40 protein-coding genes are annotated in these 40948 nt (G+C 74.4%); 13 read left to right on the top strand and 27 right to left on the bottom strand.

Annotation, left to right across the window (positions count from 1 at the left end; genetic code table 11):
- The 6 genes from PUR71_RS22275 to PUR71_RS22300 all read right to left on the bottom strand — a co-directional run.
- Nucleotides 1–736, bottom strand: a 736-nt coding sequence (locus tag PUR71_RS22275) for an adenosylhomocysteinase (protein WP_329928839.1), incomplete at its 3' end; no start/stop codon positions are given.
- 273 nt (nt 737–1009) lie between these two features.
- Nucleotides 1010–1984 (bottom strand): cation diffusion facilitator family transporter, encoded by a 975-nt coding sequence (locus tag PUR71_RS22280; RefSeq protein WP_329928840.1) that lies wholly within the window; start codon nt 1982–1984, stop codon nt 1010–1012.
- A gap of 50 nt (nt 1985–2034) precedes the next feature.
- A complete protein-coding gene (locus PUR71_RS22285; RefSeq protein WP_329928841.1) occupies nt 2035–3285 on the bottom strand; it encodes an SIS domain-containing protein in 1251 nt (416 codons plus the stop codon).
- Nucleotides 3286–3361: 76 nt separating this feature from the next.
- The gene (locus tag PUR71_RS22290) at nt 3362–3544 is read right to left on the bottom strand and encodes a Trm112 family protein (RefSeq protein ID WP_329928842.1); all 183 of its coding nucleotides are present in this window, start codon (nt 3542–3544) and stop codon (nt 3362–3364) included.
- 108 nt (nt 3545–3652) lie between these two features.
- Nucleotides 3653–5038: a phosphomannomutase/phosphoglucomutase gene (locus tag PUR71_RS22295; protein WP_329928843.1), complete on the bottom strand. Its 1386-nt coding sequence runs from the start codon at nt 5036–5038 to the stop codon at nt 3653–3655.
- A gap of 343 nt (nt 5039–5381) precedes the next feature.
- Nucleotides 5382–5747: a DUF3499 domain-containing protein gene (locus tag PUR71_RS22300; RefSeq protein WP_280686050.1), complete on the bottom strand. Its 366-nt coding sequence runs from the start codon at nt 5745–5747 to the stop codon at nt 5382–5384.
- Between the two features lie 242 nt (nt 5748–5989).
- On the opposite strand from PUR71_RS22300, the gene PUR71_RS22305 reads away from it, so the two are divergent.
- Complete coding sequence (locus PUR71_RS22305; protein ID WP_329928844.1) at nt 5990–6442, top strand: metallopeptidase family protein; 453 nt, start codon at nt 5990–5992, stop codon at nt 6440–6442.
- A gap of 32 nt (nt 6443–6474) precedes the next feature.
- Here the strand turns inward: PUR71_RS22305 and PUR71_RS22310 are convergent, their stop codons facing one another.
- From PUR71_RS22310 to PUR71_RS22320, 3 genes are all read right to left on the bottom strand, one after another.
- The gene (locus PUR71_RS22310; RefSeq protein WP_329928845.1) at nt 6475–8181 is read right to left on the bottom strand and encodes a DUF5719 family protein; all 1707 of its coding nucleotides are present in this window, start codon (nt 8179–8181) and stop codon (nt 6475–6477) included.
- Between the two features lie 6 nt (nt 8182–8187).
- Nucleotides 8188–12030 carry a glycosyltransferase family 2 protein gene (locus PUR71_RS22315; protein WP_329928846.1) on the bottom strand — a complete coding sequence of 1281 codons (3843 nt, stop codon included), beginning with the start codon at nt 12028–12030 and terminating at the stop codon, nt 8188–8190.
- A gap of 276 nt (nt 12031–12306) precedes the next feature.
- Nucleotides 12307–12579, bottom strand: coding sequence for a WhiB family transcriptional regulator (locus PUR71_RS22320; protein WP_030062195.1), 273 nt, complete (start codon nt 12577–12579; stop codon nt 12307–12309).
- A 621-nt stretch (nt 12580–13200) separates the two neighbouring features.
- On the opposite strand from PUR71_RS22320, the gene PUR71_RS22325 reads away from it, so the two are divergent.
- Genes PUR71_RS22325 through PUR71_RS22335 form a run of 3 tightly spaced genes read left to right on the top strand, consistent with a single transcriptional unit; the run spans nt 13201 to nt 16183 of the window.
- A complete protein-coding gene (locus tag PUR71_RS22325; RefSeq protein WP_329928847.1) occupies nt 13201–13842 on the top strand; it encodes a cysteine dioxygenase in 642 nt (213 codons plus the stop codon).
- Nucleotides 13843–13883: 41 nt separating this feature from the next.
- Complete coding sequence (gene cofD / locus PUR71_RS22330) at nt 13884–14894, top strand: 2-phospho-L-lactate transferase (RefSeq protein WP_329928848.1); 1011 nt, start codon at nt 13884–13886, stop codon at nt 14892–14894.
- Nucleotides 14891–16183, top strand: a complete 1293-nt coding sequence (locus tag PUR71_RS22335; RefSeq protein WP_329928849.1) for a coenzyme F420-0:L-glutamate ligase — start codon at nt 14891–14893, stop codon at nt 16181–16183. The genes cofD and PUR71_RS22335 overlap by 4 nt, the downstream gene beginning before the upstream one ends.
- A gap of 3 nt (nt 16184–16186) precedes the next feature.
- Here PUR71_RS22335 and PUR71_RS22340 read toward each other — a convergent pair whose 3' ends face one another.
- Together PUR71_RS22340 and PUR71_RS22345 are read right to left on the bottom strand one after the other, a co-directional pair.
- Nucleotides 16187–16447 (bottom strand): hypothetical protein, encoded by a 261-nt coding sequence (locus tag PUR71_RS22340; RefSeq protein WP_329928850.1) that lies wholly within the window; start codon nt 16445–16447, stop codon nt 16187–16189.
- A 244-nt stretch (nt 16448–16691) separates the two neighbouring features.
- The gene (locus PUR71_RS22345; protein WP_329928851.1) at nt 16692–17645 is read right to left on the bottom strand and encodes a DNA-3-methyladenine glycosylase family protein; all 954 of its coding nucleotides are present in this window, start codon (nt 17643–17645) and stop codon (nt 16692–16694) included.
- A 6-nt stretch (nt 17646–17651) separates the two neighbouring features.
- Between PUR71_RS22345 and PUR71_RS22350 the strand changes: the two genes are divergently transcribed.
- The 4 genes from PUR71_RS22350 (at nt 17652) to PUR71_RS22365 (ending at nt 22252) form a co-directional block, all read left to right on the top strand.
- Nucleotides 17652–18137: an SgcJ/EcaC family oxidoreductase gene (locus PUR71_RS22350; protein ID WP_329928852.1), complete on the top strand. Its 486-nt coding sequence runs from the start codon at nt 17652–17654 to the stop codon at nt 18135–18137.
- Between the two features lie 400 nt (nt 18138–18537).
- Nucleotides 18538–19329: a TIGR03089 family protein gene (locus PUR71_RS22355; RefSeq protein WP_329928853.1), complete on the top strand. Its 792-nt coding sequence runs from the start codon at nt 18538–18540 to the stop codon at nt 19327–19329.
- 36 nt (nt 19330–19365) lie between these two features.
- Nucleotides 19366–20580, top strand: a complete 1215-nt coding sequence (locus tag PUR71_RS22360; RefSeq protein WP_329928854.1) for an LCP family protein — start codon at nt 19366–19368, stop codon at nt 20578–20580.
- A gap of 148 nt (nt 20581–20728) precedes the next feature.
- Complete coding sequence (locus PUR71_RS22365; protein ID WP_329928855.1) at nt 20729–22252, top strand: LCP family protein; 1524 nt, start codon at nt 20729–20731, stop codon at nt 22250–22252.
- 5 nt (nt 22253–22257) lie between these two features.
- Here the strand turns inward: PUR71_RS22365 and PUR71_RS22370 are convergent, their stop codons facing one another.
- From PUR71_RS22370 to ssuE, 6 genes are all read right to left on the bottom strand, one after another.
- Complete coding sequence (locus tag PUR71_RS22370) at nt 22258–22887, bottom strand: acyltransferase (RefSeq protein WP_329928856.1); 630 nt, start codon at nt 22885–22887, stop codon at nt 22258–22260.
- Between the two features lie 42 nt (nt 22888–22929).
- The gene (locus tag PUR71_RS22375) at nt 22930–23970 is read right to left on the bottom strand and encodes a glycosyltransferase family 2 protein (protein WP_329928857.1); all 1041 of its coding nucleotides are present in this window, start codon (nt 23968–23970) and stop codon (nt 22930–22932) included.
- A gap of 18 nt (nt 23971–23988) precedes the next feature.
- Nucleotides 23989–26004 carry a hypothetical protein gene (locus PUR71_RS22380; RefSeq protein ID WP_329928858.1) on the bottom strand — a complete coding sequence of 672 codons (2016 nt, stop codon included), beginning with the start codon at nt 26002–26004 and terminating at the stop codon, nt 23989–23991.
- Between the two features lie 144 nt (nt 26005–26148).
- The gene (locus PUR71_RS22385) at nt 26149–28719 is read right to left on the bottom strand and encodes an ABC transporter permease (protein ID WP_329928875.1); all 2571 of its coding nucleotides are present in this window, start codon (nt 28717–28719) and stop codon (nt 26149–26151) included.
- Between the two features lie 16 nt (nt 28720–28735).
- On the bottom strand, nt 28736–29518 hold the full coding sequence (locus PUR71_RS22390; protein WP_329928859.1) for an ABC transporter ATP-binding protein: 783 nt from the start codon (nt 29516–29518) through the stop codon (nt 28736–28738).
- Nucleotides 29519–29839: 321 nt separating this feature from the next.
- Nucleotides 29840–30394: an NADPH-dependent FMN reductase gene (gene ssuE, locus PUR71_RS22395; protein ID WP_329928860.1), complete on the bottom strand. Its 555-nt coding sequence runs from the start codon at nt 30392–30394 to the stop codon at nt 29840–29842.
- Nucleotides 30395–30813: 419 nt separating this feature from the next.
- Between ssuE and PUR71_RS22400 the strand changes: the two genes are divergently transcribed.
- Entirely contained in the window at nt 30814–32124 is a 1311-nt protein-coding gene (locus PUR71_RS22400; RefSeq protein WP_329928861.1) for an LCP family protein, read from the top strand.
- Between the two features lie 126 nt (nt 32125–32250).
- Here PUR71_RS22400 and PUR71_RS22405 read toward each other — a convergent pair whose 3' ends face one another.
- Nucleotides 32251–32847: a hypothetical protein gene (locus tag PUR71_RS22405; RefSeq protein WP_329928862.1), complete on the bottom strand. Its 597-nt coding sequence runs from the start codon at nt 32845–32847 to the stop codon at nt 32251–32253.
- 138 nt (nt 32848–32985) lie between these two features.
- Between PUR71_RS22405 and PUR71_RS22410 the strand changes: the two genes are divergently transcribed.
- Entirely contained in the window at nt 32986–33663 is a 678-nt protein-coding gene (locus PUR71_RS22410) for a phosphotransferase (RefSeq protein WP_329928863.1), read from the top strand.
- A 42-nt stretch (nt 33664–33705) separates the two neighbouring features.
- Here the strand turns inward: PUR71_RS22410 and PUR71_RS22415 are convergent, their stop codons facing one another.
- From PUR71_RS22415 to PUR71_RS22430, 4 genes are all read right to left on the bottom strand, one after another.
- Nucleotides 33706–34518, bottom strand: a complete 813-nt coding sequence (locus PUR71_RS22415) for an arylamine N-acetyltransferase family protein (protein WP_329928864.1) — start codon at nt 34516–34518, stop codon at nt 33706–33708.
- Between the two features lie 116 nt (nt 34519–34634).
- Nucleotides 34635–34892 (bottom strand): GNAT family N-acetyltransferase, encoded by a 258-nt coding sequence (locus tag PUR71_RS22420; RefSeq protein ID WP_329928865.1) that lies wholly within the window; start codon nt 34890–34892, stop codon nt 34635–34637.
- A 122-nt stretch (nt 34893–35014) separates the two neighbouring features.
- Nucleotides 35015–35470, bottom strand: a complete 456-nt coding sequence (locus PUR71_RS22425) for a barstar family protein (RefSeq protein WP_329928866.1) — start codon at nt 35468–35470, stop codon at nt 35015–35017.
- Nucleotides 35471–35693: 223 nt separating this feature from the next.
- Nucleotides 35694–36188 carry a peptidylprolyl isomerase gene (locus PUR71_RS22430; RefSeq protein WP_329928867.1) on the bottom strand — a complete coding sequence of 165 codons (495 nt, stop codon included), beginning with the start codon at nt 36186–36188 and terminating at the stop codon, nt 35694–35696.
- Between the two features lie 201 nt (nt 36189–36389).
- Between PUR71_RS22430 and PUR71_RS22435 the strand changes: the two genes are divergently transcribed.
- The gene (locus PUR71_RS22435) at nt 36390–36782 is read left to right on the top strand and encodes a MerR family transcriptional regulator (protein WP_329928868.1); all 393 of its coding nucleotides are present in this window, start codon (nt 36390–36392) and stop codon (nt 36780–36782) included.
- Nucleotides 36783–36798: 16 nt separating this feature from the next.
- Here the strand turns inward: PUR71_RS22435 and PUR71_RS22440 are convergent, their stop codons facing one another.
- Nucleotides 36799–37257, bottom strand: a complete 459-nt coding sequence (locus PUR71_RS22440; protein ID WP_329928869.1) for a MarR family winged helix-turn-helix transcriptional regulator — start codon at nt 37255–37257, stop codon at nt 36799–36801.
- Between the two features lie 247 nt (nt 37258–37504).
- On the opposite strand from PUR71_RS22440, the gene PUR71_RS22445 reads away from it, so the two are divergent.
- Both PUR71_RS22445 and PUR71_RS22450 read left to right on the top strand, forming a co-directional pair.
- Complete coding sequence (locus tag PUR71_RS22445; protein ID WP_329928870.1) at nt 37505–38113, top strand: NAD(P)H-dependent oxidoreductase; 609 nt, start codon at nt 37505–37507, stop codon at nt 38111–38113.
- Nucleotides 38114–38142: 29 nt separating this feature from the next.
- Entirely contained in the window at nt 38143–38646 is a 504-nt protein-coding gene (locus PUR71_RS22450; protein ID WP_329928871.1) for a WapI family immunity protein, read from the top strand.
- Nucleotides 38647–38666: 20 nt separating this feature from the next.
- Here the strand turns inward: PUR71_RS22450 and PUR71_RS22455 are convergent, their stop codons facing one another.
- The 4 genes from PUR71_RS22455 to PUR71_RS22470 all read right to left on the bottom strand — a co-directional run.
- Nucleotides 38667–39137 (bottom strand): GNAT family N-acetyltransferase, encoded by a 471-nt coding sequence (locus PUR71_RS22455; RefSeq protein ID WP_329928872.1) that lies wholly within the window; start codon nt 39135–39137, stop codon nt 38667–38669.
- A gap of 78 nt (nt 39138–39215) precedes the next feature.
- Nucleotides 39216–40448, bottom strand: a complete 1233-nt coding sequence (locus tag PUR71_RS22460; RefSeq protein WP_329928873.1) for a beta-ketoacyl-[acyl-carrier-protein] synthase family protein — start codon at nt 40446–40448, stop codon at nt 39216–39218.
- Nucleotides 40449–40562: 114 nt separating this feature from the next.
- Nucleotides 40563–40727 (bottom strand): hypothetical protein, encoded by a 165-nt coding sequence (locus tag PUR71_RS22465; protein ID WP_329928874.1) that lies wholly within the window; start codon nt 40725–40727, stop codon nt 40563–40565.
- A gap of 83 nt (nt 40728–40810) precedes the next feature.
- On the bottom strand, nt 40811–40948 hold a 138-nt coding region (locus tag PUR71_RS22470; RefSeq protein ID WP_329924255.1), incomplete at its 5' end, for an acyl-CoA dehydrogenase family protein.

Here is a 40948-nt window from a genome sequence, read left to right on the forward strand (position 1 = left end):
GCCGGCAGCCGTACTTGTTGTCGAACTTCGACTTCGTCACCGAGTCGTTCACGTTGATCGCCGGGAACAGCAGCTTGCCGTCACGGTGCATCTCGTACAGCCGGTGGACACCCGTCGTGGTCTCCTCCGTCACGCCCTTGATCGTGGAGGCGACCTCGGTCCACTTGTTCGGGGTGTCCTTCAGGGTGCGGTTGAGCAGCTCCAGGATGATCCGGAACTCGTCGTTGTCCGCGGTGGACGGGTCCGGAGCGGCACCGGCCTTCTCGAACTCGACGCCCTTGTGGATCAGGAGGGTGGCGTCACCGCCGTCGTCCAGGATCATGTTCGGGGTCTGGCCGTCCGGCCAGGTCAGCGCCTGCTCGGTGCACCACCAGTACTCCTCCAGCGTCTCGCCCTTCCAGGCGAACACCGGGATGCCCTGCGGGTTCTCCGGGGTGCCCTCCGGGCCGACCGCGATGGCCGCGGCCGCGTGGTCCTGGGTGGAGAAGATGTTGCACGAGCACCAGCGGACCTCGGCGCCCAGGGCGGTCAGGGTCTCGATCAGCACCGCGGTCTGCACGGTCATGTGCAGCGAGCCGGTGATGCGGGCGCCGGCCAGCGGCTGCGACGCCGCGTACTCGGCGCGGATCGACATGAGGCCGGGCATCTCGTGCTCGGCGAGCTGGATCTCCTTGCGGCCGAACGGCGCCAGGGAAAGGTCGGCGACCTTGAAGTCACCGGTGATGTCGGTCGACATGCGTCTGCTCCTCGCTGAAGGGGTGGGGCAAGGCCAAGGTCCTGGGTGTGCTGCGCAACGCGGCGGTGCCGTACGGGCATGCACCGGCCACGCCGGGCGGCCGGGCCCGCTGTACCGGACCGGCTCCCTGTGCGCAGCACAAACCGTCGGAGGACCTCTCTCCCTCGACCGGGGCACACCCTACGGGTGCGCACCGCCGATCGACCGCCATCAGCAGCGACGTTCTGGCTCTGGTGACGAATCTACACCGGTGGCCCCGCCGACCGTTCCCGGTTACGGATTTTCGGGGCCCGGCCCGCCGGGCGTGGCCGCCGGGTCGGCGCCCGCCGCGGCCTTGGCCGCGCTGTACACGTCCGGCTCCAGGTAGATCGCGCGGGCGATCGGGACGGCCGCCCGCACCCGCTCCTCGGCGGCGTCGATGGCGGCCGCGACCCGGGCGGCGCTGTCCTCCGCGTTGACCGCGATCTTGGCGGCGACCAGCAGTTCCTCGGGGCCGAGGTGGAGCGTGCGCATGTGGATGACGCCGGTGACCGCGTCCCCGTCGACCAGGGCCGCCCGGATGCGGCCCACCGACTCGCGGTCGGCGGACTCGCCGAGCAGCAGCGACTTGGTCTCCAGGGCGAGCACCACGGCGATCACCACCAGGAGGACGCCGATGCACAGCGTGCCGACGCCGTCCCAGACGCCGTCGCCGGTGATCACGGTCAGCGACACGCCGAGCATGGCGAGCACCAGGCCGATCAGCGCGCCGGTGTCCTCCAGCAGCACGACGGGCAGCTCCGGCGCCTTCGCGGTGCGGATGAACTGCACCCAGCCCTGGCCGCCCTTGGCCTTCGCCGACTCGCGCATCGCGGTGAGGAAGGACCAGCCCTCCATCGCGATCGCGAACACCAGCACGCCGACGGCCCAGCCCCAGGAGTCCAGCGCCTCCGGGTGGCGCACCTTGTGCCAGCCCTCGTAGATCGCGAACAGGCCACCGACGCTGAACAGGACGATGGCCACCAGGAAGCCGTAGACGTAGCGCTCGCGGCCGTACCCGAACGGGTGCTCCTCGTCGGCCTCCCGGCGCGCCCGCTTGCCGCCGATCAGCAGCAGCACCTGGTTGCCGGAGTCGGCCACCGAGTGGACGCCCTCGGCCAGCATCGACGACGACCCCGTGAAGCCGAAGGCGGTGAACTTGGCCGCCGCGATCGCCAGGTTCGCCGACAGGGCCGCGATCAGCGCTTTTGTCCCACCCTCTGTACTCATGCCCTCACCGTAGCGTGCGCCTCCCGGCGCCTGCTCGCTACGCCTGCTCCCTACGACTGCGCGGCGGCGAGCCCCAGGTAGACGGCGGCGAAGTCGGTCAGCGCGACGAGGTCGGCGAACGCGTGCAGCGGCTCGGGCCGGGCGCTGGCGTACTCGGTGAGGCGGACGTCGTGGGCGGCGGCGAGGCGGTGCGCCCGGGAGACGCCGAAGGCGCGCGGGCGCTCGTCGTCCTCGGGCACCTCGGCCGGACCCCCGTCCTCTTCGAGCGGGCCGCCGGGCGTGCCCGGGACGTGCCGCAGCAGGAGGACCTGGAGGTGCAGCGGGTCCGGCTCCTCGACCCGGTCGCGGAAGAAGTCGTCCGGGTCGACGCCCGCACCCAGCTGGCCGGTGAACATGCCCCGGTGCGCGGTGAGCACCTGCGGCAGCAGTCCGGGCAGCGCCGGGCGCCCGGCCCGGTCGGCCAGCTGGGCGGCGAAGCGGGTGGCGACGGCTCCGGCGACGGCGCCCTCGGCCCACAGCAGCGGGACGGTCCCGGCGAGCCGGGCGGCCAGGCCCTTGGCCGGGTTGGTGTAGGCGGCGGCGTCGGGGCGGCAACGGACGGCCGTCGCGTCGAGCAGGTCGGCGGTGGCCGGGAGCGCGTCGTACGGCAGCTGGGTGACGCCGACCTTCTGAGCGAGCGCCAGCAGCGGCGTCAGGTGGGCCCACAGCGCGCCGGGGTCCTCGGCGGGCAGGTCCGGCTCGGCGGGGGGCTCGACCGGCGCGTCGTCCTCGGGCCCGGCGGACGGCACGTACGGCAGCGGCAGCGCCCGCACCTGGAGCGCCGCCGCGGCGAGCGGGGTGCCCTCGGGCGCGGTGACGGCGATCGCGCAGCCGCGTGCGTACGCCTGCTCGGCGAGGCCGATCAGGCCCTGTTCGCCCCCGTCGGCGGAGCTGATCACCAGCAGGTCGAGCGGCCCGGCCCAGCCGGGCAGCTGCCAGCCGAGCCCGGCGGTGAAGACCGGCGGGGCGCCGGAGCGGTCCGCGCGCGGGGCGGTGGCGTCGACCGGCGGCAGCGGGGTGACGAGGCTGCCGGTGCCGGCCAGCACGGCGAGGACCTCGCCCGCGGTCAGGGCGCTGCCGTGCCCGGCGACGAGGACGGCGCGCGGGCGGCCGTCGGGCCGCAGCCGGTCGAGGCCGGCCGCGTCGGCGAGCCGCAGGGCGGTGCGCACCCGCGCGCCCGAGCCGGCCAGGGCGAGCAGGGCGCGGTCGCGGTCGGCGCGCTGGAGGGCGACCGGGTCGTCGAGCAGGGTGTCGTCGAGCATGCGGCGGTCCTCCGGCTGCTGTCGGCTGCGGGCCTGGCGGGCGCTGGGCTGGCGGGGCGGTGCTCCGCCCCAAGGATCAGGCCGGGCGACGGGCCTCGTCCACCAGGAGGACCGGAATGCCGTCGCGGACCGGGTACGCGAGGCCGCAGTCCGTGCCGGTGCAGACCAGCTCGGGCTGCTCCTCGGTGCCGGCCTCGGCGAGCGCGGCCCGGCACTGCGGGCAGACCAGGATCTCCAGCAGGAAGGATTCGAGCTTCAAGGGGCTCTCCAAGAGTCGGGAGGTGGCGCGGCGGTGCCCCGGCCGATAGGCAACCCTACCGGCCGGGGCACCGGCACTTCCGCTCAGGCGCGTCGGGCGCCGGGGACGTCAGGCGCGGACGATCGCGAGGACGCCGTCGCGCAGTTCGGCCATCTTCGCCGGGTCCTTGGCCTCGACGTTCAGGCGCAGCAGCGGCTCGGTGTTGGACGCGCGCAGGTTGAACCACCAGTCCGGGCCGGCCACGGTGAGGCCGTCCAGCTCGTCGACGGTGGTGCCCTCCAGGCCGGCGTAGGCGGCGCGGACGGCGGCCGAGCGGTCGGCCTGGTCGGCGACGGTGCTGTTGATCTCGCCGGAGGCGGCGTAGCGGTCGTACTCGGCGGTGAGCGCGGACAGCGTGCCCGACTGCCCGCCGAGGGCGGCGAGCACGTGCAGCGCGGCGAGCATGCCGGTGTCGGCGCGCCAGAAGTCGCGGAAGTAGTAGTGCGCGGAGTGCTCGCCGCCGAAGACGGCGTCGGTGACGGCCATCTCCTGCTTGATGAAGGAGTGACCGACGCGGGTGCGCACGGGGGTGCCGCCGAGCTCGCGGACCACCTCGGGGACGGTCCAGGAGGTGATCAGGTTGTGGATGATCGTCGGCTCGGCCTCGCCGGCGGCCCGGGCGCGGGCGATCTCGCGGGCGGCGACCAGGGCGGTGATCGCGGACGGGGAGACCGGCTCGCCGCGCTCGTCGACGACGAAGCAGCGGTCGGCGTCGCCGTCGAAGGCGAGGCCGAGGTCGGCGCCGACCTCGCGGACCTTGGCCTGCAGGTCGACCAGGTTCGCGGGGTCGAGCGGGTTGGCCTCGTGGTTGGGGAAGGTGCCGTCCAGCTCGAAGTACATCGGGACGAGCTCGATCGGCAGGCCGTCGAAGACGGTCGGCACGGTGTGGCCGCCCATGCCGTTGCCCGCGTCCACGGCGACCTTCAGCGGGCGGATCGCGGTGAGGTCGACCAGGCCGAGCAGGTGGTCGGCGTAGCCGCGCAGGGTCTCCTGCTCGGAGAGCACGCCGGGCTTGACGTCCTTGGCCGGGATCGTGACGGCGTCGTCCTCGCCGGTCCAGGACTCGACCAGCTCGCGGATCTCGGCAAGGCCGGTGTCCTGGCCGACCGGGGCGGCGCCGGCCCGGCAGAGCTTGATGCCGTTGTACTGGGCCGGGTTGTGGCTCGCGGTGAACATCGCGCCGGGCAGGTCGAGCTTGCCGCTGGCGTAGTAGAGCTGGTCGGTCGAGCAGAGGCCGATCTGCACGACGTCGGCGCCGTAGGCGGCGGCGCCCTCGGCGAAGGCCCGGCTGAGCGACGGGGAGGAGGGCCGCATGTCGTGGCCGACCACGATCGCGGTCGCGCCGGTGACCTGGACGAAGGCCGCGCCGAAGGCCCGGGACAGGCTCTCGTCCCACTGGTCCGGGACGACGCCTCGGACGTCGTACGCCTTCACGAGCTGCTTGAGGTCGCGCACTGCGGCTCCACCCTGGTCTCTGTACTGATCGTTCACGATACGTCGGGGTCACCGCCCGTTCGGTCGACGGCGTGCGGTGACGGTAGACGGGCAGCGTACCCGGGCCGGGGGAACGCTTCCGTGCGGGGCGAGCCGCCGGAGCCTGTCCTCGGCCCCCGTCGTCCGCCCGCAGGGGCGGGCCGTGCGGCGTTGGGGTGCGTGCATCGCAGGGCGGAGGCCTCCCGGCCGCCAGGGCGGGGGACATGGCCGGGGGACGTGGCCGGGGGACATCGGCGACCGACGACAAGCGGCGATGCGCGTACCCCGGCGTCGCACGGCGGGTGGGGGTTCGAGGACGGGCTCGTCAGTTGTCGGGCGAACGGAGGACCCGGAGGTGGCCGCGGCGGCCGCCCTCGGTGGACTCGCCCTCGGGGGCGCGGCCCTGACGGGGGGTCTGCGGGCGGGCGGCCTCGCGGACGGCGTTGGCGAGGGCCTCCAGGTCGTCGCTGCTGCGGCGCAGCGGCCCGGCCTCGGCGGCGAGCCGGACGACCTCCCAGCCGCGCGGGGCGGTGAGGCGCTCGGCGTGCTCGGCGCACAGGTCGTAGCAGTGCGGTTCGGCGTAGGTGGCGAGCGGGCCGAGGACGGCGGTGGAATCCGCGTAGACGTACGTCAGCGTCGCGACGGCCGGCCGGCCGCAGGCGGTCCGCGAACAACGACGTACAGAGCTCACGAGGGTGGACGGTACAGCACTCCTCGCCGGGGAGCGAAGACCGCCCGTCCTCGTCGCGTTGACGTGTCGCGCCGCGTGCCCCCGGACTCCCCCTCCGGCGGGCCCGGGGGGCGCTTCGGCGCGGAGCCGCTCCTTCGGCTGCTCCGCTCGCTCCGCCCGGTGCGGCGTACGCCCCCGCCCCGGGCGTTTCCCTGCCGGAGTGGTCCACTTCCGACCGTCCAAGGACTACCCTCGGCAGTGATATGGACAGCTCTGCACCGCAGTCATCGACGGGACCCTCGCGCCGACCCCGGCACCGCGACCGGCACGGCAGGGGGCTGCGCGGCCCGCTGGCGCCGCCCCAGGTGCCGATCTCGCTCACCCGCTCCGAACTGTTCGACGACTACGTCCGCGAGTCGGTGGAGCGGCTGGAGCGGCGCTGGCCGCAGCTGATCGAGGTGGAGTTCGCCGTCCAGGAGGTGCCGCTGCGCGAGGCGGACGGCGCTGACTCCGAGGACGGCGTGCCGCTGGGGCGGGTGTCGCCCGGCAAGCAGGGGCGCAAGAGCCAGATCGTGGTGTACCGGCGACCGGTGGAGATCCGGGCGAAGACCCGGGAGGACCGGGCGGCGCTGGTGCACGAGATCCTGATCGAGCAGGTCGCCGAACTGCTGGGCCTGTCGCCGGACGCCATCGACCCGCGCTACGACGAGGACTGACGCCCCGGGGGCCGGGCCCCCGGGGCGCGCGTTCAGCGCAGGACGACGCCCGGGTCCTGGGAGGCCTGCGGGACCTTGACGGTGCTCCGGTCGTCCCTCAGTGCCTGGACGGTGAACATCGGCACGTCCTTGGACGGGAGCGCGAGCATCCGGGCGGCCACCACCGGGCCGCCGGAGGCGGTCTCCACGGTGAGCGCGAAGGAGCCGTTCAGCCCGCCCGGCTCGGGGGCCGGGACGGCGACGGTGGCACCGGCCGGCACCTGGACGTCCTTGGTCACCGGGGTGCCGCCGTTGGTGCCCGCCGAGGCGGTGACGTGGACGGTGGCGGCGTCGCCGGCGGACGTCAGGAACAGGGTGGACGCGCCGGCCCGGTTGTCGGCCACGGTGGCGCGGGCGCCGACCGGGGCGCTGCCGGTGAGCCAGGCCGCGTCGGACTTGCCGTTCGAGCCGGCCCGGTCGATCCGGACCCCGGCGACCACCGGGGTGGGGTGCTTGTCGTCGCTGGGCGACAGCCGCAGCCCGGCCACCTCGTCGCGGGTGACCTTCCCGAGGTCGACGGCGGCGACCATGCCCGCCTTGACGTGGATGGACTCGTTGCCGGCCGGGGTGAACCAGCCGTTCTTGCCGGAGAGCTGGATCTTCAGGTCGGCGTCGTCCTCCGGCGGCGCCCAGACGACCAGGCGGGCGGCCGAGGTGTCGGCGGGCAGGCCGGGCAGCACCAGGGTCGGGGCGGGCTCCACGGAGGACGGGACCCAGTCGGCGCCCTTGCTGCCGTCGGCGGCGTGCAGGAACGCGCCGACCCGGCCGCTGCGGGCCACCACGTGCACGGCGAGGTCGGTGACCGGGCCCTTGGTCAGGGTCGGCAGCAGGATCGACTGGGAGCTGCCGGGCGCGACGGTGATGCCGTTGGCGGCGTCGTTGTCGATCGGGCCCTTGTCGCCGTAGAGCTTGATGTCGACGACGGCGGCGGAGGACTCGGTGTTCACCAGGCTGACGTAGTCCGTGCGGTCGCCCGCGGTGCTGGCCCCGGCGAACCAGAAGCTGGTGCCGGCCGGGGTGCAGGTGACGCCGGACAGGCCGAGGCCGCGCTGCTCGGTGACCGTGGTGGTCTGCGAGACGGTGAAGCCGGGGGCGAGGGCGCCGGTGGCGGTGGCGCCGGTGCCGGGCGCGGTGTCGGCGTTGGCCGCGGGGGCCGAGACCGGGGTGCCGGGCTTGGCCAGCGTCAGCCGGGCGTCGGCGGGCGCGCCGCCCTTGTCGGGGGCGGCCGAGCCGGTGGGCGCCGGGGTCGCGGGGGCGGACGGCGTGGCCGGGGCCGACGGGGCCGCGGTCGGGGGCGTCGCGGGCGCGCTGGCGTCGGAGAGCCAGCCGGCCCCGCCGGTGGCGGCGCCGCTGCCGGGCGGGGTGTAGGCGGTGAGCGTGGTCGAGCCGGTCAGGCCCTGGAGCGGCTGCGGGCAGACCGCCGCCGTCCGCTCGACCTGTGCGGTGGTCGCCGCGGCGCCGGTGTCGCCGGTCGCGGGGACGGCCGGCGGGCGGAGTTCGGCGATGCCGAACACCACGGCGAGCACGGCCGCGGCCGCCAGCATCGACTGCGTCGTGCGGCTGCCGCCCGAACGCCCGGCGGGGCGGGCCGGCGCCGGGGCGCCGTCCGCGTCGGGGGCGGCGGCCGGCTCCGGCGGCCGGTAGCCGCTCTCGTCGGCCTCGACGGGCGCGGACTTCTTCCCGAAGGAGGGCTTCTTCATCGCGGGTCAGCTCCCCGATCCGTGGTGGTGCGGGTACCGGCCAGTCCCGTTGGGGTCGTTCGGGTCGTAGTAGGGCTCGGCCTGCGGCTGCCCCGGCACCCACGGCTGCTGGTGCTCCGCCTGCTGGTAGGGGTCGTAGCCGTACTGCTGGTCCTGGTACGGCTGCTCGTAGCCCTGTTGCTGGTCGTAGCCCTGCTGGGGGTAGGCCTGCTGCTCGTAGCCCTGGTGGGACTGGGCCTGGCCGCCGTACTGCGCGGCCGTCGGCTGCTGCGCGGCGTACGGGTCGTAGCTGTAGGGATCGGCCTGCTGGTACGTCTGGTACGGGTCCGTGTACGGCTCGGTGTCCTGGGCGGCCGCGGCCGCCTGGACGGCCTCCGTCATCGGATCGGCGACGGGCTGCGGCGGGACGGCGCCCTCGTACACCCCGGTCTCCTCCGCGCCCGGCTCGGCGCCCTCGCCGCGCTCGGCCATCCGGCGGGCCCGGCGGCTGCCGGGGACCGGGGCCTGCGCCTGGGCGGCGGCGGCCAGCGCGGCGGCGGCCACCACGTCCTCGGGCAGGTCGTCGTCCTTGTGGCTGCGGCGGCCGGGCAGGGCGAGCACCAGGATGGTCAGGCCGATCAGCACCTGCGCCCAGATCCAGCCGGTGTGCAGCAGGCCCTCCTCGCGGGTGACGGACAGCTTGCCGCCGGCCGCCGGGAGCTTGAAGCCCTGCGCCCAGCCGTCGACCGTGGTCGGCTCCAGCGCGGTGCCGTCCAGGGTGGCCTTCCACTCGGGGGAGGCGCTCTCCGCGAGCCGCAGCACCCGGCCGTCCGGGCCGGCCGCGACGGTCGTGGCGAGGTCGCGGACACCGGACGGGACGACCACGGGGGCCGCGCCGGGGGCGGTGATCACCGCGCGGACCGCCGCGGCGCCGTTGACCTGCCAGAGCGCGGAGTCGCCGTCCTGGTTGGCCTTGACCAGGCCGGGGGTGGCGTCCAGGACGTCCTTGAACACGTCGATCACGGGCCGCTCGACCACCACGTACGCGACGCCGTAGCCCGACAGGGCGCCGGCCTGGTCCGCCCCGGAGCCGGCCAGCAGGCTGCCGACCACCTTGTTCAGGCCGTCCTGGGTGCCGGTCGCCGGGTCGACGGTGGACTCGGACTGGCCGAGCGTCAGGCCCGCGCCACGGACCAGGGTGTAACGGACGGCGCCGCCGCCCTTCTCCCCCGTCACGACGAGCGTGCGGGCGCGGTCGGTGGTGCCGGCCTCCTCCGCGATGAACGCGGGCACCTGGCTCGCGTCGGCGCGGTGCAGCGGACCGGTCGCGCCGGTCACCGCCCACCACAGGCCGGTGCCCAGCGGGGCCAGCAAGGCGGCGGCCACCACGAGGGCGGCGACCGGCTGGCGCCAGCCGAAGGCGATGCCGGCCACGCGGGCGTTGGCGCCGTCGGCGCCGATCGCGGCGGCGGCCAGCAGGGCGATCCCGGCGATCAGGGTCGCGGGACCCGCCCAGGCCGGCACGGCCGCGCCGCCCGAGGCGGGGGTCACCGAGGTGCCGGCCACGACGACGGCGAAGACCATGCCCGCACCGGCCGCGCCCCACGCGGCGAGCACCGCGCGGCGCCGGTCGGCGCGCAGCAGCGCCGCGAGCGCGGCGAGCACGACACCGGCCGACAGCCACACCGGGGGCACTCCGGCGCCGCCCGGGTTGGCGAGCACCAGGCCGACGGCGCCGGCACCGCTGCCGTGCAGGCCCGGCAGGCCCGCCTCCATCAGCAGCGACTGCGGGTGCGACAGGACGTTCAGCGACCACGGCGCGAGCACCGCCACCGGCACCGCGAGCACCACGAGGACGCGCAGCCCGAGCAGCCGCAGCGCTGCGCCACCGGAGCCGAAGGCACCGCCGCGGACGACCGCGACACCCAGCGTGGCCAGGCAGAGCGGCACCGCGAGCGCCCAGGTCAGCGGCACGAAGGCGGTGGCCAGGGTGAGCAGCAGGACGGTCATCCAGACCGGCCGCCAGCCGGGGCGGGCGCCCTTGGCGGCGCTCTCCTCGCGGATGCCGAGGCCGGCGGTGATCGCCGCGGCGCGGGCCAGCGGCGGCAGCAGGACGGCGAGGACGGCGGTGCCGAGGCGGCCCTGCGCGAGCGCGCCGGTCGCCGCGGGCAGCAGCGCGTAGGTGGCGCTGGCCCAGGCGCGGACCAGCTTGGAGTCCAGCAGCGGGCGCGAGACCAGGTAGGCGCTGACCGCGGCGAGCGGCACCGTCAGGAAGAGCAGCAGGGTGATCGCGAGGTCGGCGTGGCCGAAGAAGATCCAGGACAGGACCGCGAGCACGCCGAGGTACGGCGGTGCGGCGGCCGTGGAACCGGTGCCGATCGGGTGCCAGGCGTCGGCGTACATCGACCAGAGGCCGCCGGCGCCGTCCGCGGCCGGCAGCAGGGCGCCGCCGAACAACAGGCCGCTGCCGAACAGGCCGCGGCAGGCGACGAGGGCGAACACCAGCAGGGCCGCGAACAGGACCGGCGCGGGGCGCCGGGCGAGCTTCTTGACCAGCGCGAACTGCTCGACGACGAGGTCCTCGGCGTCGTCGTCGCCACCGGCCTCGACCGAGCCGTGCCGGCCGACGTTGTCGTCCGCTCCCCCTATCCCGAGCGAGCTGATGACGCCCTCGACGGCCAGGCGGGTGGTCGCGCCGGGCGCCGGGAACAGCGTGCGGTCGTCCAGCGCGTCGGCGGCCCTGGTCCGGGCGCGGCGCTTGCGCGCGGCCAACAGCCTTGGCAGCCGGACGAGTTCGTGCCCGAGCCCGGCGAGTTCGTCGAAGGCCTGGCGCGGGTCCTTGCCCAGGAGGTTGGTGACGGCCCGCACCAGCGTGCCGAGCACCAGGCGCAGCAGGACGTAGGGGAAGAGCACGCCCTTGCAGTTGGCGAGCAGGGTGTAGACGGCGCCGGCCTTGTCCACCCGGTGCGGGTGGGAGGCGGCGCAGTCGATGGCGCGGCGCTCGCGGCTGGCCGCCTCGGCGTGCCGCAGCACGGCGTCGGGGGCGACCACCACGCGGTGGCCGGCGGCGTTGACCCGCCAGCAGAAGTCGGCGTCGTCGCGCATCAGCGGCAGCGCCTTGTCGAAGCCGCCGAGTTCCTCGAACACGTCCCGGCGCACCAGCATGCCGGCGGAGGAGACGGCGAGCACCGGGCGGACCTGGTCGTGCTGGCCCTGGTCCTGCTCACGGCGGTCGAGGCCGGTCCAGCGGCGGCCGGAGCGGGCGATCGTGACGCCGACCTCCAGCAGCTGGCGACGGTCGTACCAGCTGCGCAGCTTGGGGCCGACGACGGCGGCGCTCGGGGTGGAGTCGGCGACCTGGAGCAGGCGGCGCAGCGCGTCGGTCTGCGGCTCGCAGTCGTCGTGCAGGAGCCACAGCCACTCGACGGGCTGCGTCTCGCGCGGGCCGCCGCGGCCGAGGTCGTCCTCCTGGGCGAGCGGGTCGCCGAAGTCGTCCCAGCCGCCGGTGACCGGGTCGTAGCCGGAGGGGTCGAGCCGGTAGGGGAGATCGTCCGGACGCAACGGCGCGCAGCTCGACACCGCTTCGGCGACGGCGGTGCCGAAGCCGGCCCGGCGGCCGAGGATCAGAGGTCCGCTCTCGGGCAGCCAGTCGGCGAGGGTGTCGGCGAGCAGCTGCGGGGAGTTGTCGGTGGATCCGGTGTCGACCGCCAGCACCCGCTGGACCTGGCGGTCCTGGCCGAGCAGGCCGGCCAGGGCCTGCGGCAACCAGCGGGCGCCGTCGTGCGAGACGATCACCGCGGTGACCAGGTGGCGCGGATAGGCGGGCGGCCTGGCAGCGGTGAAGCCGCTCTGGTGGCTGTAGACGGTCATCGAGTGCGCGGGCCCCAGTTCTCGGTGGACACAGCCGGTGAACGGCAACCGGATGGCGCACCACACTAACGGCTCCGGGTTGCGGCTCCGTCCACGGTGTCCGTGCAAGGACGGTGAAGGACGGTCCGGAGCCGTGCCCCGACACGCGAAAGCGCCCCACCACCACGGTGAGGCGCCCGTACAGCTGTGCGGTCGTCCTCCGTCGCCGGAGGATCGGCGGGGCCGGAGGCCGCTGCGCCCGGACCGCGGCCCCGACGGGCCGGACCGGTCCCCGCGTCAGACCGCGCTCTTCTTGAGCCGACGGCGCTCGCGCTCGGAGAGGCCCCCCCAGATCCCGAAGCGCTCGTCGTTGGCGAGGGCGTACTCCAGGCACTCGGAACGGACCTCGCAGGCGAGGCAGACCTTCTTGGCCTCGCGGGTGGAACCGCCCTTCTCGGGGAAGAAGGACTCGGGGTCGGTCTGGGCGCACAACGCGCGCTCCTGCCAGCCGAGTTCCTCCTCGTCCTCCGCGATGCCGTCACCGATCAACAGCTCAAAGAGCTCGCTCATGTGGCGCGCCTCCTCTGCCCCTACTTGGCGTCCCCGTGGTTGCCGTTGCCTCGTGCGGCTGACGACACGAGTGAAATTACAGTTGCGTCACTCTGGCTCAGTCAAGCCGAGCTCTGGTATTGGAGTCAGGATTCACTCCCCGGCACCAAGCCGTTACGAATAGTGTACATATCTGGACACATCGGACTTTTCGCCCAGATGCCCCGGACAGCTTCGAACCATCCGCAACCATTCGCCGGGTGACGCCCGGTCACCCTCACAGGCCGGTCATCGCCCTGCCTTCCCGGCGATCTTCCCATCGAAACATAGAGGGTGATGAATCACCCCATCCGGTACTTCCGGACCGAACCCACCCGAATGCCGCATCTTCCGGTTTGACACCACCGCCGCCGATGCGGTCTCCTTTCCCCTATGTCAGAGTCCATGCGCCCCCGGAGCGGTTCCACGCTCCGCCGTGCCGTGAACTCTTGTTGTCGCCTCTGTTCCTGCTGTATCTAGGCGCCCGCGTCCCACCGCGCGCCGCCCCCAGGAAGCACAGAGGCCGCCCGCGATTCCCGCCCCAGGACATCCCGGATCCGGCTGATCCCTGACGAACCAGCCGCAGATCCGAGGACGACTCCCGTGCGCATGACCCGCATCCGCAAGCGGAACCGCGACCGCAACAAGCTCGCCCGCCGTGGCCTCCAGACCGCCCGCCCCGCCGCCCGCTGGGACGACGGCCTCTCCGACGTCTCCATCGCCGGGGACCCGCTCGCCTTCCCGCACCTCGCCCGCACCGACCTGCCCGCCCACCCCACCACCGTGGCCGGCTACGCCCGGCTGGTCCGCGAGATCGCCGGCGACCGCACCCGCTGGGAGCACCTCGTCCGCTACGACGCGCTCACCCGCTGGTACGCCCGGCTGGAGACCGGCCCCGGCTACGAGGTGTGGCTGCTCAGCTGGCTGCCCGGGCAGAGCAGCGGCTTCCACGACCACGGCGCCTCCTCCGGCGTCATGACCGTCGTCCAGGGCGAGCTCGTCGAGCGCTCCCTCACCCACGCCGGCGAGGGCGCCCGCGCCCTGCGCCCCGGCGGGCAGCGGGTCTTCTCCTCCGGTTACCTGCACGAGGTGGTCAACGCCGCGCTGGAGCCGGCCGTCTCCATCCACCTCTACAGCCCCGGCCTCACCGAGATGAACCAGTACGGCAGCGCGAACGCCGTCCCCGAGCAGGGCGTCGAGCAGGGCGTCGAGCAGGACAGGCCGGCCCGGACCGGAACGCGTTGACCGAGGCCTGACGGGCAGTCGGAGCGTGGCAGGATGGGCCCATGCGCATCGTGGCACTGGCAGGCGGAATCGGCGGGGCGCGCTTCCTGCGCGGACTCCTCGCGGCGGTCGACCCGCAGGACGAGATCACCGTCATCGGCAACACCGGCGACGACATCCACCTCTACGGGCTGAAGGTCTGCCCCGACCTCGACACCGTGATGTACACCCTCGGCGGCGGCATCCACGAGGAGCAGGGCTGGGGCCGGACCGACGAGACCTGGTCGATCAAGGCCGAGATGAAGGAGTACGGCGTCGGCCCCGAGTGGTTCGGGCTCGGCGACCGCGACTTCGCCACCCACCTCGTGCGCAGCCAGATGCTCACCGCCGGGTACACCCTCAGCCAGGTCACCGAGGCGCTGTGCGTGCGGTGGAAGCCCGGCGTGCGACTGCTGCCGATGAGCGACGACCGGGTCGAGACCCACGTGCGGATCACCGATGAGCAGGGCACCCGGGCGATCCACTTCCAGGAGTACTGGGTCAAGCTGCACGCCGCCGTCGACGCCGAGGCGATCATCCCGATCGGCGCCGAGACCGCCAAGCCCGCGCCCGGCGTCCTGGAGGCGATCGCCGCGGCGGACGTCATCCTCTTCCCGCCGTCCAACCCGGTCGTGTCGATCGGCACCATCCTCGCCGTACCCGGCATCCGCGAGGCCGTCGCCACCGCGCCCGCCCCCGTCGTCGGGCTGTCGCCCATCATCGGCGGGGCGCCGGTGCGGGGCATGGCCGACAAGGTGCTCGCCGCCGTCGGCGTCGAGGCCACGGCGGAGGCCGTCGCGCTCGACTACGGCAGCCGGTCAGCGCTGCGAAGCGGCTCGAACGAGGGCGGTGGTGGGCGACGGCTGGGCCTGCTGGACGGCTGGCTCGTCGACACCGCGGACGAGGGCGCGGTGAGCACCGTCGAGGCCGCCGGCATCGCCTGCCGGGCCGTCCCGCTGCTGATGACCGACGTCGACGCCACGGCCGAGATGGCGCGGGCCGCGCTGGCCCTCGCGGAGCGGGTCCGTCCGTGACCGTGGAGATCCTTCCGGTCGAGGGGCTCCCGGAGATCGAGGCCGGGGCCGACCTCGCCGCGCTGATCGCCAAGGCCGGGACGTACGAGGACGGCGACGTCCTCCTCGTCACCTCCAAGATCGTCAGCAAGGCCGAGGGCCGGCTCCTGCGCGCCGCCGACCGCGAGGCCGCGATCGACGCCGAGACCGTCCGGGTCGTCGCCCGGCGGGGGCCCGTGCGGATCGTCGAGAACCGCAACGGCTTCGTCATGGCCGCCGCCGGCGTCGACGCCTCCAACACCGCCCCCGGCACCGTCCTCCTCCTGCCCGCGGACCCCGACGCGTCCGCCCGCGCCCTGCGCGCCGGGCTGCAGCGGCTCACCGGGCGGCGGCTCGCCGTCGTCGTCACCGACACCTTCGGCCGGCCCTGGCGCAACGGGCTCACCGACGTCGCCATCGGCGCCGCCGGGCTGTCCGTGCTGGAGGACCACCGCGGACGCGCCGACAGCCACGGCAACGAGCTCGCCCTGACCGTCACCGCCACCGCCGACGAACTCGCCGCCGCCGGCGACCTGGTGAAGGGCAAGGCCGGCGGCGTACCGGTCGCCGTCGTGCGCGGCCTCGGACACCTCGTCACCACCGAGGACGGCGAGGGCACCCGGCCGCTGGTGCGCCCCGCAGCCGACGACATGTTCCGGCTCGGCACCTCCGAGGCCCTGCGGGCCGCCGTCACCCTGCGGCGCACCGTGCGGGCCTTCACCGACGAGCCCGTCGACCCGGGCGCCGTCCGCCGCGCCGTCGCCGCCGCCGTCACCGCGCCGGCCCCGCACCACACGACGCCGTGGCGGTTCGTCCTGCTGGAGTCCGCCGACACCCGCACCCGGCTGCTCGACGCGATGCTCGAGGCCTGGCGCCGCGACCTGCGCGAACTCGACGGCTGGGACGACGCGAGGATCGCCCGCCGCACCGCGCGCGGAGACGTCCTGCGCAACGCGCCCTACCTCGTCGTGCCGTGCCTGGTCATGGACGGCTCGCACGACTACCCCGACCCGCGGCGCGCCACCGCCGAACGGGAGATGTTCACCGTCGCCGCCGGCGCCGCCGTGCAGAACCTGCTGATCGCGCTCACCGGCGAGGGCTACGGCTCCGCGTGGGTCTCGTCCACCATGTTCTGCCGCGACACCGTCCGCGAGGCCCTCGACCTGCCGGAGGGCTGGGACCCGATGGGCGCCATCGCCGTCGGGCGTCCCGCCGAGGCCCCGCGCGAACGGCCGGAACGCGGCGCGGACGCCTTCATCGCGGTGCGGTAGGGGTCAGAGGTCGTCCGGCAGGAGCCGGAAGGCCGCGTGGTCGGTCAGCGGCCCGATCGCGCGGAAGTGACGGCGGTCGACGGTCAGCACCGCATCGGTCCTGACCTCGGCCGCCCGCGCGACGTTGACGGCGTCCGTCAGGCCGGTGTTCAGGTCCGGGTAGCGGCGCATGACGATTCGCGCGGTGGCGAGGTGCGCGCTGACCTCGGGCACCTCGAAGCGACCGAGGGTGCACCGGTCGATGACGTCGTCCAGGATGCGCATCGCCCCTCGGGCACCGAGCGTTGGTACGCGAGATGGTCCAACTCCGCCGGCACCGAAGGCGAGATGACCGGATGGCCGACAGTGCCCAGCGCCTTGAGGCAGGCGTCGTGGTCCGGCTCCTCCACGGCGTACGCGGCAAGCAGGGCACGGGTGTCGCCGACCACCGCGACGGCGGTCACCTGCCGAAGCCTTCCACGGGCCGGTCGATGTGGGCCGCGATGCGCCACAGGTACCACGACGTGGTTCACCGTCGCCGGTGGTCGTTGGGGGCCAGGCGGGGCCCGTAGCGGGGGGCTCGGACTCCGGTGGCCGTGAGGAGGCGGCAGATGCGGTGGCGGTGGGGGCGGTAGGGCTCCAGGAGGGCGAGCATCTGGGCGTCGTCGCTGCGGGGGCGGCCGGCCAGGGCCCAGCCGACCAGGTTAGGGAGGTGGAAGTCGCCGACCGAGACGGCGTCCGCGTCGCCGTTGCTGCGCTGGAGCGTCTCTGCGGCCGTCCAGATCCCCACGCCCGGCACCGCGGTCAGGCGGGCGAAGGCCTCGGCGTGGTCCATCGCGGACGCCTCCTCCAGGCGGGGCGCCAGCCGGACCGCCCGCACGACCGTCGCCGAGCGCTTCGGGTCCACGCCCGCGCGGTGCCACTCCCAGCTCGGCACCATCGCCCACTCGCGGGCCGACGGTGCCACCCACATGCCCGGCGCCGGGCCCGGCGCCGGGGTGCCGAAGTCCCGCAGCAGCGTCCGCCAGGCACGGTAGGCCTCGTCGGTCGTCACCTTCTGTTCCAGGATCGCCGGGACGAGGGACTCCAGCACCAGGCCCGTCCTGGTCAGCCGGACCCCCGCCGTCCGGCGCTGGGCGTCCCGCAGCGGACCGGGCGGCAGCACCAGGTCCTCCGGGTGGTCCTCCGCCCCCAGCAGCGCGGGCAGCCGGTCCAGCAGCCACCCCGCACCCGGGCCCCAGGCCAGCGCCTCCACCTCGCCGGCACCCGGGCGCGACAGCAGGCGCAGCGTCCCCACGCCGCCCGGAGTCCGGGACGCCCGCCACACCGCGCCGTCGCCGGTCGTCCGGTACGAGGGGTCGGCCGGACCGCGGCGCAGCGGCAGCAGCGTGCGGGCCGCGTCCAGCGGGAAGCCCGGCCGCCAGCGCCGCACCGACTCGCCGCCCGTCACCGCGTCGCCTCCTCCGCCACCGTCCCCGACCATGGGGATATGAACGATACGCGGCTGCCGGACCTCTCCCCCACGGACGAAAACGCGGTGCGGGCGCTCTACCACCGGGCCCTCGACGGGTGGAACCGGCGGGACGGCTCGGCGTTCGCCGGGCCCTTCGCCGCCGACGGCGAGGTGATCGGCCACGACGGCACGCGGCACCGCGGGCGGTCGGCGATCGCGGCCGAGCTCGGGCGGATCTTCGCGGACCACGTCACTCCCCGGTACGTGGCCGCCGTACGGCGCGTCCGGGGGCTCGGGCCCGGAGTGGCGCAGCTGGACGCCGTCGCGGGGCTGGTCCCGGCGGGGGCGGCGGACGTGGTGGCGGAGCTCAACTCCGTGCAGACGGTGATCGCGGTGAACGCCGGGGCGGGGTGGCGGATCGCGCTGCTGCAGAGCACACCGGCCCGGTACGACCTCCGGCCCGACCTGGCGGCGGCTCTGACGGAGGAGTTGCGGGGGCTGGTGGGCGAGCGGACCCCGTAGGCGGGAGGCGGTGTGCTACGCGACGCCAACTGCCTTTCCGATGCTCGCAGTTCCCCGTCCCCCTGCGGGGCGCGGAAAACGGGGCCAGGGGAACGGGAGAAGAGGGGAGGGACGCGGGGACCAGGGGGAGGGGCACCAAGGGGTGGGGAGCGGCCCGTGCAGCCCTCGCTCACTGGTTCTGCAGTGTGGCCGCCGCCCTTCGCAGGGGCGGGAGCGCCGGACGAGTCGGCGAAGGCGGTCGCGGCGGGCTGGATCAGCAGGACGGCGCGCAGGGTCGCGGGGAGTGAGAGGCGCGTAAACCGGATCGTCGCCGCGAACACGGGTGGTCGCCACGCCGCCCCGTGCCGGGTCCGGCACCCCTCCCGGGGTCACACCCGAAGGCCTTAGGCTGGGGCGCACCATGACTGCGCCTTTCGCTGCCGATGCCCGCACCCCCGTCGAGCTGCTGCACGCATACCTGCGAGGTGGCACCCCTTCGGTCGACCCCGCGGCCCCGCTGGTCACCTTCTACGACGACGCCACCGGCGAACGGGTGGAGCTGTCCGCCCGGACGTTCGACAACTGGGTGGCCAAGACCGCCAACCTGCTCCAGGACGAGCTCAACGCCGGTCCCGGCGACCGCGCCGCCCTCCTCCTGCCCGCCCACTGGCAGAGCGCCGTCTGGCTGCTGGCCTGCTGGTCGGTCGGGGTGACGGCGGTGCCGGGCGGCGAGCCGGCCACCGCCGACCTCGTGGTCAGCGGACCGGACGGCCTGGAGTCCGCCCACGCCTGCGAGGGCGAGCGGGTCGCGCTGGCCCTGCGCCCGCTGGGCGGCCGCTTCCCGCAGCGCCCGGACGGCTTCCTCGACTACGCCGCCGAGGTGCCCGGCCAGGGCGACCGCTTCGCGCCGTACTCCCCCGTGACCCCGGACGCGCCCGCCCTGGAGACCGGCGTGGACGGGCTGCCGCTGAAGCTGACCGGCGAGCAGACCGTCGCCCTGGCCCGCGAGGGCGCCGTGCGGCTCGGGCTGAACCCGGGCGACCGGGTGATGTCCACGCTGTCGTACGACGACTGGACGGGCCTGGAGGCCGGTCTGCTCGCGCCGCTCGCGGCCGGCGCCTCGGTGGTGCTGTGCCGCAACTCCGAGGGCCTGACGGCCGAGCAGTGGGAGAAGCGGGCCGACTCCGAACGGGTGACACTGCGCCTCGGGTAACCCCCGCCGCCGGCCCGGCGGGTAGGGATCCCTGCCATGGCCGAGGACGACGACACCGCGCACCCCCCGACCGACACTCCCCCGGACGCGCCCGGACGCCCCCGCAGGCGCCGGCGGTGGCTGATGATCACCGCCGGCGTCGTCGCGTTCCTGCTCGTCGCCACCGGCGTGCTGCTCTGGATCGCCTACCGCAAGCTCGACGGGAACATCCGGACGGACACGGCCACCGACAAGCTGCTCGCCAAACTGGAGGCGGAGCGGCCGAGCCGGACCGCCGGGGCCAAGGGCGCCGAGAACATCCTGCTCATCGGCAGCGACGACCGCTCCGGCGCGAACGGCGCCTACGGCGGCGAGTCCGGCACCCAGCGCTCGGACACGACGATCCTGCTGCACCTGGCGGCGGACCGGAGGCACGCGACGGCCGTCTCCGTCCCGCGCGACGTCATGGTCACCGTCCCCGCGTGCGAGAAGCCGGACGGCACCCGGAGCAAGCCCGCGCTCATGCAGTTCAACTGGGCGTTCGAACTCGGCGGCCCGGCCTGTTCGATCCGCACCGTCGAGCAGCTCAGCGGCATCCGGGTCGACCACTACGTGATCCTCGACTTCAACGGTTTCAAGTCGATGGTGGACGCGGTCGGCGGCGTCGAGGTGTGCGTCCCGCAGCCGATCCACGACAAGGACGCCAAGCTCGACCTGCCGGCCGGGCGCCAGACCCTCCAGGGCGAGCAGGCGCTCGGCTACGTCCGCGCCCGGGAGAGCCTCGGCGACGGCAGCGACACCCAGCGGATGGGCCGTCAGCAGCAGTTCCTGGCCGCGCTGATCCGCAAGGTGCAGTCGCAGGGCGTGCTGCTGAACCCGGCGAAGCTGTGGCCGGTGCTGGACGCCGCCACCTCCTCCGTCAAGGCGGACGGCGGCCTGTCCTCGCTCGGCGCGCTCTACGACCTCACCCAGGACCTGCGCGGCATCCCCTCGGCGGACGTGGTGTTCCTGACCGCGCCGCGCCGCCCGTACCACTACGACTCGGACCGCGACGAGTTCGTGCAGCCGCAGACCGGCCAGCTGTTCGCCGCGCTGCGCGAGGACCGCCGGATCACCGTCCGGCCGCCCGGCTCGGAGCCCACGCCCACGGCCGGGGCCTCGCCCGCGTCGGACGGCGCCGCCGGGGCCTCGCCCTCCGCCTCGCCGACGGCCGGCGCCTCGCCCGTCTTCGAGGGGCGCACGGCCGACGTGGACGCCTGCCCGCAGCACTGACCGCCCTCCGGACTTTACGCTCCTATTACCTGCTTGTGACGGACGTCATACCCGCGGCAATTCCCCCGTTCGACTCGTCTACTGTGTCCGGATCGGCCCATCCCCCCGGTGTGCCGCACCCCGTGACCCGCCGGACGTAGGGAAGCCCGTGCAGAAGGACAAACCCGAAACCGGCGAGCACAGCGGGCAGGGCCACCGGACGGCGCAGCGGCGGGCGGCCGTCGCCAGACGCACGAGGCGCCGGCGCCGGACGCTCAAGTGGACGGCCGGGACGGGCGCGCTGGTCATGGCCGCCGGCTGCGGCGGGGCGTACTACCTGTACCAGCACTTCAACAGCAACCTGACCTCGGTCAAGGTCCAGCTGGGCGACGAGGCGGAGCGGCCCAGGGCGGCCGGGGACGCGCTGAACATCCTCGTGCTCGGCACCGACAGCCGCGAAGGCCTCGGGAGCGACTACGGCGACGCGGGCAGTTCGGGGCACGCCGACACCACGCTGCTCTTCCACGTCGCCAAGGACCGCTCCAACGCGACGGTGATCAGCATCCCGCGCGACCTGATGGTGCCGATCCCGGAGTGCCAGGCGCCGGACGGCAAGCGGATACCCGGCTCCGCCCGGGACATGTTCAACAACAGCCTGGGGCAGGAGGGCCGGGACCCGGGCTGCTCCTGGAAGACCGTCGAGAAGGTCACCGGGATCCGGGTCGACCACTTCGTCCAGGTCAACTTCGAGGCGGTGAAGACGCTCTCGAGCGCGGTCGGCGGGGTCGAGGTGTGCGCCGCCAAGGACATCAACGACCCGAAGTCGCACCTGAAGATGAGCAGGGGCCGGCACGTCGTGCAGGGCGACGAGGCACTGGCGTTCGTCCGCACCCGGCACGGGGTCGGGCTGGGCGGCGACCTCACCCGGATCCCGCTCCAGCAGCAGTTCATCAGCTCGATGATCCGCCAGATCAAGAGTGACGGGACCCTGACCAACCCCGCGAAGCTGTACAAGCTCGCGGACGCCGCCACCAAGGCGCTCACCGTCGACTCCGGCATCGGCAGCGTCGACAAGCTCAAGGACCTCGCGCTGGACATCAGCAAGGTGGACACGAAGAACATCACCTTCGCGACCGTGCCGGTGCTCGACGACCCGAAGGACGAGAACCGGCTGGTCCTCAAGCAGCCGGACGCCGGACAGGTGTTCTCGATGATCGCGGGCGACCGCTCGCTGACCGAGACCGCGCAGGCCGCCACCGCCGCCCCGGCGGCGCCGGAGACGACCGCCGCCGCGCCGGGCACGCCCACGGCACCGGCGGTGGACCCGAAGGACGTCCAGGTGACCGTCCGCAACGGCAGCGGGGCGCAGGGGCTGTCGGGCACGACCGTGGACAAGCTCCGGGTCAAGGGCTTCACCAAGGCCGCGACGGGCCCCAACGCTCCTGCGGCGGCGACCAGTTCGATCTCCTACCCGGCCGAGCAGGAGGACGCGGCCACCGCCCTCGCCGCCGCCCTCGCCCTGCCCGGCGACGCCGCCCGGCCGGACCCGAAGGCCGCCGCGAAGGGGCCGCTGGTGCTGGTGCTCGGCAAGGACGCCGTCGCGGCGCCCGCCGCGCCGTCCGCGGCGCCGACGCAGGCCCCGACGGACCTCCAGCGGGTGCAGGCGGACGACACCGACGTCTGCGCGAAGTAGTCGCCCTACGAAGGGGGTTGGAGGAGGCAGAGGGTGCCGTCCGCCTCCACGAAGCGGTCGCCGGTGCGGGGGCAGTGCCAGTGCCCCTCGCCGGTCGGCAGCAGGGGCTCGCCGGTGCGGCCGACCCACTTGATGCGGCGGGCGGGGACACCGGCGACCAGCGCGTGGTCCGGGACGTCGCGGTGGACCACGGCGCCGGCCGCGACCAGCGCCCAGCGCCCGACCGTCACCCCGGCGACCAGGACCGCCCGGCCGCCGATCGAGCACCCCTGACGGAGTGTCACTCCTTGTGCCTGCCAGTCGGATCGACGCTTCAGGCGGCCGTCCGGCTCGATCGCGCGCGGGTAGCGGTCGTTGGTGAGGACGACGGCCGGGCCGACGAACACCCCGTCCTCGATCACGGCCGGCTCGTACACCAGCGCGTGGTTCTGCACCTTGACCCGGTCGCCGATGCGGACGCCGGGGCCGATGTAGGCGCCCCGGCCGATGATGCACTCGGCGCCGAGCACCGCGTGCTCGCGCACCTGGGCGAGGTCCCAGACCGTCGTCCCGGCGCCGATGGCGGCCCGTTCGTCCACGTCCGCGCTCGGCGCGATGCGCGGGCCGGCCGCGGCCCCGCCCTCAACCGTCCCCATGGGGAACGACTTTAGCGTCGGGGGCGGGCCGGCGAGGGTCGGTCAGCGGGCGTCGGCAAGGACGTTGTCCGGGGTTGGCGCGGTGCTGGCGATGACCTTGTCGGCGAGCGAGCGCGGCGAGGTCAGGAAGCCGAGGCCCCAGCTGAGGTGCATGGTCGCGAGGGCCACCGGGAGCAGCGCCTTCGCCCTGGCGGACAGGCCGCGGCCCTCGGCCACCGAGCCGCCGAGGATCCCGAGCAGGTACGCGCCGGGCGCGGCGAGGAAGACCGGGTGGACGGCCGCGCCGAGCACCAGGCCGAGCGTGACGCCGAGGAAGGCGGTCGGCGGGGCCAGGTAGCGCAGGTTGACCGAGCCGCGGTGGTAGCGGGTGACCACGCGCCGCCAGCGGCCGTAGTCCTTGTACTGCTTGGCGAGGGCGCGCACCGACGGCCGGGGGCGGTAGGTGACCTTGAGCTGCGGGGTGAACCAGATCAGGCCGCCGTCCTGGCGGATGCGGTAGTTCAGCTCCCAGTCCTGGGCGCGGATGAACTCCTCGTTGTAGCCGCCCAGCTTCTCCAGCACCTCGCGCCGGAACACGCCGAGGTAGACGGTGTCCGCCGGGCCGGCCAGGCCGCCGGTGTGGAAGGCGGCGTTGCCGACGCCGATCTTGGAGGTCATCGCGGCGGCGACGGCGTTCTCCCACTCGGTCTCGCCTTCGGCGTGCATGATGCCGCCGACGTTGGCCGCCTCCATCTCGTCCAGCAGGCGGACGGCGGTGGCGACGTAGCCGGGGGTGAGCAGGCCGTGGCCGTCCACGCGCACCACTATCGGGTGGCGCGAGCCGCGGATCGCCGCGTTGAGACCCGCCGGGGTGCGGCCGGTGGGGTTCTCCACGGTCCGGACCCGGGGGTCCTCGGCGGTGAGCTCGGCGGCGATCTCGGCGGTGCGGTCGGTGGACGGGCCGAGGGCGATCACCACCTCCATCGGGCCGGCGTAGTCCTGCTCCAGGATGTGCCGGACGGCCGTGCGCAGGTGTCGTTCCTCGTTGAGCACCGGCATGATCACGGAGACCGCCGGCAGCTCCTCAGCAGCCTTGGTGTTCATCGCGGCCAACCGTACCGGTCAGAGGAGGTAGTGGACGAGCGTGAAGGCGGCGAAGCCGAGCAGCGCGATCCGGTTGAGGACGTGCTGCGGGTCGCCGAGCCGGTCCGCCAGCCTGGTGGCCGGCCGCAGGTCGGGCCGGTGGGCGGCGGTGGCGACGGTCCTGGCCACTTCCCTCGGGTCGCAGCGGTCGCCGAAGTGGCCGGCCAGCCAGGCCGCCGGGCGGCTCGCCACGGTGACGTCCTGGCCGGAGCGCAGCTGGATGGTGAGGGCGTTGCGGTGCACGGCGGCGGCGTTGATCTCCTGCCACCGGAAGACGCGGCTGCGCAGCGTGGTGGCGACCCGCAGGCCGTCCCGGTCGACGACCATCTGCCAGGACAGCGGGCGGGCGCAGAAGAGGATGCCGAGGCAGCCCGTCCAGAGCGGGCGGACGAGGCCGCTCCACCAGCCGTCGGCGTCGAGGAGGACGACGAGCGCGGCGAGCAGGACGGCGGCGGCCGGGCCTGCCGCGGCGCGCAGGGCGAACGGCATCTCCCAGCGGCGGGCGGTCATCGGCTCGGCGTCCGGGCCGGGCTCGGGGGCGGCGGCGACCGTCTCGGCCGTCAGCGCCGAGACGGTCAGGTCCGGATCGGAGTAGCGCTGGCGGCTCCGGCCGACGCGGGGGTCCCGCGGGGCGGGGGCGACGACGGCGGCGAGCCAGTGCGGCTCGTGCTCCAGCAGGCCGGGGCGGACGAGGAGTTGGCGTTCGGGGCCGTCGGGGCCCTGGTAGAGCACGGCGTCGACGCTGAGCTCGGCGCGGGCGAGGCGGACGGCGGCCTCGGTGGGCGGGAGGGGGATCCCGGGGTCGTGGTCGTGGTGCTCGTCGTCCCCGTCGCCTTCCTCGTCGTGGAGGTCGAGCGCGTAGTCGGGGTAGAGGAAGTCGCGCTCCATGTCGGGGGTCTGCTCGCGCTGCGGCACCCAGCCGGGGCCGGAGCCGTCCTCGGCGCCGTACCGGGCCCACCGGTAGCCCTCGTCCTCGACCAGCCGCCACAGCGCGGGACCGCCCGGCGGGCCGTCCAGCGGCTCCACGAGCAGGTCGCCGCCGCTGTCGGCCCGGACCCGGACCGCGAGCGCGGGGGCGGAGCCCGCGAAGGCGGGCCGGCGGCGCCGGGCCTCGGCCCGGGCGGCGGAGGCGAGCACCAGCAGGCCGGTCAGCGCGAGGAGACCGGCGCCGAAGACGTCCTCCACCGGGCTGTACGCGACGCCCGCCGCGCGGACCCAGTCGCCGTCGACCAGCAGCGGCACCCCGTCGCCGGGCCGCGGCGGCCGGGCGAAGGTGACGTCGAGGTCGACGGTGCGCTCGGGGCCGCCGCCGGGCGGGCGGTAGCGGACGGTCAGCACGCCGTCCCCGTCTGTGGCGCCGGCCGTGCCGGTGACCGCCGTCGCCCGGTCGCGGTGGTCGGCCTCGCCCGCCTCCGCCCACAGCCCGTACAGGGGGATCACCGGCGCGACGACCAGCAGCACCGCGCCGAGGACGCGACGCACCACGGGCGGACGGCCCGGGGTGACGGGCGACGGCGCGCCAGCGGCCGTCCACGGGTACGGGACGGGCGGGGCCATCAGCTCGTCGAGGTCCTGGCGGGCGCGGCGGCGGCCGAGTTCGGCGCCGATCAGCACCACGGAGAGCAGGACGTGCACCAGGACCGCCGTCCAGCGGCCGGCGGTGGTGACCAGGCCGTCCGGGACGTACCAGAGCACCGCGAGGACGGCCGGGGGCACCAGCGCCCGGGCGCGGACCCGGGCGAGCAGCAGGATCGTCTCGGCGATCACCGACCAGGCGGCGAGCTCGTCGCCCCAGGTGTCGGCGCAGATGCCGGCGGCGTTGCAGTGCCCGCCGGTCGGTTCGACGGCGGTGGCGAAGGCCACGAAGGCGATCGGCAGCAGGGCGAGCCAGCGGCTGTCCAGCCGCCGGAAGCGGTGGGCGGCGCGCCAGCGGTCGGCGGCGGCCGTGGTGAGGGGCGCGGCGCTGGGCAGGGGCGGGGCGTCCGGGGCGACCATCGGACGATCATCCCAGCCCGGTGAGTGCGGGGACGCCGCAGGGGCCGGGTGCTCGTTCGCACCCGGCCCCTGCGTCCCCGTTCCCCCCGGTTCCCCCCGCTCCCCCGTACTCCCCCGGTTTGCCCAGCGTCCCCCGCCGCCGGGTCAGTCCGTCGCGATGGCCGCGAGGACGTTCATGCGCCCGGCCCGGAAAGCCGGGAAGAGGGCCGCGAACAGACCGATCACCACGGAGGAGACCAGCGTCACGGCGATCGTGGTGGTCGGGACGGACAGCGTGTCCAGGCCCTGGTCGCGCAGCACCTGCTGGGCGGTGACGCCCCAGGCGAGGCCGAGCACCGTGCCCAGGACCGCTCCGAAGACCGCGATCACCACGGACTCCAGCCGGATCATCCGGCGCAGCTGGCGGCGGGAGAGCCCGATCGCCCGCAGCAGGCCGATCTCGCGGGTCCGCTCGACCACCGACAGCGCCAGCGTGTTGACGACACCGAGCACGGCGACCGTGATCGAGAGCCCGACCAGCCCGTAGATCAGGTAGAGCAGGGTGTTGACCTGGGACTGGACGAGCTCCTTGTAGCCGGCCTGGTCCTTGACGCTCAGCTGCGGGTACTGCTTGAGGCTGTCCTGCAGCGCGGTCAGCACCTTGGTGACGTCGGCACCGGAGGCGGCCTTGGCGTAGAACACCCGGTCGACCGGCTGGTCGGCGGCCGGGACGGCCTTGGCCATGGTGGCGGTGTCGACGAACGAGGCGTCGCCGTAGAGCGACTTCTTGCCGAACACGACGCCGACCGTCAGCTGCTGGGTGTGGCCCTTGCCGTAGGCCACGGTGACGGCGTCGCCGACCTTGAGGCCGTTGTCCTTCGCGAAGGTCTCGCCGATGCCCAGCGAGCCGCGGGCGATCGAGTCGGCCGTGCCGGACGCGACCGGGAGGTGGAAGTCGGCGCCGAAGAAGCTCGGCGGCACGGCGGCGACCCCGGCCTTCTTGCTCCGGCCGTCGGCGAGCTGGATCTTCGCGTCGAAGTCCTTCTCGGTGGTGACGTGGTCGATGCCCGGGGTCCTGCGGGCCGCGTCCGTCATCTCGGCGGTGATCGGCGCGCCGCCGCCGCGGACGATGTAGTCCACGCCCACCGAGCGGTCGATCTGAGCGCTGGCGGAGGTGACCGCCGAGGCGCTGAACACCGAGGAGCCGATCACCAGCGCCAGGCCGATCATCAGCGCCGCGGCGGTGGCGCCGGTGCGGCGCGGGTTGCGCGTCGCGTTGCGCTGGGCGAGCTTGCCGGACGGGCCGAACAGGGCCGGCAGGAGGGCGCCCAGGACCTTGATGACGGCGGTGGCCAGCAGCGGGCCGAGCACCACGAAGCCGATCAGGGTGAGCAGCACGCCGAGGCCCAGGTACTGCCCGCCGGTCGCCGCCTTCTCCGCCTTCGCGGCGAGCACCAGCAGACCGCCGCCGCCCAGGGTGAGGAGGAGGCCGACGACCGTGCGGACGGCGTTGGCCTTCGCCTCGGCCGGGGTGCCGTGGTCGCGCAGGGCGGCCATCGGCGCGATCCGGCTGGCCCGGCGGGCCGGGATCCAGGCCGCGACGACGGTGATCAGGATGCCGACCGCGTACCCGGCGACGAAGACGTCCGGGCCGATCTGCAGGTCGCTCGCCTTGAGGTCCATGCCGATCGCGTTCATCAGCTGGATCAGGCCGACCGCGATGCCGAGGCCGGCCCCGATGCCGAGGGTCGAGCCGAGCACGCCGAGGATCAGCGCCTCCGCCAGCACCGAGCCGTTGACCTGGCCGCGGCTGCCGCCGATGGCGCGCAGCAGGCCGATCTCCCGGGTGCGCTGGGCGACCAGCATCGAGAAGGTGTTGATGATCAGGAAGCCGCCGACGAGCAGCGAGACGCCGGCGAAGCCGAGCATCGCGTACTTCATGAAGTCGAGGCCGCTGCCGACGCTCTTGTTGTTCTCGTCCTTCTGCTCGGCCGCGGTCTTGACCTGGTACCCGCCGCCCAGCTTGGCCAGGGTGTCGGCCTTGAGCTGCGCGTCGCTGCGGCTGCCGTCGCCGAAGGCCTCGACCGAGGTGTAGGCCGCCTCGCCGAGCAGCACCTGCTGCGCGGTGGGGGTGTCCAGGAAGGCCAGCGCCGCACCGGGGTTGGTGGTGGTGAAGGTCGCGATGCCCGCGACGGTGAACTCGTGCTTGCCGCTCGCGTTGTCGACCCGCACCTTGCCGCCGAGGCCGAGCTCGGCCTTCTTCGCGGTGTCGGCGTCGAGCACCAGCTCGCCCGCGGTCTGCGGGACGTGGCCGGAGGTGATGCGAACCGGATTGCGCGGCGTGTCGGTCCAGTTGCCGACCAGGGTCGGCGCGCCACTGGTCGGGCCGATCAGCTTGTTGGTGGCCGGGTCGACCAGGATCGCGTCGCCGACCATGACCTGGCCGATGGCCGTCTTCACGCCGGGCACCGCGGCGACCTGCTGCGCGAGCGCGACCGGGAGCACGGCCGGCTTGTCGCCGGGCCGCTGCTCGTCGTCGTCCGCCGGCTTCGGTGGCTGGACGGACACGTCCGAGGCGGTCGCGGCGAAGAGCTTGTCGAAGGTGCTGGTGGCGGTGTTGGAGAAGACCAGGGTGCCGGAGACGAAGGCGACCGACAGCACGACGGCGATCAGGGAGAGCGCCATCCGGCCCTTGTGGGCGAAGAAGCTCCGCAGTGACGTCTTGAGGATCATGATGCGTCGTCCCGCCCGCTCAGCTGGTGCGCTTGCCGTCGAAGCGGCGCATGCGCTCCAGGACGGAGTCGGCGGTCGGGGAGTGCATCTCGTCGACGATCACGCCGTCGGCGAGGAAGAGCACGCGGTCCGCGTACCCGGCGGCGACCGGGTCGTGGGTCACCATGACGATGGTCTGGCCGAGTTCGTCGACCGAGCGGCGCAGGAAGGTCAGCACCTCGGCGCCGGCCCGGGAGTCGAGGTTGCCGGTGGGCTCGTCGCCGAAGATGATCTCGGGACGGGCGGCCAGGGCTCTCGCCACCGCGACGCGCTGCTGCTGGCCGCCGGAGAGCTGGGTCGGGCGGTGCTTGAGCCGGCCGGCCAGGCCGACGGTCTCCACCACCTGGGCCAGCCAGGCCTCGTCGACCCGGCGGCCGGCGATGTCCATCGGGAGCGTGATGTTCTCCAGCGCGTTGAGCGTCGGCAGCAGGTTGAACGCCTGGAAGATGAAGCCGATCTTGTCCCGGCGCAGCCTGGTCAGCTGCTTGTCCTTGAGGCCGGTGATCTCGGTGTCGCCGATCCGGATGTGCCCGGCGCTGACCGTGTCGAGGCCGGCCAGGCAGTGCATGAGGGTCGACTTGCCGGAACCGGAGGGGCCCATGATCGCGGTGAAGCGACCGCGCTGGATGTCGACGTCGACCGCGTCCAGCGCGGTGACCTTGGTCTCGCCCGCGCCGTACGCCTTGGTGACCTGACGGGCCGAGGCGGCGACGGCGGACTCGCCGGGAAGCTGGTGGTCGAACACGGCTGCTGCCGTCGTCACTGGAGTCTCCTAAGGAATGGGCCCACCCGTTGCCCCCAGCCTGGTCGCCATCACCCGTCCCACGACATGGTGGAAGCAGCAGTCCTCGACCGGGGGTTGTCCCCACCCTGCCCGGCGGACCGGGGCGCCGGCCCGACGCGATCGGGCCGGTTCCGGACGGGCGGGGATGTATGAACCACGTTAGGAGCCGGTGGCTGAGCGCTCGTCCTCCGGCGGGATGAAGCGGGCCAACGGGAGTTGTACGGGGTGCGGCGGCCCTCCCCCTAGGGGTCGCCGAGGCCCTTCTCGGGGACGGCCCGTACGGGCCCCGGCCGCGGCCCGTCAGCGGGCCAGGGCGGGGGCGGCGAGCCGCTCCAGCGCCACCGCGAAGGCGTCCACGACGGGGGCGAGCAGCGCGTCGGTCTCCCGCTCGACGACGGTCGTCCCGTCCTCCGCGGCGGTGATGTGGCGGTCGAGCACGAACCAGCCCTGGGTGACGTGGCCGGCGCCCATCGAGCTGAGCACCGGGCGCAGCGCGTAGTCCACGGCGAGGACGTGCGCGGGCGAGCCTCCGGTGGCGAGCGGCAGGACGGCCTTGCCGGCGAGCGCGTACTGCGGCAGGACGTCGAGCAGGGCCTTCAGCAGGCCGGAGTACGCGGCCTTGTAGACGGGGGTGCCGATCACGACGCCGTCGGCACGGGCGAACAGTTCGGTGGCGGCGACGATCTCGGGGTGGTCGAAGTCGCCCGAGAGCAGCGCGTGCGCGGGCAGGTGGCGGGCCTCGAACGGGATCACGTGGTGGCCGCGGGCCGCCAGCCGGCCGTCCACGTGACGCAGGAGGCGGGTCGTGCGGGAGGTCACGGACGGGGAGCCGGAGACGGACAGGACGGTGGCCATGGGTTCACCTCTGCGGGACGCGGGACGACGCGGACGCGGCGGTGCTGCCGCCGCGGGGGGGTAGCGGCTGTTCCGCCGCCGGAGAAAAGGAAGTTGGGGAATTCGACGGGGCTCGCGTCAGCCACGACAGAGCGAACGGGACACACGCTTGAGGTCGACGTGCCGCCGACGCGTGAGGGTCCTCCGCTGATCCATGCCAAAAATGCAAACACGGCGTCTTCGGGGCGGTCAAGAATCGTTTCGGCAGGTGAACGCCGGAGTGGGACGGATCACGCCGGCGCCCCCGGCACCCCCCAAGGGCGCGCGCACGGGGGAAGTTGCGGCGGAACGATCCGGCGCGTGCATCAAAACTGCTACAAGAGGCCTGGTGGGGCCCCCGGGGGGAGTCAGGACGGAGGCCTTCGGGCATCCTCGTCCACATGAACACGTGGCAGGAGGGCCGCCCGAGCGGCGGCGGGAACCCGTACAACGGCGGGACCCCGTACGGCGGCGGCAACGGGGGCGGCGCGTACGGACGCGGCGGGGGCGGCACGTCGGCCGAGCCGCCGCTGCCGGCCGGACTGAACCCGCGCGGGCCGGGCGCCCCGGCGCCGCGGCAGCCCGAGCCCTCCCGCACCGGCGGCGTCCCGCCGCAGCAGGGCCCCGGCCGGCCCGGCGGCCCGGGTGGACCGGGCGGCCCCGGCGGTCCGGGCGCCCCCGGCGGCACCCGTCCGCCCGCGGCGGGCCCGGCCGGGCGCAGGGGCTGGTCGAAGGGCCGGATCGCCAAGTGGACGGTCTTCGGCCTGCTCGTCGCGATCATGGTGACGGCCGTCTCCACCTACTTCTGGGCCGACTCCAAGGTCAACCACGAGAACGTGCTCGCCGACTACCCCGGCCGCCCGGCGGCCGGCAAGGGCACCAACTGGCTGATCGTCGGCTCGGACAGCCGCGAGGGCCTCAGCGACGCCCAGGAGGAGAACCTCCACACCGGTCACGACGTCGAGGGCAAGCGCAGCGACTCGATGATGATCCTGCACATCGGGGACAACGGGAACACCCTGCTGAGCGTGCCGCGCGACTCCTGGGTGCCGATCCCGGAGTACAAGACCAGCAGCGGCAAGACCGTCAAGGCCACCACCTCGAAGATCAACTCGGCCTTCGCCAACGGCACCGGCCGGCTGCTCGTCCAGACCATCGAGCTGAACACCGGCATCCGCATCGACCACTACGCCGAGATCGGCTTCTCCGGCTTCGTCGGCATCGTCGACGCGGTCGGCGGCGTGCAGATGCACATCGACCAGGACATCAAGGACCGGGACTCCGGCCTCGACCTCAAGGCCGGCGACCAGACCCTCAACGGCACCCAGTCCCTCGCCTTCGTCCGCCAGCGCCACCAGATGGCCGACCAGGACCTCGGCCGGATGCGCAACCAGCAGAAGTTCCTCGCCGCCCTGGCCCACCAGGCGGCCTCCCCCGGCACGCTGCTCGACCCGTTCACCTTCTACCCGCTGGTCGACGCCGGCCTCGGCACGCTGATCGTCGACGACGACACGGGCCTCACCGACCTCGGCTCGCTCTTCCTCGCGATGAAGGACGTCAACGGCGGCGGCGGCAAGTCGATGACCATCCCGATCGGCAACGCGGACTTCCGCACCAACACCGGCGAGTCGGCGGTCAAGTGGGACACCGCCAAGGCCAAGCAGGTGTTCGACGCCTTCAAGAACGACACCGCCGTGCCGGACGTGAAGTAGCGGATCCGTACGACGCGGAGCGCCCGCCGGCGCCGATCCACCGCCTCCTGGGCCACTCGGCCCAGGAGGCGCTCGCGTTCGGCGGGAAGGACACGCCCGGATGCCGTGGACCTGCCGGGCCCGGCGCTAGCGTCCGACGGGCTGCAGGCCGGTCACGTACTCGGGGAAGCGCACCAGCCACTCCCCCTCACCGTCGTCGGCGCCCTCGGCCTCGGTCGGGCCCGAGTAGCCGTAGTGGATCTCCCGCGCCCGGCCGCCGTCCACCCAGCGGGCGTCCGCCAGGTGCACGGCGAGGGCGGCCGGGTGCTGCGGGTCGGGGCGTTCGAGGACGAGCTCGTGCTCGGTCTCGCCGGGGCGGAAGGCGACCACCGTCTCGCTGGTGCGGCGGCGCGGACGCCCGTCCGCCCGATAGGTCCAGTACGCGGCGACGGTGACCGTCAGCGTGCCGTCCGCCCTCCCCGGCTCCGGCCGGACGTACTCCTCGTCGGGCACCCACCGCGCGTGGTGGCGGATGTCGTCCGGGCCGCGCCGCTCGTCCCAGCGCACCCAGTAGCTCGCCACGCGCTTGACCGTCATCACCTCGCGCGAGACGCGGACCGGGACGCGCGCCGGGTTGGCCGGCTCGCCCGCCGCGAGGGAGACCACGGTGACCTGCTCGTACGTCACCTCGGCGTCGTCGAGGCCCTGCCCCATCGCGTCCATCGGCTGCTCCATCGGTTCCATCGGCGAACCACCTCGGCGGAGAGTGGAGTTGAGCGCGGCCCGCCCGCGCGATAAGAGCCTACGGCGACCGCGCGGCCACCCGGAGTGATTGTGTGATTCCGGCCCGGACGGCCCTGGCCCGGCGCTACCCTGCCCCGCGTGGACGAACGAAGCGGCGCCGGAGCGCTGTTGGGGCGCGGGCGGACGGCCGACGTCTTCGCCCTGGACGCACACCGGGTGCTGCGCCGGTACCGCGACGGCGGCGACACCTCCGGCGAACTCGCCGTGATGCGGCACCTCGCGCGGCACGGCTACCCGGTGCCCGCCGCGAGCCCCGGGGCCGCCCCCGGCGAACTCGTCCTGGAACGCCTCGCCGGCCCCACCATGCGCGACGCCCTCGTGGCCGGCGAGCTCGCGCCCGAAGCGGCCGGAGAGCTGCTGGCCGGGCTGCTGCTGCGGCTGCACGCCGTCCCGCCCCGGCCGGGCGGCGACCCGGCGCACCGGATCCTGCACCTCGACCTGCACCCGGAGAACGTGCTCATGACGCCGCGCGGACCGGTGGTGATCGACTGGGCGACGGCCGCCGGGGGCCCGCCCGCCCTGGACACCGGCACGTCGACGCTGATCATGGCGGAGGTCGCGCTCACGCTCCCCGCCGACCTCGCGCCCGCCGCCCGGGCGGTCCTGACCGCGCTGGTGCGGCGCCTCGGCGGGCCCGGCGACCTCGCCGCCGCCCGGGCCCGCCGGGCCGCCAACCCGACGCTGTCCGCAGCGGAGGCGGCCCGGCTCGACGCGGCGGCGGCCCTGGCACTCGGCGCGGGCCGCGGTGCGCCGTGATCCCCGGGCGGGAGCCGTAGGCCGCCGGGGCGGTGGCACCGGCTAGCGCGGGGCCTGCGGGACGCGGTCCACCGTGATCCCGAAGTGGGCCCGGTACGCCTCCAGGGCCTCGCCGTCGGCCAGCGTGAGTTCGCTGCGCCCGCCCGCCGGGGTGGTGGTGATCAGGCGGTTCCCGGCGATGGTCACCCGGCCGCCGTCCGCGGTGAGCACCGAGCAGGTCGTCGAGCGGGTGAACGGGGAGTCCGGCGAGGTGGTCTGCCACCAGCAGGTCGGGCGGAAGTCGGCGAGTTCGTACGGGCGCAGGCCCAGGCGGTACTGCGGCGCGCCGTCCATGAGGACGTCCAGGTCCCCGTGCGCGCCGGCCGGGACGAGGAGGAACGTGCCATGGGCGTCCGCCTGTTCACCGCGCCCGTCGAGCCGCAGCGGGCTCCGGCTGAAGCGGCCGAAGCCGACGTCGACCAGCCACGGCTCGTCGAGGTCCACCCGCAGCGCGAGGTGGTCGAACGGCGGGCCGGGCCGCTCGCCGTCGAAGACCCGGGCGGCCAGCAGGCTCACCGGGTAGCCGAGCGAGGCGAGCAACTCGGCGAACAGGCCGTTGAGTTCGTAGCAGAAGCCGCCGCGGCGAGCGGTCACCACCTTCGCCACCAGGGCGTCCGGGTCGAGGACGACGGGCTCGCCGAGGTGGATGCTCAGGTTCTCGAACGGGACGGCGCGCAGGTGTGCGAGCTGAAGCCGGGCGAGCGCCTCCGGGGACGGCACGCCGGGCTCCGGGAGGGCGATGCGCTCGAGGTAGGCGGACCGCTGGGCGGCGGTGAGGCCGCCGTACGGCTGCTCGGTGCGGGGCGCGTGGTCCATCCGACCATTCCACCCGGACGCGGGCCGGCCTGCCATCGTCCATTGGTCCTACGCCCTCGGCCTCGGCCCCTGCGCGGGGCGTCGGACCGGCCGACTTCCCACGCAGTGGGCGCGGGCTAGCCCGCGGAGCGACAGACCGTGGAGTCCCGGGCCTGGAAGCCGACGCGCTCGTAGAGGCGGTTCGCGGCCGCGCGGGACGGCCGGGAGGTCAGGTCGAGGGTCCGGGCGCCCGCCTCGCGCGCCAGGCGTACGGCCTCCTCGGTCGGGGCCGCGCCGACGCCCTTGCCGCGCGTCCCCGCGTCGACGACCACGTCCTCGAAGGCGGCCACCAACTCGTCGGTCGTCTCCCGGACGACCTCGACGTCAAGGCTCATGCCGCCGGACCCTGGTCGCGCCGCACGTCGGGTGCGCCGCTTTCCGGCGCACTGGTCTCGACGACTGGGCCGACTGGCCGAGTTCCGTTACCGGACAGACCAGTTGATCACCATGGCAGCGCTCACAGCGCGCGGGCCGCCGCCCGGAACCGGTACGCGGTGCCGGACGGGTCCTGGGCCGCGAACAGCACGGCGAGCAGGTGGTCCACGGCGGCGGCGTCCAGGATCCGCAGCAGCGTGGTGAGTTCGGCCTCGGGCGCGTCGGCGAGGAGCCCGTCCGCGCCGGTGAGGACGACGAGCAACCGGGACGGCGGCCGGTCCGGCTCCCCGGCGGGGTGGAGGACGTCGCCCAGGCACTCCTCGAAGGCGTCCCAGTTGTGGCCGAAGTACGCGGGGAAGTCCAGGGCTCGCGCCCAGCCGGCGAGCAGGCCGGCCTTGGTGCGGCAGTCGCCGCCGTCGATCGCGACCCGGCGGACGTCCCCGGCGGGGACGCGGGCCAGGCCCGCCCACGGATGCCCCGGGAGGAGGTCCCACCGAGCCTCGGCGAGCAGTCTCTCCGGCGGGCTGGGGTGCGTCACGACGGTAGCTCTACCGTCCCGCCCGCCGGCGCCGGACACCGCCGCGCCGGGGGCTCACCCGGCCGGCCGACGGGCCGGCGGCGCCGGCGGGCGGAAAGACGCCCGCAACGGGGTCCGCAAACGCCACCGCCCCGGAGTGGGCGGTCGGCGGATCCGACGTTCCACGACGGGGCGGTACGCGGTACCGGTCCGACCGGGCCGCAGCCCGGTCACGCACCGGTGATCACTCGACGATGCCGGACTTGGCGATGGTGATCTTCGCCGAGGTGCGGCCGCTCTGCGAGCCCTTGGACTCGATGAGCTTCACGATGTCCATGCCCTCGACGACCTCGCCGAAGACGACGTGCTTGCCGTCCAGCCAGTCGGTGACGATGGTGGTGATGAAGAACTGCGAGCCGTTGGTGTTACGGCCGGCGTTGGCCATCGACAGCAGGCCCGGGCGGGTGTGCTTGATCTCGAAGTTCTCGTCCGCGAACTTCTCGCCGTAGATGCTGCGGCCGCCGGTGCCGTTGTGGTTGGTGAAGTCACCGCCCTGCAGCATGAAGCTGGGGATCACGCGGTGGAAGCCGGAGCCCTCGTAGCCGAAGCCGTTCTGGCCGGTGGCGAGCTCGCGGAAGTTGCGGGCGGTGACCGGGACGACGTCGTCGTACAGCTTGAAGACGATCCGGCCGACGGGCTCGTCGTCGATGGTGATGTCGAAGAAAACGTTGGAAGCCATGCAGGGATCATGGCACGACCGGCGGTCCGGCGCGCGACACCCCCGGCGGGCCGCCCTCCCCCACCGCCGTGTTATCCGCCACGCCGTCGGCCGCCATCGAGGCACCGCTCGGTAGCGCTCCACCGTACCGGGCGCGGAAGTTACGATCGGGGTCGGCTTCGAGCGGGGCGGGCGTTCGATCGCGACGACGGGGTGGGCGACATGCGGATCGGTGAACTGGCCAGGCGCACGGGCGTGAGCGAGCGCTCCCTGCGCTACTACGAGAAGCAGGGCCTGCTGGCCCCCGAGCGGACCCTCGGCGGGCACCGGGACTTCCCGGACGGCGCGGTGGACCGGGTCATCCTCATCCAGGAGCTGTTCGCGGCCGGACTGCACAGCCGCAAGATCCACGAGATCCTCCCCTGCATGCGGGACACCGACGGCGGCCCGAACGAGATCGCCACCCCGCTCCTGGTCGAGGAGCTCTCCGCCGAGCGGGAGCGGATCGACCGGATGATCGCCGACCTGGCCCGCTCGCGCGAGGTCCTGGACGAGGTGATCCAGACGGCCTCCGGTCGCCCGGCGCTCGGCCCGGCCGGGCGCGACGCGCGCTAGCGGGTCGCTCCCAGGCCTACGGCCTGGGCTCCTTCAGCTTGCGCCAGACCGTCTCCAGAGCGGCGATGTCCGCGTCGTCGAGCCGGTCGTCGAAGACCGGGGCGAGCGCCGCCCGCCGGGTCGCGTCGGCCTCGGCGAACGCTGCGCGGCCCTGCTCGGTCAGCTCGATCCGCACCGAGCGGGCGTCCGACTCCGAGGCCGAGCGGGCCACCAGCCCCCGCCCCGCGAGGGCGTCGACCACGCGGGACACCTGGCTGCGGCTGAGCATCGTCTTCGCCCCGAGGTCGGAGGCGGCGACCGGCTCCTGCTGCCCGTTGAGCCACAGCATCACCTCGAACCAGGACAGCGGCAGCCCGTGGACCCGGGCGAGCTCGCGGTCCACCCGGGCGGCCAGCGTGGCGCCGGCCCAGACCAGCCCGTAGAAGGCGTGATCGCGCTCCGGAAGCGGGCCCAGGGTGAGGTCGGCACGGTTCATGCCGTTCATCGTACCGAGTTGCGTGCGCATGCACGCTTTCCCCGGCGCGTGCGTGCACACGCAATGGCTTTCCCCCCGAACGAAAGCGCACCGCCGTGTCCGAGACCGTTCACCCCGGTCGACGCGGAGCGCGCCCCGGCCCACGACCGGGCCTCGGCCCAACGGGCCCGCGACCAGCGGCCGTTCAGTAGCATCCCCGGACGAGGCGGCGCCCGCACGCGGCGGACGGCCGGGGAGGGACGGGACGATGGGCGACACGACCGACCGGATCGGGGTCTACCTGGCGCACCCGCGGGCGGGCAGCTTCAACCACGCGCTGTACGACGCCGTCGTGGCCGAACTGCGCGGACACGGCTGCGACGTGCGCGCCCACGACCTCTACGCGGAGGGGTTCCCGGCCCTGCTCACCGCCGAGGAGACCGGCACCGTCGACGCCGCCGACGCGCCCGCCGACCCGAAACTCGCGCTGCACCGCGCCGAGGTGGCCACCCTCGACGCCCTCGTCCTGATCCACCCCAACTGGTGGGGCATGCCGCCCGCCGTCCTCACCGGCTGGGTCCAGCGCGTGCTCGCGCCCGGCGTCGCGTACAAGCTCGGCACCGCCGACGGCGAACCCGCCGGGCTGCTCCGGGCCGGCCGGGCCCTGGTCCTCAACACCTCCGACACCCCGGAGGAGCGCGAGCGCAGCGAGTTCGGCGATCCCCTCCAGCGGATCTGGGCCGCCTGCGTCCTCCCGTACGTCGGCGTCACCGACGTCCGCCGGACGGTCTTCCGCACCGTCACCGACGCGTCCGCCCCGACCCGCGCCGCCTGGCTCGACCGCGCCCGCGCCGAGGCGGCGGCCCTCCTGCGGTGACCGGGCGGGCGCGGTGACACGATGGCCGGATGCTCCTCGAAGACTCCCCGCACCGCCTCGACCTGCGGCCGCGCAGCTACCAGTTCGGGACGGCGCGCGGTGAGAGCTTCGACGACAACTGGCTGGTGATCGTGGGCGCGGCGGCCGCGCCGCAGGGATCGTGGCGGTTCGTCGAGGCGTGCCTGACCACCTGGGAGGCGCGGAGGATCTCGCGGTGGCTGCGGGCCGCCGCCGACCCGGCCCGCAGCCCGGGTGCACTCGCCTTCACCGAGCCGCTGCTGGCCTTCGGCCTCGCCGAAGAGCAGCCCACGGACGGACGGCGGCTGGTGCGGGTGCGCTTCGCGCTGGAGGCCGCGCCGCCGTGGGTGGACCTCGACGCCGAGGACGAGGACGAGGACGAAGACGGGGACGGGGACGGGGACGCGGACGACGAGTGGCCCGGCTACACCGCCGAGTTCCTCCTCTCCCCCTCCGAGCTCCGCGCGGCCGCGGACACCTGGGACGCCGAGCTCGCGCCCTTCCCCGAACGCTGAGCCCCCGCCCCGCCCCGGACTCAGACCAGCTCCAGCTCCGCCACCACGTCGTCGCCGCTCGTCTCCCCGGTCGGCCGGAAGCCCAGCCGGGCGTAGAACCCCGCGGGGCCGTCCGGCCCGGGGACGTACGTGACGGTGACGCGGGTGCCACCGCGGCGGCGGACCTCCGCGCACACCTGCTCGACCGCGAAGCGCCCGTAGCCGCCGCCCTGCGCGTCGGCGTCGACGAGGAGGCGCCAGAGGCCCGAGCGCGGCCCGTCCTCCGGCCTCTCCGGGTAGAACGTGATGTCGAAGAAGGCCATCACGAACCCGACCGGCCGCTCGCCGTCGAAGATCAGCCGGGGCCACGCGGTGTCGCCGTGGACGTACGCCTGCGCGAGCGACTTCACCACCGGCGAGACCAGCCCCTCCTGGCCCGGCCGCACCCGCAGGGCGAGGGCGGCGTCGAGGGTGGCCGGGGTGACGGGCTCGAGGCGCAGGTCGCGGGGCATGGCCGTCAGACTACGAGGCGCTCGGCCTCGCGTCGCCCGGATTTCGCCCGGCCCCGGCGTCAGGACCCGGTCCCGGGCTCAGCGCGTGAACACCAGCGAGGCGTTGTGCCCGCCGAACCCGAACGCGTTGGTGAGCGCTACCGGCACGGCCCCGGTGCGCGGCGCGCCCGCGACGACGTCGAGCTTCACCGCCGGGTCGAGGCGCTCCAGGTTGGCGGTGGCCGGCACGATCCCCTCCCGGACGGCGAGGACGGCCGTGAGGGCGCCCAGCGCGCCGGCCGCGCCGAAGAGGTGCCCGGTGAGCGACTTGGTGGCGGTGACGGCCGGGTGGAGCCCGATCGCCTCGGTGACCGACTCCGCCTCGGCGAGGTCGCCGATCTGGGTGGACGTCGCATGGGCGTGGACGAGGGCGACGTCCTGCGGGGCGAGCCCGGCCTCGGCCACCGCGCGCCGCATCGCCCGGACCTGGCCCTCCGCCGACGCCGCGGTGATGTGGTGGGCGTCGGACGTGACGGCCGCGCCGGCCAGGGCGGCGTGGGTGCGGGCGGCCCGCGCGGCGGCGAACTCGGCGCGCTCCAGGACGAGGACGACCGCGCCCTCGCCGATCACGAAGCCGTCCCGGTCGACGTCGAACGGCCGGGAGGCCCGGGTGGGTTCGTCGTTGCGGGTCGAATGGGCCTTGGCCTGGGCGAAGCCGGCCATCGGGAGCGGGCAGATGCAGGCCTCGGCGCCGCCCGCGACGACGACGTCGGCGCGGCCGAGCCGGATCAGGTCGAGCCCGAGGGCGATCGCCTCGGCACCGGAGGCGCAAGCGCTGACCGGGGTGTGCGCGCCGGCCCGCGCGCCGAGTTCGATGCTGACCCACGCGGCCGGGCCGTTGGCCATGAGCATCGGCACGGTGTGCGGGGAGACCTTGCGGACGCCGGAGGCCTCCAGCACGTCGTCCTGCGCGAGCATGGTGACCGCGCCGCCGGTGCCGGTGCCGATGACGACGGCGAGGCGCTCCGGATCGACCTCGGGCGAGCCGGCGTCGGCCCAGGCCTGCCGGGCGGCGATCAGCGCGATCTGCTCGCAACGGTCCAGCCGTCGGGCCTGGACGCGGTCCATCACCTCGGACGGCTCGACCTTCAGACGGCCGGCGATCCGGGTGGGCAGGTCCGCGGCCCAGGCGTCCTCGATGGCCGCGATCCCGGACTGCCCGGTCAGCATCGCGGCCCAGGTCGAGGGGACGTCCCCGCCGAGCGGCGTGGTTGCTCCGAGCCCGGTGACGACGACGTGGCCGGCGCCGGCGGCACCCCTGTCGGCATGCATGAAATATTTCTCCCTACGTTTATCGAGAGGCCACAAATCGAAACCGCCCTTCGCGCCGATGGGCCCGGAGAGCGGTCGACACCTGTGCCACTCTGGCAGGGGATTGAGGGCTCTTCAGAGGCCGTAGGGCACCGATTCGAGTACGGCCTCTTTGTAGGTTTTCCCTAGGTTGCGAGGTCGGCGAAGTCCGTGGTCGTACGCGGCGATCGGGGTGGCGTGCGCGAGGGCGCCGCCGCCCGCGAAGCCGGTCCGGAACGCGCCCGGCTCGACGATCAGCACGGCCCGGGGTGCCCGGGGAACGCCGGCGCCCCCGGCCGATGGGGATCGGCCGGGGGCGCCGGGTCGTTCGAGGGCCGTGCGTGTTACGGCAGGTTGCGGGCCATGACGATGCGCTGGACCTGGTTGGTGCCCTCGTAGATCTGCGTGATCTTCGCGTCACGCATCATCCGCTCCACCGGGTAGTCCCGCGTGTACCCGTACCCGCCCAGCAACTGGACCGC

It is taken from the genome of Streptomyces sp. SP17BM10, from assembly GCF_036322405.1.
GTDB lineage: Bacteria > Actinomycetota > Actinomycetes > Streptomycetales > Streptomycetaceae > Kitasatospora.

Excerpts from the sequence above, each read along its gene's own strand:
- PUR71_RS22280 (WP_329928840.1), bottom strand. The coding sequence starts at position 1,984 with ATGAGTACAGAGGGTGGGACAAAAGCGCTGATCGCGGCCCTGTCGGCG.
- PUR71_RS22285 (WP_329928841.1), bottom strand. The coding sequence starts at position 3,285 with ATGCTCGACGACACCCTGCTCGACGACCCGGTCGCCCTCCAGCGCGCC.
- PUR71_RS22305 (WP_329928844.1), top strand. The coding sequence starts at position 5,990 with ATGGACAGCTCTGCACCGCAGTCATCGACGGGACCCTCGCGCCGACCC.
- PUR71_RS22310 (WP_329928845.1), bottom strand. The coding sequence starts at position 8,181 with ATGAAGAAGCCCTCCTTCGGGAAGAAGTCCGCGCCCGTCGAGGCCGAC.
- PUR71_RS22315 (WP_329928846.1), bottom strand. The coding sequence starts at position 12,030 with ATGACCGTCTACAGCCACCAGAGCGGCTTCACCGCTGCCAGGCCGCCC.
- PUR71_RS22320 (WP_030062195.1), bottom strand. The coding sequence starts at position 12,579 with ATGAGCGAGCTCTTTGAGCTGTTGATCGGTGACGGCATCGCGGAGGAC.
- cofD (WP_329928848.1), top strand. The coding sequence starts at position 13,884 with ATGCGCATCGTGGCACTGGCAGGCGGAATCGGCGGGGCGCGCTTCCTG.
- PUR71_RS22340 (WP_329928850.1), bottom strand. The coding sequence starts at position 16,447 with ATGCGCATCCTGGACGACGTCATCGACCGGTGCACCCTCGGTCGCTTC.
- PUR71_RS22345 (WP_329928851.1), bottom strand. The coding sequence starts at position 17,645 with ATGGTCGGGGACGGTGGCGGAGGAGGCGACGCGGTGACGGGCGGCGAG.
- PUR71_RS22350 (WP_329928852.1), top strand. The coding sequence starts at position 17,652 with ATGAACGATACGCGGCTGCCGGACCTCTCCCCCACGGACGAAAACGCG.
- PUR71_RS22355 (WP_329928853.1), top strand. The coding sequence starts at position 18,538 with ATGACTGCGCCTTTCGCTGCCGATGCCCGCACCCCCGTCGAGCTGCTG.
- PUR71_RS22360 (WP_329928854.1), top strand. The coding sequence starts at position 19,366 with ATGGCCGAGGACGACGACACCGCGCACCCCCCGACCGACACTCCCCCG.
- PUR71_RS22370 (WP_329928856.1), bottom strand. The coding sequence starts at position 22,887 with ATGGGGACGGTTGAGGGCGGGGCCGCGGCCGGCCCGCGCATCGCGCCG.
- PUR71_RS22375 (WP_329928857.1), bottom strand. The coding sequence starts at position 23,970 with ATGAACACCAAGGCTGCTGAGGAGCTGCCGGCGGTCTCCGTGATCATG.
- PUR71_RS22380 (WP_329928858.1), bottom strand. The coding sequence starts at position 26,004 with ATGGTCGCCCCGGACGCCCCGCCCCTGCCCAGCGCCGCGCCCCTCACC.
- ssuE (WP_329928860.1), bottom strand. The coding sequence starts at position 30,394 with ATGGCCACCGTCCTGTCCGTCTCCGGCTCCCCGTCCGTGACCTCCCGC.
- PUR71_RS22400 (WP_329928861.1), top strand. The coding sequence starts at position 30,814 with ATGAACACGTGGCAGGAGGGCCGCCCGAGCGGCGGCGGGAACCCGTAC.
- PUR71_RS22405 (WP_329928862.1), bottom strand. The coding sequence starts at position 32,847 with ATGGAACCGATGGAGCAGCCGATGGACGCGATGGGGCAGGGCCTCGAC.
- PUR71_RS22415 (WP_329928864.1), bottom strand. The coding sequence starts at position 34,518 with ATGGACCACGCGCCCCGCACCGAGCAGCCGTACGGCGGCCTCACCGCC.
- PUR71_RS22420 (WP_329928865.1), bottom strand. The coding sequence starts at position 34,892 with ATGAGCCTTGACGTCGAGGTCGTCCGGGAGACGACCGACGAGTTGGTG.
- PUR71_RS22430 (WP_329928867.1), bottom strand. The coding sequence starts at position 36,188 with ATGGCTTCCAACGTTTTCTTCGACATCACCATCGACGACGAGCCCGTC.
- PUR71_RS22435 (WP_329928868.1), top strand. The coding sequence starts at position 36,390 with ATGCGGATCGGTGAACTGGCCAGGCGCACGGGCGTGAGCGAGCGCTCC.
- PUR71_RS22440 (WP_329928869.1), bottom strand. The coding sequence starts at position 37,257 with ATGAACCGTGCCGACCTCACCCTGGGCCCGCTTCCGGAGCGCGATCAC.
- PUR71_RS22445 (WP_329928870.1), top strand. The coding sequence starts at position 37,505 with ATGGGCGACACGACCGACCGGATCGGGGTCTACCTGGCGCACCCGCGG.
- PUR71_RS22450 (WP_329928871.1), top strand. The coding sequence starts at position 38,143 with ATGCTCCTCGAAGACTCCCCGCACCGCCTCGACCTGCGGCCGCGCAGC.
- PUR71_RS22455 (WP_329928872.1), bottom strand. The coding sequence starts at position 39,137 with ATGCCCCGCGACCTGCGCCTCGAGCCCGTCACCCCGGCCACCCTCGAC.
- PUR71_RS22460 (WP_329928873.1), bottom strand. The coding sequence starts at position 40,448 with ATGCATGCCGACAGGGGTGCCGCCGGCGCCGGCCACGTCGTCGTCACC.